Below are 57,671 nucleotides of genomic sequence, written 5' to 3' on the forward strand. Positions count from 1 at the left end.
GTTACGTTCTACCTTGGCTACTGATATAATAAGACCAAAATAAATAAGGTCAACCAGAAATATTTAGCATTCTGGTTAACCTTATAATACGAACGTGGGAGTTTAGTTGAAGAAGATGTTTTTTTATAATAGTGTTGAATAAGTTAATATAAGTAAATATAAGTAAATTGTTTTTAGTAAGGAGTGTTTTCTTCAAAGCTTGAGGTGGCACTTTTTTTCTTAAACTAACGTAAAACAGTGTAGTGGTATAAATAGATAAAGTATAGGGGTTGAAGATCATGGAAAAAGAGCTACACAAAGCAATAGAATTAAGGAAAGGTGGAAACCATAAAGAATCCAACAAATTACTTATGAAACTGGTACAGGAGTTTCCTGATGATGCGTCAATAAACTATCAATGTGCATGGAGTTTTGATTTATTAGGGGAAGAATCGAAAGCAGTTCCGTTTTACGAAAATGCAATTAAATTAGGGTTGTCTTTAAAGGAACTGGAGGGAGCCTTATTGGGATTGGGGAGTACATATAGGACATTAGGAGATTATGAAAAGTCCAAACGTACATTTTTAAAGGGAATTGAATTATTTCCAAACAATAAAGCAATTCAAATCTTCTATTCGATGACCCTATATAATTTGAATGAACATAGTAAAGCGATGGAGTTATTATTAAAATGCTTAACAGATACAACAACAGACGATGAAATTTTAGGTTATAAACAAGCAATTAATTTCTATTCGAATAAATTAGATGAAATTTGGGAGTAGTTTGTGAAAAGATGTACTTAAAGTAACGGTGCAAGAGTTATCGAAAGTAATCGCTGAGGCAGTCTCTTTTCTTGTTGTTCTAACGGGCTACAACTAGAAATTATTAATGAATCACTAATCTAATTTAATTCATAGTTTAAAGTTAAAGTATATTGAAAGGATACCAGAATGAAGGAAAAATTGTTGAAATATATGACTGAATTTACTACTTTAAATGAAGAAGCACAACGTATAATTATTGATACTTTAAAAATCCAAGAATATAAAAAAGGAACATTCCTTCTACAACAAGGTGATGTTCCGGGTATTAAATTTTATTTTGTGGGTGTGTTAGACAGTTCTTTGAGGATGTACAAGGAAAAGAGAACAGCAGGCTCGTTTGAACTAATAAATAATTTATAGCTCACCTCGACTAGGCTAATACATATTGAAAATAGTAAATCCATTTTATATATTGTCCTAATAAAAACAATAGGGAAAATACGGAAAAATTTTTAGTGATTTAAGAGGATTTTTGGTTATTTTGTCTAATTATGTATTATATAAAGTAGTTATTTATGGAACTTGACTTATAAGTGAGGCTTACATCAGTTTGGTGATTGGTACAGAATAAATTACTTTGATAGGAGTAATTATTCTTCTGTTTATTTAAGGCTCTTTTCTTAAGGATTGTTGTTTTTTTAATTTGTTATGTGAGGCGTTCCCATTGTCAAGTCAGGTTGATTGGAGCCAAGGTGCGAGACTCCTGCGGGGTTATCAGTACAGGTGAGACCCCGCAGGCGCAGCCGAGGAGGCTTACTGGCTGCCCCGCGGAAAGCGAGCATCCTGGAGCGGAAATCAACCCCCTTGTTTCATAACAACAAAGTTTACGAAAACAGCCTTATTTAAAGTATAGATGGTTTTGAAGCTCCAGGTACTAAATCCATGGGATTGGAGCTGGATCGGCCACGTTGCTTTTAATGATAGCCGGGGAGGCGTTTATCTCTAACTAGTTCATGCAGTAAAAGCAGAGTTAATTATCTTACGGTAAACGGACCAAAAACATTAAAATATCCATATTAATATTGAGGATGGGATGGCATGAATTTCAGGTCTGTACTTTTGCTTTTATTCGTATTTTTACTAATTGGAGTTGTTGCAGGCTGTGAGAAAGATAAACCTGCTGAAAGTAAACAACTTAAATCTTTTGAACATAAACAACTTACAGAACGTAAAAAAGTAAAGCAAATAATAATACATGATGCACCTGAAAATTCAACTTCCCCTTCAAATGCGCTGCTTCATCAATACGAAGTTGATTTTGAAGATGGAGTGAAGAAATTCCCTGATACTAACTCAATAATCTCTGAAGTCGTATTCAACAAAAAGAGTATCGTAACTATTCATTCACCTAAAGGGAAAAATGAGTATGCTGTTTTTTTGTATAGTTTGGCAGATGCCTGGAGCATTGATGGCATCTTAGAATTTGGAGTATACAAGGAAAATACCGTTACCGATAAAGAAGGGTTAGCATTACCAATGGAAAAATTCAGCGCCAACGATTTAAGTGCTGAAGAGTTAGGTCTTAAAAATAATAAAGCAGATATGTGGGCATTTGCTGATAAAGAAAATATTATTACAATTACTCGATTCGATAGCTTTCCATTTGATGAAAGATTCAAAACCAAAACGTTTAACTTGAAAAATGGAAGTAAAGCCTATATTTCTAAGGACAGTTTTAAAAATAAACTATTATATTATTTTGATTCTGAAAAACTAATTGTACTTTCAGGAAACGCAGATGAAGAGAAGCTTATCAATCTTGCAAATTCTTTACCTCCATCTGACTCATATGGTTTTCCTGCTGCAAAAAACTAAGCTATGTATAAAAAATAAGGGAACCCTATATAGGTGTTCCCTCATACGTTAGACTAAAATAAAGAAATAATTTCGCCATATACAAATTCCAAAGTGAATGTGATATTACTGATGGTATCAAAGATCTAGTCTTATAAGTTGTTATAGATAAAAGTACGCCAGAAACAAGAGTGATTATCCAATACATTGGATGAAATAGTGCAAACAGAACGGAAGATAAAGAAATTGCCCAAACAGGCTTTGTGAATTTTAATAAAAAGAATAGCAAAACACCCCGGAAGAACACTTCCTCCCATATCGGAGCTAAAAAGGCTGCATCCACTATTCCGCCAATACTTACCCCTTTTAAAAGTCCGTGTTTATAATAGAAAATGAAGGTTTCATCCAGCAATATCTCATAATGAACACATAACAATAACAGTAAGTAAGGTATGGTCAAAGTAATCAAAATATAAAAATAAGATGATGGTCTTTTAATAAATTTAATGTTTATTAACGGAGTGATAATTTGTCTGATTCCGCTAAAGCTGAATGTGAATAATAAAAATGTTATTAACCATAACAAAGTTTCATAGTCTCCAAGTTGGGCACTTATATGAGAAAGGTTGTTAATCAGGTAACCGAAAACAATTAGTATTGATATGTACGTTATGGATTTAATTTTTGTTTCCTCCATCATTCTAATATTTTTAGTATATTGCATATTTTAGTGGTAAATTATTACAACTTGATTTTATCATAGGGAGCATTCGTTGAGAACATACAACTGACAATAATCAACTTGCTTCCAGTTGTATCATATTAAGATCCAAGATTTACTGCATACTGAATTATTAGACTAACAAGAAACATTCAATAGACTTTGTAAAGAGGTGGCTTATATGCTTTTTCATTATCATTTTTGGACTCCCTATGTGGAAGAAACAGAAGCTTTTTATGCAAATAATGGTTTTCGTATTTCTCAGCGTATAGGAAAATACGAGGGGGATTTTCAAACATTTAATCCTCCATTAGCATGGGATGATTTTCGAGAGAAAAAAATATTATTTCGTATTATAGAAGCAAGAAAAGGGAGTATCAATGTTACTTTTGGTTATGGAAAGAAAATCTTGTTTGACCATATTGGCTTTTTAGTGTCCGAAAATGAACAAAACCTTATATGCAAAAATGCAGAAAAAATGGCATGGGATGTCAAAAAAGGTGAAAGAAGAAGCTTTATTACAACACCCTATAATTTTAGGGTAGAACTTCAAATGAACACAGATACGATAGACGATCTGGCGAATAACATAAAAATAAAAGAGTTAAAGCTTGAAACTCGAATGAAAGGATTAGAAAACGATCTTTCAAATTTATTTGGCAAACCTGTTGATAATATTATTTCAGAATTTGGTCATACAGTTACTATTAAAGAAGCAGTATTGGAAGGTATCCTTTCCTCGAATATAGTTGATCCAAATGGAGTTAGAATTTTAAATAATATTTAGTGAAATGGCTTTATTTGTTTTGGATATAGGCACACTTTCATTGTTAAAAACAAGCATGCTCCCATTTCTATTATATATTTAAACGGCTATTCGTTATTCTATAAACTCATCTGTTAGTTAATCAAGAAGGTTGTTTAATACATATTCTTCAAGTCTGTATTCTTCAATAAACTCAATATTTTTTCTGGTTTTTGCATAGTTAATTATTAGTTTTCTTATATTTGGGTGAAGAACTATATCATTTAATTGGGTTAGTTTTATCCATTTAACACCAATTTGATTTTTGTCAGGATTGATTGGCAGCTTTGGAATAAATCCGTCTTTTATTTTACAATCAAACATTATTGTAAAGAGTGTGTTTCTCCATTCGAGTTCAAGTGTGGTGCATACTCATAAACAAAGGCTAAAGGGCAACTTCTACATCGATTGATGCTTCCTCTTTTGCTTCTCTTCGAACTGCTTCAACAACTGACTCATTAGGTTCAACTCCACCTGCTGGCAGGTTATTATGCAACCCATTTTCATCATTAAATTCAATCAAAAGAATTGAATCGCTTTCTAATATGAGTGCACACGCTCTTAACCTAATATAATAAACCAAATAATAATTCCTCCGCCTTATAAAATATAGTTAACTTTTATTATTTAATTAAGCCGTTTCTTTAGCCGTCTCGCCCGCCAGTAAACCCGGCAGGTGAGCAGCTGCATTGTGATAAATGATTACAAAGAAGATCTCCGGGAAGGTTACCCACTTAAAATAATAATACTACTCAGAGGCTCAGCTTTTTTTAAAAAGTGTTTTTAATGGGTCCATTTTGTTATGCTCATTTTCAGTTTTTAGCTTTTTTAATTTTCATGGGAGTGAAAGAAGATAAAAGGCTAAAGGCTTTTACTTACTACATATTCAATCCTAACCCTATTCATTTTTTTATCCATTTATTTTCAGAGGATTTATCATAAATAACCTTTAGGTTCTTTTCATCAATCCATTCAATAGAAAAGTAATTATTTGACTTCAATGTATTTCCCTATTCATTTGGAAAATTGTCATCTTTATCTAAAACGGATAATTGAGGTGAAAATCCTGTTGTTGCACCACAACTTCTTTGGAGAACATGAGCCGCATTTTCACCATTGGTAGAAGGGCTTTTTTGTTTAATATCAATTCCTCACATATCCTCAAATAAAAAATCCAATAAATACTTATCAGCCATAAATACAATTCTATTTCGTGACCACAAGGTTTTAAAAAAAGAGTTAGGAATTTTTGCTTTGCAGCTTTATTTTGTAAATCAGCAAGGATGAAACAAAAAAGGGCAGCACTATTATTCAAAAATGAGCAATGTTTTAAGATACTTGTCCAAACACCTTTAATGTTTGTCTCATAAAATACCTTAGTTTTAAAAAAGGAGGTAAAGAAATTTGAGTAGACAAAAAAGGTGTTCAAAATGCGGACATAGAGATTGCAGATGCAAGGACAAAAAATGTCGAGATTGTGGATATAGAGATTGCGAATGCAAAGACAAGAAATGTCGAGATTGTGGACATAGAGATTGCAAATGCAAAGACAAGAAATGTCGAGATTGTGGACATAGAGATTGTAGATGCAAGGACAAGAAATGTCGAGATTGTGGACATAGAGATTGTAGGTGCAAGGACAAAAAATGTCGAGATTGTAGATATAGAGATTGTAGATGCAAGGACAAAAAATGTCGAAATTGCGGTTGCAATGTAGAGCAAAACGTAAATGTTGAAATAAAAGTACCTGCTGGTGCGACAGGACCAAAAGGAGCAACCGGACCAGCTGGACCAACCGGTAAAACTGGAGCAACAGGAGCAACAGGGGCCAGAGGTAAAACTGGTGCCACTGGAGCAACCGGACCAGCTGGAGTAACTGGCGCAACAGGAGCCACAGGTAAAACTGGTGCCACTGGAGCAACAGGACCAGCTGGAGTAACCGGCGCTACGGGAACAACTGGTGCTACTGGTTCAACAGGAGCTGCTGGACCGACTGGAGCAACCGGAACAACAGGTGTTACAGGAGCAACTGGGCCTGCTGGACCGACTGGAGCAACCGGTGCAACAGGACCAGCTGGAGTAACCGGTGCTACGGGAACAACTGGTGCTACTGGTTCAACAGGAGCTGCTGGGCCGACTGGTGCAGCTGGCACAACAGGAGCAACAGGACCAGCTGGGCCGACTGGTGAAACTGGTGCAACCGGAACAACAGGTGCTACAGGAGCAACAGGAGCAACAGGAGCTGCTGGACCTACTGGTGAAACTGGAGCAACCGGAACAACAGGTGCTACAGGAGCAACAGGAGCTGCTGGACCTACTGGTGAAACTGGAGCAACCGGAACAACAGGTGTCACAGGAGCAACTGGGCCTGCTGGACCGACTGGCGCAACAGGAGCAACAGGACCAGCTGGAGTAACCGGCGCTACGGGAACAACTGGTTCAACAGGAGCTGCTGGGCCGACTGGTGCAGCTGGCACAACAGGAGCAACAGGACCAGCTGGGCCGACTGGTGAAACTGGTGCAACCGGAACAACAGGTGTTACAGGAGCAACTGGGCCTGCTGGACCGACTGGCGCAACAGGAGCAACAGGACCAGCTGGAGTAACCGGCGCTACGGGAACAACAGGTGCTACAGGAGCAACAGGAGCAGCTGGACCGACTGGTGAAACTGGAGCAACCGGAACAACAGGTGCTACAGGAGCAACAGGAGCAGCTGGACCGACTGGTGAAACTGGTGCAACCGGAACAACAGGTGTTACAGGAGCAACTGGGCCTGCTGGACCAACTGGTGAAACTGGAGCAACAGGAGCAACCGGACCAGCTGGAGTAACCGGCGCTACGGGAACAACAGGTGCAACAGGAGCAACAGGAGCAGCTGGGCCGACTGGTGAAACTGGTGCAACCGGAACAACAGGTGTTACAGGAGCAACTGGGCCTGCTGGACCAACTGGTGCAACAGGAGCAACAGGAGCAACAGGACCAGCTGGAGTAACCGGCGCTACGGGAACAACAGGTGCAACAGGAGCAACAGGAGCAACAGGAGCAGCTGGGCCGACTGGTGAAACTGGTGCAACAGGAGCAACAGGAGCAGCTGGACCGACTGGTGAAACTGGTGCAACCGGAACAACAGGTGTTACAGGAGCAACAGGGCCTGCTGGACCAACTGGAGCAACCGGAGCAACAGGACCAGCTGGAGTAACCGGCGCTACGGGAACAACAGGTGCAACAGGAGCAACAGGTGCAACAGGAGCAACAGGAGCAGCAGGAGGATTATCCCAATACGGTTATATTTACAATCTCGGTGCTCAGGTTGTGCCTATAGAGGCGGATGTCATTTTTGATACAAATGGAATTATTACGCCTGGAATTACGCATGCCCCTGGAACCACACAAATTGCAGTTACCGTTCCTGGAGACTACGAGGTTACTTTCTCCGTGTCGGGTGTAGAACCCAACCAATTCGCACTATTTTTAAATGGCGCGCTGGTTGCGGGAACTGTCTACGGTTCAGGTGCCGGCACTCAGCAAAACAATGGTCAGGCTATAATCGCTATAGCAGCGGGAGATGTTCTTACCCTTCGAAATCATAGTTCTTCTGCAGCAGTTACCCTTCAGACTTTAGCCGGAGGCACACAAACAAACGTAAACGCTTCTATTGTCATTAAAAAATTAAATTAGTTGCTTAAATCAATCGCCCCTCAATTTTATGTATACCATTAAATTGAGGTGGTCGATTGATTTGTATATTTATAATTCATTTATTAGGATTGTCCACACCCTATATTGTCTTTTTTCATAGTTTAAAAATAGGAAAATCTTTGGTTAAAGGAGCACATTAAACTTGATTACAGTTAGCCTTTGCATGATTGTGAAAAATGAAGAAGACACTATCGCAAGATGTCTAGATTCGGTAAAAAACCTCGTCGATGAAATCATCATTGTAGACACAGGTTCAACAGATAAAACGAAAGAAATTGTTTCTCAATATACAGATCATGTCCTCGACTTTCGCTGGATTGATAACTTTGCCGCAGCCCGTAATTTCACATTTAGTCACGCTAAAATGGACTACATTTTTTGGTTAGATGCGGATGATGTATTAATGGACGATGATCGCAAAAAATTTTTATTGTTAAAAGAAACCCTCGACCCTTCCACTGATTCTGTCACCATGCATTATAATCTTAGCATTGATGAAAAAGGAAATGTCATTGCCAGCCTGCGACGTAATCGCCTTGTTAAAAGGATAAATAATTTCCAATGGTATGGGGCGGTACACGAATACCTAGAAGTTTGGGGAAATATTCTACACAGCGAGGTTGCTGTTACCCATTGTAGCATTCAACACGACTCAGACCGTAATCTCCATATCTATGAAAACCGTCTTAAACGGGGTGAACAATTCTCTCCCAGAGACTTGTTTTATTTTGCAAACGAACTGTTTGACCATAAAAAGTTTGAGGACGCAATCAAATACTATAAACAATTTTTAGAAACAAAAAAGGGCTGGGTAGAAGATAACATTTCCGCATGCGGAAAGCTTGCAGATTGTTTCAATGCATTAGAAGATCATGAAAACGAACTTCATTTCATATTAAAATCTTTTGAATATAGCTCACCTCGAGCTGATTTTTGCTGCCGGCTAGGGTACAGATTCCTCCATAATAATCAGCCCCACCAGGCTCTTTTTTGGTATAAACTTGCCACTCAACTAGAAATGCCATCTGACAATTTTGGGATGATTAGCCATGCTTGCTGGACTTGGCTTCCGCATTTGCAATTATGTGTTTGTTACTCACAAATAGGGAACTATGCACTAGCCTATGCACACAACGAGAAAGCCTGTCAATACATTCCTGATCACCCAAGTATTCTTCATAACAAGCGTTATTTAGAACATTTTTTACAATGAAGGTGGTTACTCCAAGCAGGCAGAAGTGCGGACAAACCTGGGCAGTAAATTATGCCCAAACGAATAACTTGCTGAACAACAGTGCTATCTTATTTTTATGTATATCTTTCCTTTATTAAGTTTTTGGGGAATCGGTGCAATTTTATTGTTCCAAGATCACACCGATTTTTAACAAATAAGGTTTATAAAGAATGTATCAATAACACTCATGATTTTCTTACGAGTGACCTTGGTAACACTATAAAGTCATTTTTATTATGTCATAAGTGAAAGTGGATAACTAATTAATCTAAAAACAGAGTAGCTTTGAAAGGTACTCTGTTTTTAGATAAGAGGATTTTTATTGGGGCTTTTCGTATTAATCCCTGAAAGGGAGTGTCATAATGGAAAAAATATTGATAGTGTTAATCCATTTCAAAAAGCCTTTGAAATATTATCTATATACAGGGGGGACGGGGGCACTTTATTGCTTAAGTGGCAGTATTTTTTATTTTATTAAGGATAATTCTTTCTGTAAACAGGAAACAGAGAAATTATTTCACTTTCAATCTGCGAGCGGTGGGGGGCATGTGAAAAGGTATTTTTTTTATAATAATTTTATGTAATTGTCTTCATAGTAAAAAGGAGCATCCGGCAGTTTTAACTTTCTTGAAATCATAATACAGGATTACGGAAAGTGTCTGGGTTTAAGGTTCGGATGCTCCTTCACGATTAAAGACCATATAATAAGAATTTTAGTTTCTGCAGCAAAATTAATTTATCAAGCAAGGCATTAATTTTCCCTTTCACATCAGCCCTGCTGCTTGAGGTGTGAGTTAATATGAAAGGAGAAGCATTTCTCGGTTTGGCAGCGATTTCATTACTGTCTTAGCTTAGCTTATGACTATTGATTCATTCCTTCTCTGGTTCTTTGTTAACTTGGGCTGTGAATGATAAAGTGGTTGTGCGAAATAACAAAATCACTCATTCCATTATTCAATCTCTATACATTTAAACAATTCCGCGGATGAAACCGGTTGCTTAAAAATTTATTGATTGCCTTTGTTTCAGCTTCCAGAGTAAACTCGCTCTTTTTCGTTCAGGTCAAGTGTCTTTGCTGTTAAAGCGTGAATTTCGTCCAGAAGGTCGGGATTTTCCATTAGTGACATACCATAGGAAGGGATCATTTCTTTGATTTTTGTTTCCCATGTGTTCATATGCTGAGGGAAGCATTTGTTAATGATATCAAGCATGACGTGAACAGCAGTAGAAGCACCTGGAGAAGCACCCAGTAATGCTGCAATCGAGCCATCTGCTGCAGTGATAACCTCTGTCCCGAATTGAAGTGTTCCTTTGCCTTGAGCAGTATCTTTGATAACCTGTACGCGCTGTCCGGCTACTACTAAATCCCAATCCTCGCTTTTAGCATTAGGGATAAATTCCCGTAATTCTTCCATACGCTGTTCTTTTGTTAACATTACTTGCTGGATCAGGTATTTTGTCAATGACATCTCTTTTGCGCCAGCTGCAAGCATAGTCAGGACATTATTCGGTTTTACGGAAGTTACTAAATCAAACATAGATCCAGTTTTTAAGAACTTTGGCGAGAAGCCTGCAAACGGTCCAAATAGCAGCGATTTTTTATTGTCGATGAATCTTGTGTCAAGATGCGGAACAGACATTGGCGGAGCACCCAGCTTAGCTTTTCCGTATACTTTTGCATGATGCTGCGCGATAACTTCCGGATTTTTGCATACCATGAATATCCCGCTTACAGGGAATCCGCCAATATGTTTTCCTTCAGGAATACCGGATTTTTGCAGTAAATGCAGGCTTCCGCCTCCGCCGCCGATAAAGACGAATTTAGCAGTATGGTATTCTGCACTGCCGTTATCAACATTCCGCACCTTTAATTTCCATGAGCCATCACTAGTACGATTAATGTTTTCAACACTATTTTTATATTTGATATCAACATTTTTACTCTTTAGATGGTCAAACAGCATTTTTGTCAGGGCACCAAAATTTACGTCTGTGCCGGAATCAATTTTAGTCGCGGCGATAGGCTCATCCGATGTACGGTTTTGCATGATAAGCGGAATCCATTCTGCCAGCTTTGCCGGGTTATCGGAAAATTCCATTCCCTTAAATAAAGGATTGCTTAAAAGCGCTTTAAAACGCTTCTTTAAAAACTCTACATCTTTTTCCCCTTGTACCATGCTCATATGAGGTAATGGCATAATAAAGTCCTGGGGATTTTTAATAAGCTTGTTTTGTACAAGATAAGACCAAAATTGCATGGAAACTTGGAACTGTTCATTAATATTAATAGCTTTGCTAATATCTATTGAACCATCTGGTTTTTCAACAGTATAGTTAAGCTCACACAGTGCCGCATGCCCTGTTCCCGCATTGTTCCATTCGTTAGAGCTTTCCTTTCCTGCGTTTTCGAGCTTCTCAAATACTTTGATTTCCCATTCCGGTACTAATTCTTTCAGGAGTGTACCTAAAGTCGCACTCATGATACCGGCGCCAATTAAGATGACGTCTGTTTTAGTTTCTTTGCTGCTCATTGTAGCCCCTCCTTCTCCCTAATATTTGCCGAAAGGATGCCGCGCTTTTGCTTAGCCGTCAAACCAAGACAATGCGCTGCCTGGTCCACTTATCCAGTCTCAATTATTAGTATATTACAATTATTTATAGATTAAAATATATTGTTAAAATATAGTTTAAAGGGGAGAGAGATGACGTACTCCAATTTTCCCCTTTAAATAGAAGATTAACAGATTCTTTTTACAAAACCCAGATAAAAAGACTAGAATGGCAAAAAACTTCCAAAATTCTTTATTCAGTCTAATACCTGCTTAAGCATTGTGCTTATATTGCACTTAATAATTGCCGAATTGCTAGGAATGAGGATCCTGCAGAGGCCGCCGGCAGCAGATAAAGCTGCTTTTTTAAATTCTATCCTAATACCCGGTTGCTAAAACCATTTTAGCTGCCAAAAGTATATCGCTTTATATGCGGTGTGCTTTTTTACTGATTGTGATATAAAAAGAGATTGTTTTAGTTTAAATAGGGAATTCAGCCATTATTTTAAACTTATTTGAAAATATTTATTATGGTAGTTTAGTTAGGGGGAATCTTTGAAAAATATAAGCCTGAAGTGAGTGATACCTTTGAAAAAAAGGGTTTATATTCCGGTCCTTTGGAAATTCTATATCAGCCATCTTTTTGCTGTTATCTGGACATGCATTGCCATTGTATTATCAAAAAGCTGGTTAAGTGATTTAAGCGGAGTTGCAGGAATCACGCCGGCTGTGATAATCATTACGGGAATTGCTTATATACCTGGGTATTTAAATGCTTTTTTGGTAGCGAGTCTGCTTATAGACAAACAGCCAAAATTAAAGACCAATAATCCGCAAGATGATATAACCGTGCTAATTGCTGCAAAGAATGAAGAAAACGGAATTGCAAATTCTTTAATTTATATAAAAAACCAAGACTATGATGGGAATATTTCAATAGTTTTAATAGATAATGGTTCTGAAGATGGGACCATTGAGGCTGCAAAAAAAATAGCCCAAGAAATCAATCTAGATCTATCAATTAAAATTGAAGCAGAGCCGGGTAAGCATGCTGCTTTAAATCAAGGCATTAAATATGTAAATACAGAATATGTCATTACGCTGGATGCTGATACTTTATTGCATAAATCAGCTATCCGATACATTGTGGCAAGAATGAAATCTGCGCCCCCGGATGTATGTGCTGTTGCTGGGGCTATATTGGTCAGAAACAGCCGGGATAACTTATGGTCGCGTGTGCAGGAATGGGATTACTTTTTAAGTATCGCGTCTATTAAAAGGCTGCAGGGCCTATATCAGGGAACATTGGTAGCGCAGGGGGCATATAGTTTATTTAAGACAGATACCATCCGGGAAGCCGGCGGGTGGCCGGATGCAATCGGGGAAGATATTGTACTGACCTGGAAATTTTTAAAACAGGGAAGAAAGGTTTTCTTTGAACCGCTGTCTGTTGCTTTTACAGAGGTTCCTACAAAATTGATTCATTTAGGCAGACAAAGGAGCAGATGGGCAAGAGGGATGATTGAAGGGTTAAAAGAGGTTAAACCCTGGCAGCAGCCTTCTATTTATACAAAATATCTAACGTCGGTTAACTATATCATGCCGTATATAGATATCTCCTTTACATTTTTTTGGCTGCCTGGTCTTGTGCTGGCCTTTTTTGGAGTATATTGGATTGTGGGACTTACAACGCTATTGGTGCTTCCATTAACATTTGTCAGTTATTTTGTTTTGTATTTTTATCAAAAGAAAGTATTTACTAAACTAAATCTTAAAATCAGGAGAAATATATCTGGCTTCATCGTTTTTGTACTATTTTACCAGATGATTATGAGTCCTGTATCTGTATGGGGGTATGTTCAGGAATTGTTTAAATTAAAGAGGATATGGAAATAAAGCATTTAGGAAAGCGCGTGTCTGCGGGACATGCGCTTTTTTGCTGCGGGAAACAGCAATCGCTGCGTTTAAATAGCTAGCAGATAAACAATGCTGGCTCACTCTTTCGTCATGAATACGCTATTTGGGTCTTCTATATAATCAGCAAAGGGAGAGCAGTACTGGAAACCGGCACTTTCGTATAGCCTTCTGGCAGGTATGAAGGCATCTTGAGAACCGGTTTCAAGGCTTAATCGGCTGTATCCCCTATGCCTGGCTTCTTCCAAGATGTGAGTGAGGATTTTTCTTGCTGTGCCTTTTCGGAGGTATGCAGAAGAGGTGCGCATGGACTTTATTTCACCATGAAGAGGATTAAGTTCTTTTAGCGCGCCGCATCCGGCTAATTCATTTCCTTCCCATGCAGTCCAGAACGTGATTTCGGGTTTTCGCAATTCATCCAATTTTAAAGCATGTATGCTCTTTGGAGGCGAATGCAGAGTCATGCCCTGAAGATGTTCATTCACCAAGTCGATCACTTCCCGTCTAGATAAATCGTCCTTTACAATAATCATGATTATTCCCTCCTAATCTCTTGAGCTTCATTTCATGTTAACAAAAAGCCGGAATGGGGAATGTTTAGCTTCATCCCGGCTTTACAGGATTTGTTAAATTTCTTCTTTAGTTGGAGGCGCCATAAATTCAGGGCCGACCGGGTCACTAATTGAGGTTTGCAGAATATTATCAATGGCTGCCTTGTCATCATCTGTCAGAGTCCAGCCTGTAATTTCATTGATTGCGTTCAGCTGGTCTGGACGGCGTGCACCCCAGAGGGCTATACCTGTCCCTGGCTGGTCGAGTATCCAGCGCACAGCAAGATGGATCACTTCTTTACCGTAGCGGTCCTTTGCCAATTGATCTAACTGATTGACTGCATGCAGATATTGCTGAAAGCGAGGGTGCTGGAATTTAGGATCATTATTACGCAGGTCATCTCCGCCGAAAGTCTGGCTAGCAGCCATTTTTCCGGATAGCAGGCCTCTGCATAAGCTTCCATAAAGAAGTGTAGTGATGCTGTTTTCTTCACAGTACGGAAGGATATCTTTTTCAATATCGCGTTCAAATAGGTTATATGGCGGCTGTGCGGTATGCAGGGGAGCTATTTTTCTGAACTCTTCCATTTGCTTTACAGTGAAATTGCTGACACCGATTGCGCGGATTTTTCCTGATTTATACAGACTTTGGATGGCATCCGCTGTCTCTTCCATAGGGATAAGAGGATCTGGCCAATGAATTTGATATAAGTCAATATAATCGGTTTGCAGACGCTTGAGGGAATCATCTATCTCCTTTAGAATCCGCTGCTTTGTGCCGTCACGGAACGGTTCGTTATTCTTCCAGTTTAACGCGGTTTTAGTAGCCAAAAGGATGCTGTCACGGCTGCCGTATTGCTTGACTGCTTTGCCGACTATTTCCTCGGATGTCCCAAATCCGTAGACTGGTGCCGTGTCGATAAGGTTTATTCCTTTGTCAAGAGCGGCATGAATGGTCTGAATGGATGTATCCTCATTTGTTCCGCCCCACATCCATCCTCCGATTGCCCATGTGCCAATCCCGATGCGTGAAGCTTTCATTCCTGTATCTGCTATTTGAGTGAATTCCATGTAAACATCTCCTTTTTTTCTGTTTTTGGTTTCGTTAACTTCGCTGCTATTGAACAAGGGTTGATATCCGCTCTAGGATGCTCGCTTTATCCTTATTGATTTTAAATTTTCATTTTATTCATTCCTTCTCAAAAACAAAATATCATGTTTTTCATATTTATTCCAAAGTTCAGCTTCAGCACTTTTAGGGATACTTATGCATACAATGGCATCTAGTGCAAAAAGGAGGTGAACGCTAATGGCAGATCAACGGGTGTATCCTGCGGGACAGCGGGAGAACTTGAAGAATCATCTTATACAGCTTTACAGAGGAATTGAGGGAGATATAGCGAAGAATTGCAGTGATTATGAAATCACTTTATCCCAAAAAAGTAAAATCAATGTCTGCGCATTCCGCTCCTTCCAAAAAAAGATGGATGCTGAACTGGAAAATAAAATGATAGAGGAAGGCCTTTCGACCACCCATAATCTGATTCCGCATGTTTTGTATTCTTTAAATAAAATGATTGTAAATCTATCTGGAGAAGCTTATGGTGTTGAAACAAATCCTGCTCCATACGTTCATCCTGCTGATGCAAATCGTTCCAAGGCTCAAAGAAGGCTAGGGTTATTTGGAGGAACAGAGAGTGAAAACAGTCCTTCTATCATGGTTACTCTTGATCGTTCCATGTTAGCGAAGCCCGATATCTTTTCAAAGCTGCTCACAGGTGGAATGAATATTGCAAGAATCAATTGTGCACATGATGATGTACATGTTTGGACAGCACTCATTGAACAGCTAAAGATGGCAGAGGAAAACATCGGATGTAAGGATACATGCAAAATTTATATGGACTTGGCAGGTCCTAAAATAAGAATTGGAGAATTAGCAAAAGAAAAGACAGACCTTACAATCACTGTTGACAGAGCAAATGAGAATTCACAATACGGGTATTTGGTGTGCAAGAGCCATACCTTAAGCCATAATGATCTTTCTTTCCTGCTCACGGCTGCTAATTGTGAAGACTTCACCTATATTGATGAAAATACGAGCATTCGATTTAAAGATACCAGGGGGAAAAATAGAATTCTTACAGTCGTACATATTGTGAATTCTTCATGTTTAATGGTTAAGTTAAATAAAACAGCATCCTTTAATGAACATACAAAACTGATTTGCAATAAGGAGCAGTGGACGCTAACGAACTTTGAAGAAGTACCTGCGGCTATCGTACTGAAAAGAGACGATGTTCTCCGAATCTACAAATCTGACCGTTACCTGGGAATGCCGGCCCGCGGTAACCTGCCTGCCTCAATTGGGATTTCACTGCCCAAGGCCCTATATAATGTAAGACTTGGAGATAACATATATATGGATGACGGCAAGATTTCAGGGAAGGTCATTAGGATAGAAAAAGATTTCATTGAAACAAAAATACTTACGCCTTTGAGTGAAGGGGCCAAGGTGAAAGCCGGAAAAGGAATGAACCTTCCTGATTCTTTTGTCTATCTGAATGTGCCTGCTTTAACAGAGTCTGATATAACAACTCTTGCCTTCATTCATGAAAAAGCAGATATTATTGGATTATCATTTGTACACCGTCCCCAGGATTTAAAAAAGCTCGCGGATTACCTGGAGAGTCTTACAGGGCGGAGCATTGGAATCGTAGCAAAAATTGAAACGAAGGAATCCATCCGCCATTTAACCAATATCATATTCGAAGGGCTGGATTTCAAGCATTTTGGAATCATGATTGCGAGGGGAGATTTAGCTGTTGAACTTGGATACAGCAAGTTGGCCAGGGCTCAGCAGGACATACTGGATCTGTGCCGTGCTGCTCATCTGCCTGTCATCTGGGCAACTGGCGTACTCGAAAAAATGACCAAAAAGGGCATTCCTGCAAGAACCGAGCTGACGGATGTTTTTGCAGGGGCAAAAGCAGATTGTATTATGCTTAACAAAGGCCAGTATATTGCAGATTCTGTGATATTCATAAAAAAGATCATGGCTATAAAGAACGAGGATATAGTCCGCCGTAATTCGCGGGACTTATTTTTACCGCTTTAATGTACAGTAACACCTTAAATAATTTTTTATGCCCCGTATCTTATTTTAAGTCTCAAACGTTTAAGAGACAGAGAGGTGCCAAAGGAGTGAGCAGAATGACTAGCGAGCGCAGAGATTATGTGCAGAGGCTTGATCAGGGAAAGGACACTTGGGATGATGTTTATCATGAACTGCAAAGATTTTGCCGGTTTCTTTCACAAAGCGAGTGGGAGGGGAATGACCTTGCACAGGAAGCTGTATTAAAGGGGATCCAGCATTATCACGGAGAAGCAAGCTTGCCGCTTTTAAAAACCATAGCAAAACATCTCTGGATTGATATGATCAGGAAAAGAAAAAGAGAAGTACTGTCAAACAGCGGAGAAGATTTGCAGGAGAAAGTAACTGAGAATACCTGTATGGAAAGCATTGAATTTCTCACCCTCCTGCTGACACCGAAGCAGGCAGTCATTTTCACACTGAAAGAAGGATTTCTGTACAAATCCAGCGAAATAGCCGATCTTCTTCATACAGCAGAAACAGCGGTTAAGTCTGCTTTGCACAGGGCGAATAGGCAGTTAAAGAAGCACAGGGAAAATAAAGATCTTTCCGGGTTTAAACATGCACTGTGGAAAGATGAAGAAGAAATGAAGCTTCAAGAGCTCATCCTGCAGGCTGTGAAGTATCAGGACCCGGAAATCTTAATTAAGGCAATCCCAAGCATTCCTTCTCTTGCAGGCGAACTCAAAATTTCCAGACCTGGCTATGCAGCGAATCGTTCAATTTCCTCACCATCAGGCTTCCTCTCTATGGCTGCTTAAAGCCAAACAAATTCGGGGGGATAAAACAATGAGCACCATACCATATGTAATCGAGCAATCAAGCCGCGGAGAGCGTTCTTATGATATATATTCACGTCTTCTAAAAGACCGGATCATTATGATCGGCGAAGAAATTACCGACCATTTGGCAAACAGTGTTGTGGCGCAGCTGTTATTTTTAGCAGCAGATGCACCGGATAAGGATATTACGATCTTTATTAACAGTCCAGGAGGCTCTACCAGTGCAGGCTTTGCGATTTATGATACCATGCAATATATCAAGCCTGATATCCGCACCATTTGTACAGGGATGGCTGCCTCGTTTGGAGCTATGCTTTTATTGGCAGGAACAAAGGGGAAAAGATGCGCCCTTCCTAATAGCGAGATCATGATTCATCAGCCGCTTGGAGGAGTGAAGGGGCAGGCCACTGAAATTGAAATTTCTGCAAATCGGATCTTGAAGCTAAAGAAGCACATTAATAAGATTATCTCAGAAAGAACAGGACAGCCGGAGGAAAAGGTTGCCCATGATACCGATAGAGATTACTTTATGACCGCAGAGGAAGCCGTGAAATACGGGATTATCGATGAAATCATAAAAAAGATCAATTGAATTCCATTTGCTGTAAGAGTTGAATTTGCTCTTGCAGCTTTTTTGCAGTTTCCCGGGATAAAAAGGGTATTTGCCCTTCTGTAAAGAAAATATTATAGGGCTAAGGAAAATGAAATTGAACATAAAAAAGAGAAAATACATAAAAGAGAAGGTGGCATCATTATGGTAAAGGCGATTTTTTTTGATTTGGATGATACACTTCTTTGGGATCAAAAAAGTGTTCAGGAGGCTTTTTCGGCAACCTGCAGAAGGGCACTTGAGACCTATGATATATCTCCGGAAAAGCTGGAAGAGGCAGTGAGAAAAGAAGCGAGGGAATTGTATGCTTCATATGAGACTTACCCTTTTACACAAATGATCGGCATCAATCCTTTTGAAGGATTATGGGGTGAATTTTTGGACGAGGGGGACAGCTTCCGTAAAATGAGGGAAATTGTACCGCAGTACCGGAAGGAAGCCTGGACAAGAGGGCTGAAGGCAATGGGCATTCAAGATGAAGATCTCGGCTTCGAGCTTGCCGAAAGTTTTCCAAAGGAGCGCAGGAAAAACCCTTTTTTATATGAAGAATCACTAAGGGTCCTTGATGAACTGAAAGGCAAGTATAAGCTGCTGCTGTTAACTAACGGATCTCCCCATCTTCAGCAAACAAAATTGAGCATTACACCCGAGCTTGTTCCGTATTTTGATGAAATTATCATTTCGGGGGCTTTTGGCAAAGGAAAGCCGGATCCTGCTATCTTCAAGCATGCCCTGGAAAGCCTTAAGGTGGAGAGTGATGAAGCCATCATGGTTGGAGACAATCTGATGACAGACATTCTTGGCGCAAATCGCGCAGGGGTGAAAGCCGTCTGGGTAAACAGAAGCGGAAAAGAACGGGGAGAAGCAAGCCCTGACTATGAAATCAGCCATTTAGAAGAGCTTCACTCAATTCTTGAATCCCTAAAGGCATCTCTTTAGCATTTAATTCGGCAAAAAAAAACTGGCCGAAATGTCAGAAGTCCAAAAATTTGGCGGGATTTCTCTGAAAACTCTGTAAGGATTTATCATTTAGATATAAAATAGAATGACAGCAGAAAGGTGGATTATATGTCTAACATAGCGAAATTCCGAGATTTTTTACAAACACAAGGTATACCAATGAATGAATTCGAAGAAAGTGGAAATACCTTCTTCCGCTCAGAGCAAAAATTAAAGGATGGCTGGGCAGTTACAATGGTATTTGCATTTACGCCAGGGGAAGATATTGCAGACCTGTTCTGCTTTAATGTAACAGAAGTGAAAAATCCTAATAAAAAGCCGGCTGTTCATGAACTGATTAACGAGCTGAATTCAAATTATAGATATTCAAAACTGTATGAAGAAGACGGAGTTATTTCCATCCGCTACTCGTACTTTCTTGAAAATGATTTTGATCCGGATGCTGCATTTAGAAGGCTTGTCATGCTTTTGGAAACAGCTGAAGAAGTATATCCGCAATTAATGAAGGTTATTTGGGAGTAAAGTACAGCCCCCAGGCAGAAGCTCTTCGGTTTGAAGGGCTTTTTTTTCGGGTATAAAGAGGAGAAGCTGGACATATAATGAGAGAAAACAAGCAAGAGATCTTGTACTCGCATAATTCCTTAGGGATTAACATGACAGCGGAGGATGCTTAACAATCATCCTGTTCCTAAGAAAAATAGTTTACGGAAAAAGACGATAAAAGATATTTTTAAATAATTTTTGAGTTTTGGGGTTGCAATCAATCAGATAGTCAGGTATAATAAATTTTGTTGATAGGCAATACACATTTCGACAAAATACAGCAATATTATTTGCGGGTGTAGTTTAATGGTAAAACTTCAGCCTTCCAAGCTGATATCGTGGGTTCGATTCCCATCACCCGCTCCATACATAGGTCACAACGCAGTGTTTCGTTACATCAGAGAACGAGGCATTGCGTTTTTATATTTTATGGGCATGCCAGGTTACCTGGTATGCTTTTTTCTTGTCTGAGCAAAAAGACGGTATTGCGGATTGTGCCCAAAAGTTTGAATTGGCCGGAGAGATGACATTATAATGAAGTAATCATGGGCAGTATTGTGAAGGCGGTTTAATTATGGAGAATAACAGAGAAGAGAAAAGGAATGTAAAATGGCGGTCATTTTTCTTATTGCTCAAATCGGAAAAGCCGCCTGTACTCATTATCGTGCTTGTGCTTTCGCTTAGCTTGATAGAGACAGCTGCGGCACTTGTAGTGCCATTATTCACTAAAAAGCTTGTGGATTTAATGTCAGGCAGCGGAATTGAAACTGGTACCGTTGTTATGCTGCTTGCTGCCTTCATTCTGCAGACACTTTCAGGAGGATTTTCCTTTTATTTTTTAACCTATATAGGAGAGAAAATTGTGGCGGGCCTGCGCCGGAAGCTATGGAACCATATTCTGCAGCTACCTGTTTCCTTTTTTGACCAAAATCAGTCAGGTGAAACCCTAAGCAGGATTACACAGGATACAAATACAATCAAGACAGTCATTACGAATCATTTGGTTACCTTTATTTCTGGAATTGTGTCTATCATCGGTTCTGTTATCATTCTATTTACGCTCGACTGGAGAATGACGTCCATCATGCTTGCCGTCGTTCCGCTTTCATTGCTGATCTTAATGCCGCTTGGAAGGAAGATGTACAAAGTTTCCAAGCACACCCAAGATGAAATGGCTGCTTTCAGCGGGAATCTTGGCAGGGTTTTAAGTGAAATCCGGCTTGTCAAGTCTTATAACGGAGAGAAATTAGAAGTTGAAAAGGGAAATAAGGGTATCCTTAAGTTATTTTCCTTCGGGTTAAAAGAAGCGAAGATCCAGGCGGTAATATCCCCGTTTATGACCACCATTATGATGGTGATTTTAGTTGTTTTGATTGGCTATGGAGGTGTGAGGGTTGCCTCTGGTGCCCTCACAGCAGGGACATTAGTGGCCATCATTATTTATATGTTTCAAATTGTGGTTCCCTTCAGCCAGATTGCTTCCTTTTTTACAGCCTTTCAGAAAGCAATGGGGGCAACGGAGCGCATCCATCACTTACTGGAATTGAAGCAGGAGCCATATGCAGGCAAGGAAGCCATGCTGGTACAGGGAGATCTTGAATTTACAGATGTTTCTTTTTCATATAGTGAATCAAAGCCGATTCTTAGCAATATATCCTTTAATGTCCCTGCGAATGGAACGGTTGCATTAGTAGGTCCCAGCGGCGGGGGGAAAACGACAATATTCTCGCTGATTGAACGTTTTTATGAAGCGTCCCAGGGGAGCATCACGATACACGGAGTGCCAATTCAGGAATTAGGATTAACCTATTGGCGTTCGCACATCGGGTATGTATCACAGGATAGCCCTATCATGACAGGATCGATTAAAGAAAATATTTTATATGGGATAGGCCGTGATGTACAGGAAGATGAGGTGACAGCTGCTGCGGTGTCTGCAAATGCCCATGAATTTATCACAAAACTTCAAGATGGATATGACACAGAAGTTGGAGAAAGGGGAGTAAAGCTTTCAGGAGGACAGAGACAGAGGATTGCGATTGCGCGCGCTATGCTGAGAAATCCGAAAATCCTTCTTCTCGACGAGGCAACTTCAAATCTGGACAGTGAGTCTGAACAGCTTGTGCAAAATGCCATAAGAAAGCTGATGAAGGGAAGGACTACCCTGATTATTGCCCATCGCCTGTCCACGGTCATTGAAGCTGACCAGCTTCTGGTTGTGGAGGATGGAAGAATTACCGGCAAAGGAACACATGAAGAACTGCTTCTTAAGCATACCTTATACCGGAAACTGGCCACCCAGCAATTGAAGATTGAGCAATAAAATGAGAGAGGGCATTTCACAATGGCCTCAATTGATGATCAGCAATGAATGATATGGCAGGCAGCGGTGCCTCCATGTATCCCGATAAACATATTCATCAGGGATTCTGTCAGCAGCTGTCCCTTTTCTATTGAAATGGACGGCGCTAAGTAGATGATCTGGATGGCCTGTTTTGTTGACTCGGTCACTTTGGTTCGTTCTGAATCAACGAAAGGACTTCCGAAACAGCCTTTTTCATCAGAAGCTGTAATCATCTTTTGCATAGAATTAATGCGTCCATTTAAACCGGCATATTCATCATGTTCGTCTCCAATTTTTATGGAAACATTACCCTCGATTTGGCTGCTGTCATAGATGCCTATGGGCACTTCGTATTTGAGCGAGAAAAAGTTATTCAGGTCAATGGCTGAATGGACGGGTGATAGGTAATTTTGTTTTTTTACCCTTCTGTAAAGCGCTTCGTGTGCAGGGCGATAGCGGGATGGGTTGGTCCCGGCTGCTTTAAATACATGGCGCCACTCTGAAATCCCCGGAAAATCAGTAAGTTCCTTTTCTTCCAAATCGAAATATAATGATTCCTGGAAAAGCTGGAGTCGTCCTTTTAGCATTTGGGGTGATGGCCCTATTTCAATATCCTGGTAGAATATGACGCCGGCTTTAAAATCAGGTATTTTGCTGCAAAGTGAAGGGTGAATGATGGTTTCCAATCGTTTCAGCTCCCAATCATGAGTAAAATCGTTTATTATATATTAGTTGGTTTGTAAAAATGACGGGCAGCGGGATGACTGTATAAGGCCCGTTTTGTCAGCTAATTAAGAGAACTGGGCATGGCTCAGGTTTCTTCTATATTAACTATAATCGAAACTTCTTTCATTTCAAAGCGCGAAGGGAGGCACATAATGGATTTTCAAAAACTGAAAGAAGAAATTATTTCATACAGCAGGGAAATTGGCATTGATAAAATTGGGTTTGCCGCTGCAGATACCTTCAGTGAGCTTAAAAACAGGCTTTTGAGGCAGCAGGAATTGAACTTTCAATCTGGCTTTGAAGAACCTGACATTGAAAAAAGAGTCAATCCGGATCTGATTTTTCATGAACCAAGGTCCATCATTGCGATTGCCCTGGCATATCCGTCAAAAATGAAGAATCCTCCCCAGAGCAAAAGAGGCGAACGGAGAGGAATATTCTGCAGAGCATCCTGGGGAACGGATTACCATGTATTGCTGCGAAATAAGCTCAAGCTGCTTGAGGAATTTATAAAAGAAAAAGTCCCGCAGGCGCAAGTCAAGTCGATGGTAGATACCGGAGAACTTGCTGACCGTGCGGTGGCTGAGAGGGCTGGGATTGGCTGGAGCGGAAAAAATTGTGCGATCATCACTCCTGAATTTGGTTCATATGTTTATTTGGGTGAAATGATCACAAGCCTGCCGCTTGAACCTGATAAGCCTATTGAAGAAGGGTGCGGAACATGCAACAAATGTGTGGACGTCTGTCCGACAGGCGCTCTTATTGAAGGCGGACAGCTGAATGCACAGCGATGCATTGCTTTTTTGACCCAGACCAAGGGATTTCTTCCCGATGAGTTCCGCAGCAAAATTGGTAATCGCCTGTACGGCTGTGACACCTGCCAGACCGTCTGTCCAGAAAACAAAGGGAAGGATTTTCACTTTCATGAAGAAATGGAGCCAGATCCGGAGATTGCCAAACCTCTGCTGACCCCATTGCTTAACATTGGCAATCGTGAATTTAAAGAGAAGTTTGGCCATGTTTCAGGATCTTGGAGAGGGAAAAAGCCAATCCAGCGGAATGCAATTCTAGCCATTGCACACTTTAAAGATGAAACGGCGCTCCCTGAGCTTTTTAGGCTGCTGAAGCAAGATACCCGTCCAGTGATAAGAGGAACAGCAGCATGGGCCATAGGGAAAATTGGCGGAGGAGAAGCTCTGTCAGAGTTAACCAGTGCTCTTGCTGCAGAATCAGACGAAGATGTAGTCCATGAAATTGAAAAAGGGCTTCATATGATTTCTTCTGTAAAATAAATACAGGATGCCCGGCATATGCCGGGTTTTTTGTCTTTTTATAAGCCGTCTGTCATATAGTTGCAGGGAGGATTAAAAAAGGGAGGGTTCAGAATGAGGAAAAAACTCGAAATGTTTTTAAAAGATAGACTGAACCAGGCACTCTCAGGAAATGGCGATATGAGAACTTATGACAGAAAATGGGATGCCAAGCAGCAATCTCTGCAAAAACGGTCTGCCGAAGTTGTGAAAATCCTTGCAGCTGGGGCTGTGAGGTCACTTGAGGAAAATGGCAATGAAATTCTTTTGAGATATGGTCTTCACTATAAATATGTGGTGAAGCAGAAGAATTCTTTTTTTATAGAAGAAGGAACTGAAGAGCGGCAGGCTCGCTTTTTGGGCGGGGAACTTGTCCATGATGAGGAAATACTTCCTCCTGCACAAACTTTTGATCCGCTCTCCCTGTTTACTGAAGATGATCCGATTCGCCTGTCATACCGATATGACAGGCTGAAGGCCGTGCAATATGCGGAGAGATGGTGGAATGAGTTTAATCCTGCTTACCCGCGGTTTAATGATGATTGCACAAATTTTATTTCCCAGTGCCTGCATGCGGGCGGAATCCCGATGTGGGGGATGCCTAACAGAAACCGCGGTTTGTGGATAAAGTCAAAGTCATGGAGCTATAGCTGGACGGGAGCACATGCATTCAAACAGCTGATGGCGGGTTCTGGAGGGCTTAAAACAAAAGAAGTCCACTCGCCGCAGGAACTCCTGCTTGGAGATATTATATGCATCGACTTTCAAGGGAACGGGCGATATGATCATTCTCTTATCGTAACAGCCAAGGACGCGGAGGGGATGCCGCTTGTGAATGCCCATACAACCAACAGCAGGAACAGGTATTGGGCCTATGAAGATTCCACAGCATATACCCCGAATATTCAGTATAAATTTTACAGCATTGTTGAAAATCCCTTGCGTAACCAGGAATAACTTAGCGCCAGGTATCTTGCTGAAAGGACTTTTCTTAAAAAGTGTTATTTTTTATTGAGTTCTATGAGGTAATTCCATTGTTAATCGGTTTAATTGGAGCGGGCAGCATGGAGCGGAAATTAATCACCTTGTTCCATCGCAGCAAAGTTTACGAAAACAGTCTATTTTAAAGAAGTGAAACTCACATGCAATAGCCGGGTTTCTTCGTAAAATGATCAGCATAAGAGAGAAAACGGCACTGATGCAAGCTTCACTTTATTAAAGCTTATTGTTTAGTGATATAATATCTCGTGAAGACTTTAGCAGAGGTGAAAAGAAGTGTCCATACACGTAGTACTATATCAGCCCCAAATTCCGTCCAATACCGGAAATATTGCAAGAACTTGTGCAGCGACCGATTCTGAGCTCCATTTAATCCGTCCTCTGGGCTTTTCTACAGACGATAAGATGTTAAAAAGAGCAGGTCTTGATTATTGGGAATTTGTCAAAATTCATTATTATGATTCCCTGGAGGAATTCTTCGAGAAAAATGAAGGAGGAGAATTTTTCTATCTCACTAAGTTTGGGCAAAAGCCGCATACCACATTTGATTACAGCGATAAAGGCAAAGAACATTATTTCATATTTGGCCGTGAAACCACTGGCCTTCCCAAGGACTTAATCAGGGAACAGCAAGAACGCTGCCTGCGTATTCCTATGACCGATAAAGTGCGGTCGCTAAACCTTTCAAATACAGCAGCTATCCTTGTATATGAAGCACTAAGGCAGCAGGATTTCCGCAGTTTAGATCTGAAATACAATGAGTAGATGAAACAGTGCAGAAAGGGATGCCCTTTCTGCACAATTAAAGGCATGGAGTGATATTGATGAATGATATGATAGAAAAAATTCTTGATCACCGGTCTGTCCGTTCTTTTAAGGAAAAGCTATTATCGAAGGAACAAATTCATGAAATCGTAAAGTCAGCCCAGGCAGCATCTACATCAAGCTTTATTCAGGCTTATACCATTATAGGTGTAACCGATCCCGAAAAAAAGGCGGCACTTGCCGAATTAGCCGGCCCGCAAAAATATGTTGCTGAAAAAGGCCATTTCTTTGTTTTCTGTGCCGATTTGCACCGTCTTGATTTGATTGGTGAAATGGAGAATGAGGATTTCACTGAATCCATCGAAAGTACGGAGAAGTTTATGGTGGCTCTTATCGATGCAGCACTGGCTGCCCAAAATGCTGCGCTTGCTGCAGAATCAATGGGCCTTGGCATCTGCTATATCGGGGGGATACGCAATAATTTGGATGGGGTCAAGGAGATCCTGAATATTCCTGAAAGGGTTATACCCCTATTCGGGATGGCAGTCGGCTATCCTGATTCATTGAATGATAAAAAGCCGCGCCTTCCTTTGGAAAATGTGTATCATGAAAACGGATATGCAGAGAAAGAGGTATTAATCAGCCAGCTGGAGGATTATAACCGTACCATTTCCGCGTATTATAAAGAACGCACAAATGGTGTCCGAAATGACACATGGACAAGCCAGATGGCTGGTATGATCAAACAAAAAAGCCGGATGTATATGAAGGATTTCGTTGAACGCCAAAAACTAAATAAACAATAAAAAAAGCTGCCTCTGCAGCTTTTTTTAATTTTCATATATTTACCTGCGCTTTAAAATCCAGTACATCAAAAGCGCTATTTATGCAATCCAGCTCAGAAGCTGGCCAGGGTGAATTGCTGCCTGCGCTTTTTTAGGCCCTGTAAATCTTTTCTGCTGATCGATTAAGGCCAGGCAGCCGGAGGGTTCAAGACTCCCGGCCCTTAAGCCTGCTCTGTCTCCGGTAACCTGTAATTCCTCCGTTTATCGCTTATCAGCATAGATCTTTAACCGGATTTATTTTTTTAGGCCTGGTTTATCGTTGTAGCCTGCAGTAAAAATAGAAACCAGAAATGTAATCATTACAGCGATGATGATAACCGTACCCATCCAAGCAGCCCCCTTTGACTGAATTATCCCAATTTATAGTATAAACACAGTATACCTCATAGTTCCCGCGGTGTGAATGGGAAAAGGAACAATTTTTGGTTTCTCTGCCGGCGGATATCTTATCCTGTTTCTTTTAATCTCTGCACATGTTTGTCACAAAACGAGCATAGAGTAAAGTATCATCTCTGAAAGTACCAGTAACAGGGGGAGGTTCCATAATGGACATTTTAAAGAAAATTGAAAAATTTAGAGAAGATGAGCAGAAACTGAAGTGGGAAGGTACCTTCTCGGAATATCTGGAAATTGTCAAAGAACAGCCGTGGGTAGCTCAATCTGCACATTCACGTGTTTATAACATGATCAGAGATGCTGGAATAGAAGAAGTCAATGGAAACCGCACTTATAATTTTTTCAGCGGCCAGCTGTTTGGGCTTGAGGAATCTTTAGAGCGTCTGATTGAAGAATATTTGCATCCTGCAGCCAAGAGGCTGGATGTAAGAAAAAGGATACTGCTGCTGATGGGGCCTGTGTCTGGGGGTAAATCCACACTGGTTTCACTGCTGAAACGGGGATTGGAAGCATATTCCCTGAAAAACCAGGGAGCCATTTATGCCATAAAGGGATGCCCGATGCATGAAGATCCGCTGCATCTGATTCCGCAAAACCTTCGGGAAGACTTTTTTGAAGAATACGGAATACGGATTGAAGGCAACCTGTCGCCGCTTAACTTAATGAGACTTGAAAGCGAGTATGGAAACCATATTGAAGATGTGATGGTAGAGCGGGTATTCCTTTCAGAGGATAAGCGGATTGGGATCGGAACTTTCAGCCCATCTGACCCTAAATCCCAGGATATAGCTGATTTAACAGGAAGCATCGACTTTTCAACTATCGCCCAATATGGATCAGAATCAGATCCGAGGGCATATCGGTTTGATGGAGAACTGAATAAAGCAAACCGGGGCATGATGGAATTTCAGGAAATGCTGAAGTGCGATGAAAAATTCCTGTGGCATTTGCTTTCACTTACCCAAGAGGGGAACTTTAAAGCGGGAAGATTCGCCTTGATATCCGCTGATGAACTGATTGTTGCCCATACGAATGAAACGGAATATAAATCTTTCATTTCGAACAAGAAGAATGAAGCTTTGCATTCCAGGATAATTGTCATGCCTGTTCCATATAATCTTCAGGTCTCACAGGAAGAGAAAATCTATGAAAAAATGATACATGAAAGCGATGTATCAGAGGTGCATATTGCCCCGCATACACTCAGGGTCGCAGCCATGTTCAGCATTCTGACGCGGCTGAAGGAGCCGAAAAAAGGCGATATCGACCTTGTAAAGAAGATGAGATTATATGATGGGGAAAACGTTGAGGGATATAACTCAGCTGATATTACAGAACTGAAAAAGGAACATCAGGATGAAGGAATGAGCGGGATTGATCCAAGGTATGTGATCAACCGGATTTCATCTACGATTATCCGGAAAGAAGAAAATCCTTCCATTAATGCGCTTGATGTGCTGCGTTCCTTAAAGGAAGGTCTGGATCAGCATCCTTCGATAACAGCAGAGCTTAGGGACAAGTATTTGAATTACATTTCCCTTGCCCGGAAGGAATACGACACAATTGCGAAAAATGAAGTACAAAAAGCCTTTGTTTATTCTTATGAAGAATCTGCCAAAACTCTGATGGATAATTATTTGGATAATGTAGAGGCGTACTGCAATAAATCGAGGCTGCGCGATCCGCTGACAGGAGAAGAAATCTCTCCGGATGAAAAGCTGATGCGTTCCATTGAAGAGCAGATTGGCATTTCAGAAAATGCTAAGAAAGCATTCCGCGAAGAAATTTTAATCCGGATTTCCGCATATGCCCGAAAAGGTAAACGATTTGATTATAATTCACATGACCGCCTCAGGGAAGCGATACAGAAGAAGCTTTTCGCAGACCTGAAAGATGTCGTGAAAATCACTACCTCCAGCAAAACGCCCGATGAAGGCCAGTTGAAGAAAGTGAACGAAGTGGTTGCAAGGCTTATTGAAGAGCATGGCTATAATTCTACTTCCGCGAATGAATTACTGAAATACGTAGGAAGCCTGCTTAATAGATAACAAGGTGAGACTTACATCAGCGGGTTTCACACATCCCTGCTGATGGACAGCACTACTGAAGGCAGTGTTCCCCTGACAAGAAAAAGGGGGACAGCTGCCTGTAAATGCAGAATAAAAAAGCCTGCCGGGATACCGGCAGGCTTTTTATCCTGAAGCAGGACAAGACTTTATGATATACACAGCCCTTGATGTTCAATGAGAGTGAGAATTTGACTTAGCGAAATTACTTCATGGTTATAGTCAATGATCATTTCTCCTTTTTTAACATCCAGCAGCGCCCTCTCTATTCCTTCCTGGCCCGATAAAAAATTCTCCAGATTTTGAATGGAGCTCTCTGTTATTACATGCTTCAGACTTATTGAGGCAGTTTGCATTTCATTCATTCTCCTTTATATCAACTTTTAGTTATATATACCCGCAAATATAAAAGGTATGTGCAGGACATCGGAGAACTTCAGCTGTTTAAAAGAGAAATAAACAGGGTAGGTTATGAATGGAGGTGTCTATTTTGAAGGATGAAGTTAAAAAAGATTATGTTCCTGAAAACAGCTCAATGGCTCAAAACCTGGAGGAAATGAAGGATCTTGGCAAGCAGATGGAGCACTTAAGGACGAACGAGGAATTAAAAGAGTGGGGTAAGCGGCCCGGGACAGTCCAGCACGAATCGGAAGAGGAAAAATAAACCTGAAGTCTCAGTATGGCGAGGCTTTTTTTTATGACCACTTTTTTATATGATCCGGAAAGTAATTGCCGATCTTCGCTACTTCGCTCATGACCACACGAATTTTCTTTTCCTCACTGTGCCAGTTGTCCTTTGTGATATTGCCATAGTCAGGGACTGTGCAAACCATGAACTTAATAGTTTCCGGAAAAACTGTTTGGTATGTCATAAGTGCCCTTCGCGAATGAAATGCTTTTGTGACAAGAATCACTTTCTTAAGCTGCAGTGTATGCTGTTTGACAATTTCCCAGGAATAACGGGCATTTTCAAACGTATTTCTTGCTTTATCTTCTTTTAAAATAACATCCCGCGGCACCCCAAGCGACACTCCTATATTCCTCAGAAACTCCCACTCTGTCCCTTTCAATGATTCCTGGTACCCGCCGGATGGCAGAATAAGAGGTGCGTACCCTTCCGAATACAGTAAGGCCGCTTTTTCCATGAGCCTTTGCTGGCGGCTGCCCGGTATTAAAATTAAATCAGCTTTTTCTATCTCTGTTTCATAAAATATAAAATCGGTAATGCAATCATATGGCTTCATAAAACAATCCTCCTTTGCAGCTCCATATATTTATCTTACAAAAATATGGTAAAGCATGTCTATAGACAGGGGTAAACAAATATTGTCAAAATTTTTTGTAAATTATTCTCTGTCCCTGCATAAGATGAAGTAATACTCTATACTACAACGCCAAGGACGAAGGCAATCCATATAATCCAGTAAGCAGAGCGTTCAGTTCACACTACCATAGCGTATGCTATGAAATGAAAAATGTGCAAAATTTTTAAGGAGGGGAATACAGTGACGGAAGAGAATAACCATCAGTTTGTCATTTCGCAGGAAGATTGGTCCCTCCACCGTAAAGGCTTTGATGATCAGCAAAGGCATCAGGAAAAGGTGCAGGAAGCAATTAAGAATAATTTACCCGACCTGATTTCTGAAGAAAGCATCGTAATGTCAAACGGGCGGGATGTTGTGAAAATACCAATAAGGTCATTGGATGAATATAAAATTCGTTATAATTATGATAAAAATAAGCATGTAGGCCAAGGAAGCGGAGACAGCCAGGTAGGAGATGTGGTAGCCCGGGACGGCTCTGCAGAAAAGGGGCCAGGCAAAGGCCAGGGAGCCGGTGACCAGGCTGGGGAAGATTATTATGAAGCAGAAGTATCCATGCTTGAAATAGAGGAGGCCCTTTTCAGCCAGCTTGAACTTCCTAATCTTCAGCAAAAGGATCCTGATGAACATACACTTGAGCATATTGAATTCAATGATATCAGGAAAACAGGGCTCATGGGAAATATCGACAAAAAGAAGACTATGATTACAGCTTTTAAAAGAAATGCATTAAGCGGAGAACCCGGGTTTCATCCAATCATTAAGGAAGATTTCAAATTTAAGACATGGAATGAAGTCGAAAAGCCGGAATCCAAGGCAGTTGTTCTGGCTATGATGGACACCTCTGGTTCAATGGGATTATGGGAAAAGTACATGGCCCGCAGTTTTTTCTTCTGGATGAACCGCTTTTTGCGCACTAAATACGAAACCGTTGAAATTGAGTTTATTGCCCATCATACTGAGGCGAAGATTGTGCCGGAGGAAGACTTTTTTACAAAAGGCGAAAGCGGGGGAACCATTTGCTCTTCCGTGTACAGAAAAGCTTTAGAACTTATTGATTATAAATATGATCCTGATAAATTCAATATTTATCCTTTCCATTTTTCCGACGGAGATAATCTGACTTCTGATAATGCAAGATGTGTAAAGCTTGTAAATGAACTGATGAAGGTATCCAATATGTTCGGATACGGTGAGGTCAATCAATACAACAGGCATTCTACCTTGATGACTGCCTATAAAAATATTAATAACGAAAAATTCCGCCATTATATTCTAAAACAAAAAGCAGATGTTTTTCATGCGATGAGAAGTTTCTTTAAGAAGGAAGAGTCAGGAATGTATGTATAGAAAAACCCCTGGCGCCAGCACTGATGCTGGCTGCCGGGGGTTTTTTCATATTCATGTCATGCCGCACTGAGACTTAAGTGAGCAGTAAATATAGAAGGCTGCAAACTTTGCTGCGATGGGTCAAGCTGGCTCATTTCCGCTCCAGGATGCTCGCATGCTCGTTTTTTCCAGGGCGGGCGGGAGCCTCCTCAGCAGCGCCTGCAGTGTCTCGACTGTTCCGCTAATCCCGCAGGAGTTTCGCGCCTTCCGCTCCGCCAGCCCGATTTAAATCTGGGATCTCCTCACATAACTCATTAAAAAACTATCTTTATGAAGAGAACCAAAAAAAAGGAGCGTATATCAGGTCCTCTCCCTGTAATCAGCTGGAAACATTTTGAGGATGTTCTGCAGCAGCAAGATCGGCTGCTTTAGCATTCAGGGCAACTTGTTCAGGGTTTTTACATCCAGGGATTACACTGGTCACAGCTGAGTGCTTCAGGCACCAGGCAAGTGCCCAGGAAGCCATGGATACCCCTTCTGGAACTTCTGTTTTCGCGATTTCCTCCACTTCTTTCAAAAGTTTTGCAGTTTGATCAGAGTCGTGCCTTGAACGGACATCATTGCTTTCAAAGGCAGCTCCAGGCTTGTATTTGCCGCTTAAATATCCGCTTGCTAAAGGAACACGGGCAAGAACACCCAAATTTTGTTCAATGCTTAAGGGGAAAATGGACTCTTCAGGAGAGCGTTCCAGGCGATTGTATACAACCTGTATAGCACCTGCACCGACATCCTTTGCCTTAGCTGTCTGGTAGCTGTCGTTATTTTGCTTCAGCGAAATGCCGAGGCAGCGGATTTTGCCTGCCTGCTTTTGCTTATCCAGCATCGTCCATAATGTATCATTATTAAATTCTTCATCTGTGCAGGAATGTGCCTGATAAAGGTCAATATAATCTGTATTCAGCGACTTTAGCGAAGAGTCAAGCTGATTCAGGACATCACGGGCGTCCCAATGTCTTGTCCTGTCAAAGTTCCCGTGAAAATGATGGCCGAATTTCGTGGCGACAATCCAGTCTTCCCTTTTATTGCGTCTCAGATAGTCACCGATAAAACGTTCAGATAAATGGTCGCCATAGCATTCGGCAGTATCGATGAAGTTGATTCCCTCATTATGTGCTGCCTCCAGTATACTATCTACGTCTGACTGGGTGAAATTCACGCCCCATTCTCCGCCAAACTGCCAGGTTCCTAATCCAATAACAGAAATATCCAAATTCGTTTTGCCTAAAGTTCTATACTTCATTTTTTCACCCCTGAATCATAATTTTTCCCTAAAATTATAACATGGGCAGTAAGCGTTTTTATAATGCCGAGTCTTGTGCCTGCACCGTAAATCAGCAAGCAAGTATAACAAAGTCTGATTATAAAAAGGAGGGTGCCAGAGAGGTCGGTATAAAGCACTTTGTAGGGAAGGGCGATATGGGGTATATTTACGGTATCAGAACGACAGGAGGGAATCAGGAATGTGCGGAAGGTATAATCTCTTTTCAGAACTAAAGGTAATTGCGGAGCGTTTCCAGCTGAATAATGCACCAGCATTGGAAATGAAAGAGCGGTATAACATAGCACCGGGACAGGATATTTTCGCCGTGGTCAGGGATGGTGAAGTACAAAATGCAGGAACATATTTCAGGTGGGGTTTGGTGCCGGGGTGGGCAAAGGATCCAAAAATCGGCTATAAAATGATAAATGCACGTGCAGAAACCATAGATGTAAAGCCGTCATTCAAGAATATCCTTAAAAGAAACCGATGCTTAATCATCGCCGATGGTTTTTATGAATGGAAAAAAGAAGAAGACAAGAAGCAGCCGTATCATATTACATTAAAAAATAGAGAACCTTTTGCTTTTGCGGGGTTGTGGGATGAATGGGAGCATGAAGGGGAAATATTAAAAACCTGTACAATCATTACGACAGAAGCCAACCATTTGATGAAGGAAATACATCACCGCATGCCGGTCATATTAACGCGGGAAAATGAAGATGCATGGCTTAATTCTGACGAATCAGGAGCAGAGGAGCTGACATCCATGCTTCTGCCCTATGATTCTTCAAAAATGGAAGCCTACCCGATTTCGGCCATGGTGAATTATGCAAAAAATGAGGGGAAGGAAATTATCAATTCATTATAGACTGCCTTGGGAGATTGGGACAGGCTATCTGCTATCTTGAGAGATACATGCTGCCTGAGATCCAAAATCGCCACGGGTAGTCCTTTGCTTCACCTGAATTATCAATGCCGATTCTCGGGCCTGCAGAAATCTTCTCAGGTTTTATGCCGGGGGATAAGTAAAGGGAAGAGTCTGTAAAACTGTTTCCATAATCCATCATGGTGATTCCAAGTGCTTTTGTTAATTTGCCCGGACCGTTTGTCAGCTTCCTGACGTCCTCCAGGCCTCTGCGCTGCTGCATAAGGGGAATTCCTTCATATGGCTCCACGGCGCGTATGAGGATGGCTTCAGGAGTTTCTGTTCCCCCTGAAACAACGTTGACTAATGTATGGGTATGCATCACATACGTATAGATCAATCCAGATTCCCCGAACATGATTTCAGTTCGTTTTGTCCGCCGGTTATTGTAGCTGTGCGCGGCCCGGTCACCCGGCCCCATGTATGCTTCTGTTTCAACGATAAATCCTGAAGCTGTCCCATCTGGAGTCTCTTTAACAAGCAGGCACCCAAGCAGCTCCTGTGCTAGCTCCAGAGTGGGTTTTTGAAAGAACTGCGGCTGAAGAGGAGAAGGTTCTATTTCTTCTTGAAGCAATGATTGAAGCAAAAATTCTTTTTTCATGTAAAAACCTCCTCGGGTACTTTTGTTTTTAAATTTCCCTTTTTGGCATAAAAAAAACACTGTTGAATTTCTGTACATCACAGAGAAATTCGGATAGAGTAGTAACGGCCAGTGCATTAGGCTATATTAATAAGTGTCAAAAGCTAATAGAAGCAGGATGTGGAATTATGGATAAAAAAATCGGATTTATCGGGTGCGGGAAAATGGGGCAGGCCATTCTTGGCGGACTGATTGATGCAAAAGCAGCAGATCCAGGCCAGATAACAGTGAGCACTGCAAACGAAGCTACCTTGTTAATGCTTAAGGAGAAATTCAAGGTAGGGGTTTCCCTTGATAATAAAGAAATAGCCGCTGGTTCAGATGTATTATTTCTAGCGGTTCAGCCTTCACTTCATGAACAAATCATCGGTGAAATTAAAGAAGTTATCCAGGATCATGCGGTTATCATTACAATTGCTGCCGGCATCACTCTCGATATGGCCGGGCGGTTTTTTGGCAAAAAGGTGAAGATAGTCCGCACTATGCCGAACACGCCTTCCCTCGTTGGAGAAGGAATGACTGCAATGTGCATAAATGGTGAAGTTTCAAAAACAGATCTGGAATATGTACAGGTGCTTTTAAACAGTTTTGGAAAAACAGAGCTTGTAGATGAAAGCCTGATGGATTCCATTCCTGCAATAAGCGGTTCTTCGCCTGCATTTGTGTACATGTTTATCGAAGCGATGGCAGACGGCGGCGTAAGGGACGGCATTCCAAGGAAGCAGGCATACAAACTGGCTGCACAGGCCGTTTTGGGTGCAGCCAAAATGGTGCTGGATACAGACAAGCATCCCGGGGCGCTGAAAGATGATGTATGCACGCCTGGAGGCTCTACCATTCAAGCTGTTGCAGCTCTTGAAGAAAAAGGTTTCCGGTCGGCTGTTTTAGAAGCCATGAAGGTATGCACCGAAAAAAGCAAATCTTATTCTAATAATTGTTAAGCAAAGGTTCTTTACTAAAGATTGGTGTTTATTAATGGGTTTCGCGAGCTGAACACATTGTTAAATCAGCCATATTGTGCATAACAGTAAAGTTTTTCGAAAACAGACTAGCAAAAAAACACATGCCATATTAATCCGGCATGTGTTTTTTTAGGCTCTTTTCTTAAAGATTGTTGTTTTTCTAACTTATTATGAGAGACAATTCCATTGTTTAGTCAGGCTGATTGTAGCGTAAGGTGTGAGACTCCTGCTTAGATTAGCGGGAAGGTGAGACCCGCAGGCGCAGCCGAGGAGGCTCACCGCCTGCCCCGCGGAAATCAACCAACTTGTTTCATAGCAACAAAGTTTACGATAACAGCCTTTTTTTATCGTTCATATTCATGTATCTTTTTTTACTAAAATGCTTTGGGCGAGTGTTAAAAGCAGCGAGCCAATAAAGGCTCCCCAAAAGGAAGTGACTTCAAAGCCGCTGACTAAATATGAGGTGAGATAAAAGGCAATAGCGTTAATGACAAACGAGAAAAGACCGAAAGTAAGAATGGTAATAGGAAGTGAAATCAGGTGCAAAACCGGTTTAACGATAAGGTTTACGATGCCTAAGATAAAGATAGCAATCAAAGCTGTGATATAGGAGTCGACTGAAATGGAATCAAGCAGCCAGGCAATGGCCATTAATAGCAGGCCATTGACTAAAAAACGAAACAGTGCATTCATAATAGTACCTCCTCGCAGTCTTAACTGGCGGAATATACCTGCAGTCAAATTTAATTAACATTGTTGAGCCGATTTGTTATCATAAATATGAAGGAATATTCTAAATAATTATACAAAAATAAACACAGCAATGAAAAGAGGGAACATCAATGGCAAATTATTTAAAAGGCTTGCAGGAAATTTTCGATGAATCCAGGATATCGGTAAATGAAACGATTTTAGAACAGCATAGCAGAGATGAGTCATATCATACCCCAGCTTTGCCGGATGTGGTCGTTTTTCCGGAAAATGCAGATGAAGTCAGCAGGATTTTAAGCTTTGCGAACAAACAACATATTCCAGCCGTGCCGTTCGGGCTCGGTTCAAGCCTTGAAGGCCATGTTATCCCTTATCGCGGAGGCATATCCATAGATATGTCACTGATGAATAAAGTGCTCGAAGTGAGGGAGCAGGATTTTTTGGTTAAGGTTCAGCCTGGTGTAACAAGAACACAGCTTAATAAGGAATTAAAAAAATATGGTTTGTTTTTCTCTGTTGATCCAGGTGCAGATGCAACCATCGGCGGCATGGCTGCAACAAATGCGAGCGGTACCACATCTGTTAAATATGGCATCATGAGAGATCAGGTGAGAGATCTTGAAGTGGTGCTTGCTGACGGGAGGATTATACATACAGGCGGGCTTGCGAGCAAGTCTTCTTCCGGTTTGAATTTGAACGGTTTGTTTGTCGGATCAGAAGGAACGCTAGGTGTATTTACTGAGCTCACCCTGAAGGTATACGGCATTCCTGAAGTAACAGCGGCAGGAAGGGCCTCGTTTCCTTCTGTTGCCCAGGCAGTGGAAGCGGTCAATGGAATCATGATGGCCGGCATACCTATTGCCAGGATCGAGCTTGTGGACGCCCAGTCCATCGTGCAGGTTAATAAATATATGAATGCTTCTTTTGAAGAAAAACCAACCCTATTTCTAGAGTTCCATGGAAACCGTGCCGGATTGGATCAGGATGTTGCTTTTGCAAGGGAAATCGTGAAAGACCTTGGCTGCAGTGACATTCAATTTGAAACAGATTCTAAAGTCCGCAATGAGCTTTGGGAGGCAAGGCATAATCTCGCCTATTCCTTTATTCATAGTTTTCCAGGAAAAAAATTAATGGTGACGGATGTTAGTGTTCCTTTGGATGAACTTTCACCTGCAATCAGCGATACGAGGAAGAAAATTGATTCTTCAAACATTGAAGGAGCCATTGTAGGCCATGTAGGCGATGGTAACTACCATGTGCTTTTCATGATTGATCTCAAAAATCCTGAAGAAGTGATGGAAGCTAAAAAACTGAATGAAGAAATAGTTGAGTATGCCTTATCCAAGGACGGGACCTGTACGGGAGAGCATGGAGTCGGTATGGGCAAGATCAAGTATCAGCGCAGGGAGCATGGAAATGCCTATGATGTCATGCACAGCATCAAAAGGGCATTAGATCCGAATTGCATCATGAATCCGGGAAAGATTTTCGAAGAAGAGGCTTACTGACATTTTTGAAGAAGAAAGCTGCCCAAACCACTATTGTTGGGCAGCTTACATGCAAGGGTTAAAAATATTTAATAAAAAAAGCTGCAGACGGCTTCTTTTACAGGAGCTGTCTGCAGTCTTTTATTAAGCGTTGATATTTTCGCTGAATAAAGCTTTTTCAACGCTGACATATTGCAGGCCAAGATCGGAGGCAACCGCTTCGAATGTGATTTCGCCATTGGCTACATTCACTCCCTGAGCAAGAGCCGCATTATCCTTGATTGCCTGTACTGCGCCTTTGTTAGCAATTTGCAGTGCGTATGGGATGGTTACATTCGTCAGGGCAATCGTAGATGTCTGAGGAACAGCACCTGGCATATTTGCAACTGCATAATGAACAACGCCATGTTTTACGTAAGTAGGATTATCATGTGTTGAGATTTTGTCGGCTGTTTCAAAAATACCGCCTTGGTCAATGGCCACGTCCACGATAACAGAACCGTCCGCCATGGCTTTTACCATTTCTTCAGTGACCAGCTTAGGTGCTTTGGCACCAGGAATTAAAACAGCACCTATAACAAGGTCTGATTCAGCCACGGCATGAGCCAGATTGTATGGATTGGAAATCAGGGTGGTAATCTGGTTTCCGAAAATGTCATCCAGCTGGCGAAGGCGCTCTGGGCTCAAATCGATAATTGTTACATCTGCTCCAAGACCGATTGCCACTTTAGCAGCGTTCGTGCCGACAACACCGCCGCCGACGATTGTTACTTTGCCTCTTTTAACTCCAGGTACACCGCTTAAAAGGATTCCTTTTCCGCCCTGAGGCTTTTCTAGGAACTGGGCGCCGATTTGGGCAGCCATTCTGCCTGCAACCTCGCTCATAGGAGTCAATAGCGGCAGAGTGCGATTTACGGAAACGGTTTCATAAGCAATCGCCAAAATACCGCTGTCTTTCAATGCCTTAGTAAGGCTTGGTTCTGCAGCAAGGTGCAAATATGTGAAAAGAATTAAATCTTTGCGGAAATATCGATATTCACTGGCAATAGGCTCTTTAACTTTAAGGACCATTTGAGCTGTTGTCCAGACGTCTGAAGCTTCCTCCGTAATGATGGCGCCAGCAGCGATATATGCTTCATTTGAAAAGCTGCTTCCTAAACCCGCATTTTTTTCAATATACACTTCATGGCCAGCTTCGACTAAAGCAACAACGCCAGCAGGAGTAATGGCAACACGATTTTCATTATTTTTTATTTCTTTTGGAATCCCAATACGCATGATTAAATACCCCCAAGAAAAAATTTCAACCTTTGTACAAAAATTATAAGCATAAAACTTCAATCTTTGTTTGTAGAAAACAGAAAATTAAAAAAGGGTCATTTGTGGAATTCCACAAACGACCCTTCTGTATAGGTACTGCAAGTCACTGATAGCTCCATGAGATTGCATTCTTGAGGCTGTCACTGTTTATATCGTAAAGCCTTTTAGATGAACGGTGCACAGCTGACATCTAAAAGGAAGCTTATTCACCGGCTGCATCCGTAATATGTGATTGCTTTTCAGCAAGGCGTTCCATAATTCTGCGTTTACGGTACAGCATGCCGGCTGTTTCGCCGATATCAGCTATCATGGACCTGTTTGTAAATGCACCAAAAATCATTCCTGCAACCGGGACCATCTGCAATAATTTTTTCCATCCATACTGGTCGCGGTATGTATATATGACTTCACGCCACCCTTGAAGCTGTGACATCATGGCTTGAGATTCTCTTGCATCAGAATAGGAAGAAAGCTCATTTAATATTGCTTCCTTGCCGACTGTATCTGCTGTAGCAAATTGCATGCATTTTACGATAAAGATTCTTTCTTTTTTCACTTTAGGATTATAACCGTACGCAATGGCTGTATCTTGTATGGTCTTTAAAGAAAGGCCAAGCAGGATCGGGATATCGACTGCCAGTGTGAAAACACCGCCGATTCCTGTTGATGCACCCTGTATGGCGGCCAGCTGTTTGCTTGAATCATTAAGATCATCACTTACTGATTTCATAACAGACAGCGGGACATTTTGTATGTCGCTAATAGAAGTGAAAACCGCATCTGGCATCTGAATTTGCATTTTATGGAGAACATGCTTTTCCTTTGTCAGATATTGGCCGCCTGTCTGTACGAAGCTGCCCAGCTCATCCAGCAGGACGCCGAGTTTTTTCTGGATAAAAGCGGGCGTGAATTTATCCAGAAGCTTGAAGGGGATTCTGCCGATTTTTTCCCAAAACCATAATCCCTTTTGTGCTTTTTCCCATTTTTTAATAATCCTAAGTTCTTCGTTTAACTGTTCTGTCGATTCCCTTATCACTTCGTCCATCATTCCTTTATTTGAAATTTTAATATGGCAAAGGGTTATGGTTTCATAAGAAATTCTTTATATTGTTCAGTTTTAAGATGCAGAAACAATGACATTTTCTGAAGCGGATCACGGAGGTTAATATGTGCCACTTCAGAAATTCGTTTCAGCCTGTAATTCAGGGTATTTGCATGTACATGCAGCGACTTTGCCGCTTCATTGGGATGGCAATCCTTTTCTAAGTATATTAACAAGGTTTCAAGCAGGCCAGTGGCATTTTTTGCATCATATTCCTTTAACAATGAAAGGGAAGAATGCTCCTGCTGGTTGTGCTTTCCGCTCACTAAATAGTCCAGGGTCCTAAAGATGCCCAGCTGCTCATAAAGAATCATGTCTGCTGTATCCTTTGGAAATGCATGTTTCATCTTTAATGTGTAGAGGGCTTCCTGATAGCTATGCATTGATTGGGAAAGAAGCTGATAAACATTTCCTGCTGCACCCATAATATCTTTTACTGCAAAACGGTTTTTCATTTCCATAATGAAGTAAGGCACAAATTCATAAAGGGAAGAGATGAAATTTTCTTTTTTTTCTGTTCCTGCCAGCAGAATTAATTTGTTTTGATCAATGGTATAATAGTAAACCTTCGTTTTCTGTGTTGTTAAAAGCATATAAGAAATATTCCGTTCAATATCTCTGGTAATTTCTTCAGGAAATTCAAACACAATGACAGAAAGTACATAAGGAGAGTGCAGCGGAAAATGGGACAGATGTTCCTGAACTTCTTCTTCATCCTTAAAGTGGCCAGTCAGTAAGCGCCAAAGAAACTCCTGATTGCCAGCTTCGAGCTGTTTCTTCTTTAAGTGATGCTGCTGCAGCTGATTTTTTGCTTCTCTGGCTGCCTGCTGCAAAAATTCTAAATCTTCGTCTGAAAAAGGTCTGTCCACTTGAAGCGCCCATATAAATCCGAGTACTTCATTTTGCTTTCGTATGCTAACGGCAGCTCTGCTGCCAAGTCCGACTTCTGTAATTGCCTGCACCTTTATCGGCATATCTTCTTTAAGAAGGGCTGGGATGATTCCATCCTTCCAAAGACTGTTAATTACTTTTTCAGGAACACGTTTTCCAATAATTGTGGAAATTCTCGCTTTATCAGTCGTATCTTCATGCATGCTGTAGGCAAGCAGGCGGTGATTATTGTCTTCGATTGTGACAGGACACCCTAGTACCGAGCTGATACGGTCAGCGAATTCCATTAAATCACCAAACAGCCCTTTAAAGATATCTCTGTTTTTATTGGAATTCTTCATTTTTAAAATCCCCCTTACTAAAATTTTAATCTATTTTGGGGAATTAATCATAAAAAAATCTCTAAAGATCCACGGAAGTATATATGGGTCATTTAGAAAAATCCATCCTGAACAATTCAGAATGGATTTTTTTTTAAAAGATTAAATTTAAAATTGTGTAGATGGCAGCTGCTAGCGTTGCGGAAATTGGAAGCGTGATGAACCATGTAATCACCATGCGCTTTGCAGTGCCCCATTTAACTCCTTTTATTCTATGTGAAGAACCTACACCAAGAATGGAAGAGGAGATAACATGGGTTGTGCTGACAGGCAGGTGGATGAAGGTTGCTCCAAAAATGATGGCAGCTCCTGTAATATCGGCAGCTACACCATTTACAGGGCGGATTTTCATGATTTTGCCGCCGACTGTTTTGATGATTTTCCAGCCTCCGATAGAAGTCCCAAGACCCATTGCAGCCGCACATGAAATTTGGACCCATAAAGGAATATCAGTGCTTTTAACCAATCCTGCAGAGATTAAAGCAAGGGTGATAATACCCATCGATTTTTGTGCATCATTCGTTCCATGTGAATAGGACTGAATGGCAGCCGTCAATATTTGAATAAGACGGAATCTTTTATTTGTTTTTGTAAGATTATTGTTCTTGAATACCACTTTGAAAATGCTGTAAATAAGATAACCGACCCCAAAAGCCAGAAGAGGGGAGATAATTAGAGCTTCAAGGATTTTAATAAAACCGCTCCATCTAATTATTCCAAATCCTGAAGCTGCAATCGCTGCTCCTGCGATGGAACCGATCAAAGCATGTGAAGAGCTGCTTGGTATCCCGTAGTACCAAGTAATAAGATTCCAGGCAATCGCTGCTATTAAAGCAGCAAGTATAACAACCGAACCATGGCCAAGCTTATTGGGATCAACGATGTCACTTGTGATTGTCTTGGCAACTCCTGTGAATGTCATGGCTCCTATAAAATTCATGATGGAAGCCATGATTATTGCATGTCTTGGCTTTAAGGCTTTGGTTGAAACGGAGGTTGCTATTGCGTTTGCTGTATCATGAAAACCGTTTATGAAGTCAAAGCCAAGCGCGAAAACAACAATCAGTATAGTTAAAACTAATAAAGTATCCATGTATGGAGAACTCCTTAAGCGTTTTTCATGATAATAGATTCAAGTGTATTGGCCACTGTCTGGCAATAATCAGCAATTTCTTCAAGGTTTTCATAAATCTCTTTAAACTGGATAATACGGATTGGGTCCTTTTCTACAGTAAAGAGGTTTTTGATGGACTGGCGCTGAATGCCGTCACAAACAGATTCAAGATCCTTGATTTTAATTGCGTGCTCACGGATGTTCTGCAGCTTTTTAGTTGAAAGTGTCACAACGGCTGCATGAATTTCATACGCACAATTTTTGATTGCATCGACAAACTTCAGCATATACTCATCAGCATTGATGATGGAGTACATTTCGAATAGTGCTGCAGTATGCTCTAATCCATCCAGGACATCATCCATGTTCATGGCTAAAAGGAGAATATCCTCGCGTTCAATTGGTGTGATGAATGCGTTATTTAGCTCCTTGATGATATCGTGAACGTATGTATCGCCCTGATGTTCATAATCCTTCATTTTATCAGCAAACACTTTTAAGTCACTGACATTGTTCAGTTTAAAATCAGCAAAGAAATCGGCGCTTTCCTTAATATTTGAAGAAATACTATTAAGAAGAATTGCAAATTTGTCCTTTGATTTGAATACCATTTCAAGACCCCCATTATTATCAAGCATATATGCAGGCAAAGTATTGCGTGCATGACTTGCGAGTTTATTGTAACGAATTTTTTCAGTCATGTGGTAGTGATTTCGACGAAAATTTACAAAATCTTAACAAACTAAATTAAGAAAATTGAAAATAATGACGATCATCCTTCAAGTTTATATGTATATCCCATTTGCTTATTGTTTTTAGCTTGCTCTAGATCTGCAAAGATTATGACAGCTTTTGCCCTGCAGTCCGCAGGCAGCAGCTGGAAAAGAAAGTTTACAGGGCATATGGTTAGTAAAATTATTCCTGTCCATGTACAATAAAACATATCAAAAAAGGGGGTATTGATGATGATTAATAATATTAAAGGAACAGTTACGCTGAATAATGGAGTTGAAATGCCTCAGCTTGGCTTTGGTGTCTTTAAGGTGGAAAATGGAGATCAGACTGTTGAATCTGTAAAAAAAGCCCTCGAGGCTGGTTACCGTGCGATTGATACTGCTTCCATCTATGGAAACGAAGAAGGTGTAGGACAAGCAATCAGGGAAAGCGGAATTCCGCGTGAAGAGTTATTTATTACATCCAAGGTCTGGAATGATGACCAGGGTTATGACTCTGCTCTTGCAGCCTATGATGCCAGCCTTAAGCGGCTCGGCCTTGAATATCTGGATTTATATTTAATCCATTGGCCTGGCCAAGACAAGTATATTGACACATGGAAGGCATTGGAGAAGATTTACAATGACGGACGTGTCAAGGCAATCGGAGTGAGTAATTTCCACATACACCATCTAGAAAACCTGTTGGCCAGCAGCGAAGTAACACCTGTTATTAATCAAATTGAACTTCATCCCCGCCTCTCCCAGGAAGAAATAAGGGAGTTTTGTAAAAAGCATGACATTAAAGCAGAGGCATGGGGACCGCTCGGCCAGGGAAATCTGCTGGAAGAGCCGACGATCAGCCACATTGCCGAGAAACACGGCAAGACTCCGGCACAGATCCTTATCAGATGGCATTTACAGCATGGCATTGTTGTCATCCCTAAATCAGTAACACCATCAAGGATTGAACAAAATGCCCAAGTATTTGATTTTGAGTTAAGTATGGAAGAAATGAATAAAATAGACGCACTGAACATGAATGAACGCTTCGGTAAAAACCCTGATGAATTTATCTTTTAAATAGTCTGTTTGCGTAATAAGTGGCTGATTTCTGCCCCGGGGATGCTCGCTTCCCCGGGCCGGCGCTTTGCATCTGCACCAGCTGGGGCTCGCCTGTTCCAATAATTTAAGCAGGAGTCTCGCACCTTACGCTTCAATCAGCCCAATTTAACAACACTCTTTATAATCAGAACCTGACATATAAAAGGAAAGCTCCCCAGCTTTTCTTTTTTTATGCAACAAAATGTATAAAAATACAGTGTATATTCACAACTTACTACTGATACCCTGTTTTAAAAAGAATATTCAAAATTAATATACATTTTTTTATTCGAAAAAAAATGTTTTATCCATTTAGAAAGGGGGAAAGTAACCAATACAGCGGCGGAGAAAGCAACTAAGAAATATGGAAAGAAGGAAGGTGAACGATACCGGAAGAAACGGATGAATGAAAAAAACAAAAAGGTAAAAAATAAGATTGCAGCATTAAAAAAACTTAGAGTTCATTATTCCAAACAATGGCATTATAACTTATTAAAACTTTAAAGACTTCAATTTCTTAGTAAGCCGTAAGAGCAGGGGCAAAAGAGATCATATCTCTCCAGCTTCTTGAACACTATACATTGAATTAAAAAACTAAAATAATTTTAAGGAGGAAACAAAATGGGATTTTTATGGTCATTAATCATCGGAGGAATTATAGGCTGGCTTGCAGGCATGATCGTTGGACGTGACGTACCGTTTGGCATTATCGGAAACATCATTGCAGGTTTCATTGGTGCATGGTTAGGTTCACTAATCTTGGGAGACTGGGGTCCGGTTGTAGGAAACTTCGCCATTATTCCAGCATTGATTGGCGCGATTGTATTAGTATTCGTTCTAAGTTTGATCTTAAAAGGAACTAGAAGAGCTTCATAACTAACAAAAATTTAAGGAGGAATTTAAAATGGGATTTTTATGGTCATTAATCATCGGAGGAATTATAGGCTGGCTAGCAGGCATGATCGTTGGTCGTGACGTACCGTTTGGAATTATCGGCAACATCATTGCAGGCTTCATTGGTGCATGGTTAGGTTCACTTATCTTGGGAGACTGGGGTCCGGTTGTCGGAAACTTTGCCATCATTCCAGCATTAATTGGTGCCATTGTATTAGTTTTCATCTTAAGCATGATCTTAAGAGGAACCAGAAGAGCGTCTTAACAAAAAAAGCCTTCCCTATAACGGGAAGGTTTTTTTTTTGATTTTTGGCTATTGCTGTTAAAAAGCTAAGAAACATAGTTAGAAAATAGGAGGCACATCCAGGAAAGGAGCAACACAATCTACAGCTTGTTCCGTCAAAGGGTGTATGAAAGTTATTTTTCGGGCATGAAGTGCCTGGCGGGGGAAAATTCTCTTTCCTCCATATAATACGTCCCCTGCTAAAGGGTGGTTTATTGAGCTTAAATGAACACGGATCTGGTGTGTCCGTCCGCTTTCAAGTGTGCAGCTGATTAATGTCATTTTTTTATCTGGCCATCTTTTTTCCACTTTATAATGTGTAACGGCAGTTTGTCCTGATGGAGAAACTCTTCTTCTTGTCGGATGATGCCGATCCCGGCCAATATTCGTTCGGATTGTTCCTTTTTCTCCTTCTATTAAGCCCTCTGCTATTGCCAGATAGGTTCTCGATATTTCCCTTTCTTCAAGCATCCTGTCAAGAATGCTTCCCGCTAAGCGATTTTTTGCGAATATGACAGCACCGGTAGTATCTTTATCCAATCTGTGAATATGCTTTATCATGCAATTCTGTCCGGTGGCCTTTAAATGATAAGCCACACCATTAAGCAAAGTGTTTGAGATTTCTTGGCTTGAAGGATGTGTATCCATTCCAGCGGGTTTATTGGCTATTAAGAGGTGGTCATCTTCATAAAGTATTGAAATGCCAAGATCATTTGGCACGACTGGATTTTCTATCTCTTCATCAAAAACGGGAATGCTTATTTCATCGCCTTCCTTAAGTATTGAGGACCATTTAACAGGGACATCATTTAAGGTTATGTTTTTGCTCATTCTCCATTCATGTATTAACTTTTTGGGAGCCTGAAGGGCCGTGCGGAAAAAATCATCTATCGTTAAATTATTCCATTTACCCGGAATTGTGATTACAAGATGACTCCTTTTTCTGGTAATATTCATTGATAATCCTCCTAAATTCGACATTATCATCAAAAATTCGACAATATATGACAGAATTTTTGTCTTAATTCGGTAAAAAACTACTCCGTTAGACCTATTTAAATTTCTGTTGTGGGTATAATTACCACCGTCTTTTTAATCATAATATGATATTCTATTGTAAAGATATAGAAGTTTAAACCGATGAATAACATAGGTCTATACGACGTAAAAGGTGGTTTTTTTGTGAAGATTGTTTATTCTTCAACCTCTGAGCAAGAACAGGAAATTGGAAAATTGGTCTCTTACTTTTACAGCTCCATTTTTCCCAAATATTTTCATTTTGATGAAATCCTCCATTTTCAAGAAATTGGGGTTCTTCAGGTTGAAAAAAATTGCTTTACGTATTGCGGAACGTTAAAAGAAGCTTATCAAGTGATGACCTGCCTTCAGGTAATTCAGTTTATTCTGGAAAAAAAAGAAAAGCTGAGCCCGTTTCCGTTAGATAAACAGTCTGCGGCTTTATTTATGCGCAATATATCTTTATTAAATGATTCCGGCATTTTCTTTCCGTTTTTCTTAGATAACTTTGCATCATTGAAATGTAATGAAAATGAAACCGCATTAACGATGAATTGTGTGCCTGCCAACCAGTACTTAATTTAAGGCTTCATAAAAGCTTAAGTACCCCAATAATGATTTAAGCAGGGGGGAGGCGTTCGCTTCATCAATCAGCACTTTACTTTAACAAAGCCCTATTTTAAAGACTATTTACTGAATTTACAAGCGCTGTAAAGAGGCTGACTCCTTGAGTCAGCCTCTTTATGCTGGATGCGCTCTATTCTATTTTATTTTTTTGGAACCATTTCATATACGCTTTTTCCCCGTTATACCCGGTAATTCGGTCTTGCTCAACCCCGTTTTTATAATAAATAACGGCTGGTGCTGATTCAATATGATATTTTTCTTTGCCGCTTTGAAACTCCAGCAGGTTGTATTGAACAAGGTCGATTCCCATTTTTTCTGCCAAGGGCGCAACAACCGGTGTAGTTTTGATACATTCCTTACAGTCTGGGCTATAGAAATAAACCACTGTATTTTCGTGATCTTTTAATTTTTTGCTTAATTCATCAGGCAAAATCAGATTCTGGTAATTTGGATCTTTTAATTGGCCTATTGTTGCGGGTTTTAAACTTTTTTTGCCATAGGGATTGCCTTCAGACCTCTCATTTCTTTGCATGGAACTGATAAGGCTGATTGTGATAAACAAAGCCAGGACAACCAGTAGAAATATGGCAAATTTCTTCATGAAGCAGCCTCCCTGTTGAGCTTCCATACCGCAGCACTGCTAGTGAAGATGATTACAAACGCTATCAAGGCGAGCAGCGGGATGGTTACGAAGCCGAACCAATTGATGTAATCACTTGTGCAGGAAACTCTGCCACAGGATGCAGCGTGTTGCGTGAAAAAAGGAATTTTTTGAATGGAAAAATGATAAGCTGACAAGAACATGCCTATTCCTGATAGCATCATCGTATAAAAAACGATATGGTAATCTTTTTTGACGACAGCCGCACCTAAAAGCACTGTTAAAGGATACATGAGGATTCTTTGATACCAGCATAGCTTGCAAGGCTCAAAGTGTTTTATTTCAGAAAAATATAAACTGCCAAACATGGCAATAATTGCTGAGATCCAAGCAAGGAAAAGGAGATAATCTTTATTGCCTTTTTTGAAATTCATCTTTTCTCCACCTAATATTATTTTCTATTAAAAATTATAGTATGCAAAGGTGGTATATGTAAAATAATTGTGCCTTTTATAACGGTAATGGCTGGTTTATTCGTGCTGATCAGGAAAGCGGGAAGGAGGTAAGCTTGCTGTCTCTCTTTTAAAAGGGCTGTTTGCGCATACATTGCTGGGATCCAGGATGCTTGCTTCCCGCTAATCCCGCAGGAGTCTCGCACCTTACACTCCAATCAGCCCGGTTTAACAACGGGATTGCTTCTTAAAAAACAACATTCTTTAAGAAAAGAGCATTAATAAAACAACAGCGTGTAATAAATGCTGTTAAAGTAGGGATTCCTATAGATATGACGGGATATGGGAAGTTTCAATATATTCGTTTGGACTTACGCTAAAAAGGGTAAAACATATTGATTTTGGTTTACATAAAGGAGCTGCACATAATGACAAAGCTTGATTTGCATAAATTTGAAAAAATTATGGAAATAAGGAAAATGAAGCACAGTGATATAGATGAGATTATTGCTATGCAGGAGGTTTGCTTTCCCGGAATGATTCCATGGAAACGAGAGCAATTGGAAAGCCACCTGGATATTTTTCCTGACGGCCAGTTTTGTGCCGAATATGATGGCCGCGTAATTGGCTCTTGTTCGAGTTTAATCATAAATTTTGACGAATATGATGACCGCCATTCTTGGGATGATGTAACAGACAATGGCTATATTACGAATCACAACCCTGATGGATATAACCTGTATGGAATTGAAATTATGGTTCATCCTGATTTCCGCCGCATGAAAATCGGCCAGCGGCTTTATGAGGCCAGAAAAGAATTAGTGGCAGAATTGAACTTGAAAAGCATCATTATTGGCGGAAGGATCCCTAATTACCATAAACATGCTGATGAGATGTCACCAAGGGAATATGTTAAGGAAGTATCCCTGCATAAAATCTATGATCCGGTTTTATCTTTTCAGCTTTTAAACGGCTTTACTTTAATGAGGATTAATCCTAACTACCTTCCGGATGATAAACAATCCAATAAGTATGCAACGCTCATGGAATGGAACAATGTGGATTACCATCCTAAAACTAAGACATTCTTTAAAACTTCAGAACCAGTCAGGATCTGTGTGGTCCAATATATGATGAGGCAGATTAATTCGTTTGAGGATTTTGCCAGCCAGGTCGAATATTTTACCGATGTTGCTTCAGATGCAAACGCTGATTTTGCTGTTTTTCCCGAGCTTTTTACAACACAGCTGATGTCTTTCCTGAATGAGCGTACACCAAGTCTGGCAGTCAGGAAACTGACGGACTTTACGGAACAATATATTGAATTGTTCACTACCCTTGCAGTCCGATATAACGTAAATATTATCGGGGGATCGCACTTTGTCAAAGAAGATGATGAAAACATCTACAACATTGCCTACTTATTCCGCAGGGACGGAACGATTGAGAAACAGTATAAAATTCACATTACCCCGAATGAAAGAAAATGGTGGGGAATCAATGCAGGAGACAGGGTCAAGGTATTCGATACTGACTGCGGGAAAATAGCCATCCAGATATGCTATGACATCGAATTTCCTGAAATGGCGCGTATTGCCACAGAAATGGGAGCGAAAATCATATTTACTCCTTTTTGCACCGAAGATCGCCAGGGGTATCTCAGGGTTCGTTATTGTGCGCAGGCACGGGCGGTGGAAAACCAGATTTACACAGTTATTTCAGGTACTGTCGGAAATCTGCCCCAAACTGAAAATATGGATATCCAGTATGCGCAATCCGGTATATTCGCTCCTTCAGATTTTGAATTTGCACGCGATGGAATTGTAGGGGAAACAAATCCGAATCTGGAAATGGTCCTGATCGGGGATGTGGATCTTGAAATACTGCGCCGCCAAAGGCAATCCGGCACAGTGAGACAGCTTAAGGACAGAAGGCATGATATCTATAAAATTCAATATCAGTCAGGCCTTAAATAAAGAAAGTGCTGAGGGCCAGTTGTTTTCTTTAAAAAGAAACATTTTAAAGAATGGCTGGCCCGCAAGTACCTTCTCAATTTAGATAGATTATGATACCTTTTAAAATATACATAAAATAATAAATTTTACAAATAAGGGGCTGAGGACAATGGAATGGAAAGAACTCTATTCTTCATGGGCAAGTTATCAAAACTTAAATTCAGATCTTCGTGAAAAGCTTCAGGAAATGAAGCACGATGATGCAAAGCTTGAGGATGCATTTTATAAAAACCTGGAATTCGGCACAGGCGGAATGCGCGGGGAAATAGGCGCAGGGACAAACAGGATGAATATATACACTGTCCGGAAAGCAACTACTGGACTTGCCAGGTATATTCATTCATTCGGTGAGGATGCCAAAAAAAGAGGCGTTGTAATTGCATTTGATTCCAGGCACCAGTCTCCTGAATTCGCTATGGAGGCAGCAAAGACGCTTGCCACAAACGGCATTAAAGCATATGTATTCGATGAACTGCGGCCGACTCCGGAATTGTCGTTTGCTGTGCGGGAACTGAATGCTGTTTCCGGTATTGTCATCACCGCCAGCCACAATCCTCCTGAATATAATGGATACAAGGTTTACGGAGAGGACGGTGCACAGCTTGGCCTCGAAGCTGCAGATAAAGTCATCGGATTTATCAATGAAATAGAAAATGAATTAATCCTCCAGGTCGAAGAGAAAGACGCTTTGATGGAAAAGGGGCTTATTGAGATCATTGGAGAAGAGCTGGATGCCTCCTATAATGCCAAGCTGCTTACCCTTCCTGAAAACCAGGGCCTTTCGTCTGAAACGGATATTAATATTGTATTTACTCCTTTGCATGGCACCTCGAATAAGTCAGTAAGGCGTGCACTGAAAGATTTAGGATACAAAAATGTCCATATCGTTAAAGAACAGGAAAAGCCAGATCCAAACTTCTCTACGGTTGCCTCGCCAAATCCTGAGGAACATGCCGCTTTCGAAATGGCAATTGAACTTGGAAAAGAAGTTTCAGCAGACATCCTGATTGCAACAGATCCTGATGCTGACCGTTTGGGAATTGCCGTTAAAAACCTAGAAGGCGACTATACGGTTCTGACAGGAAACCAGACAGGTGCTCTAATGCTGGATTACCTGCTTGCTTCGAAGAAAGAAAAAGGAACCCTGCCTGAAAACGGAGCCGTCCTTAAAACAATTGTTACATCAGAAATAGGAAGGACTATAGCAAGCTCTTATGGCCTGGAAACTATAGACGTCCTTACAGGGTTCAAATTTATTGCAGAAAAAATCAGCGAGTTCCATCGTACGGGCCAAAAGACCTTTTTGTTTGGCTATGAAGAAAGCTATGGATATCTGATTAAGGACTTTGCAAGAGACAAAGATGCCATTCAGGCAAGCATCCTGGCAGCAGAGGTTTGCGCATATTATAAAAAGCAGGGGAAAACCTTGTATGAGGGCCTGCTGGATGTATTCAGGAAATATGGCTTCTACATGGAAGGCTTGCGGTCACTGACTCTAAAAGGGAAAAATGGGGCTACCCAGATTCAAGGCATACTTAATGAATTCCGTGAAAATCCTCCAAAAGAAATTGCAGGGAAAAATGTAGTGACGAGCGAGGATTATTTAAGCGGCCAAAGATTTTCGTGGGAGAATAATGAAGAAACAAATATTACGCTTCCTAAATCCAATGTACTTAAATACTTCCTTGAGGATGGAACGTGGGTATGCCTCCGACCATCAGGAACAGAGCCGAAGATTAAATTTTACTTTGGCGTTCAGGGATCAAGTATGGAAGAAGCAGAGGGGAAATTATCAGGGGTTATAGAAGACTTTATGTCAAAGATTAATAAACTTATTTAATCATAGAATTGGCAAGATTGATTGTTTATAACTGAAAAGTGACAAACTGCACCGATGGGAGAAAGTTATCATGAAATTGTTGGTTATTGGAGGTTCACCCCGCAAAAATGGCCGTACTGGGATTGCCGCACGGTTTATGGCTGAAAATCTGCAGGCGGAAATTATTGATTTAAGCAAGGCAGTACTGCCTTTATACAGCGGAGAAGACGAACAGCTGCAGAATGAAGATGTAAAACGCCTTCGCCAAGCAGCAGGAGAAGCGGACGGAATTATCCTGGCTTCCCCGGAGTATCATTCAGGAATGAGCGGTGCATTGAAAAATGCGCTCGATTTTCTGGGAAGCGAGCAATTCTCTCATAAGCCTGTGGCCCTGCTGGTTGTCGCAGGCGGGGGAAAAGGCGGAATCAATGCACTGAATAACATGAGAACCGTTGCAAGGGGGCTTTATGCAAATGTAATCCCTAAGCAGCTTGTGCTGGATCCTCACTGCTTTGATTATGAAAATGACACGCTGAATCCTGATCCGGCTTTACTGGCTGCGGCTCTTATGGATGAACTGAAGCTATATGTAAAGGCGTATTCATCATCCATAAAGGAATCCTTGCAATAGGATGTTTTGCCATTCACTGAATTAAAAAGAAGAGCTGACAATAATTTTGTCAGCTCAGATTATCGAAAAAGGGGGTATGGAATGGTTACATTCCCTACCCCCTTTTTGTTTTCCTTATTTTTTACACTAACGGGTCAGCTTAGTTAAATAAAACTACTAACTAAGGTATATTAATACTACTAATTTCCAATAAAGGAGGAATGAGTAAATGCTTAAAGTTGATTTATACACTATGTGTATAGTTCAAGATGGAGATAAGGTTTTATTAATAAATCGACCGAGCAAATTGGGATTCCCAGGGTTTATTGGGGCTGGCGGAAAAGTGGATTTTCCTGAAAGCCTAACTGAAGGAGCGATTCGTGAAGTCTGGGAAGAAACAGGATTGAGAGTAAGTGATATAGTTTATAAAGGATTAGATGAATACGTGGACCCTAAAAAGAATTATAGGTATATGGTTTTTAATTATTTGGCTAAATCATTTGAAGGTGAACTATTAACCAATCCACCTGAAGGTGAATTATTATGGGTGCCGATTAAAGAAGCATTAAATCTTCCTATGCAACCTTGGTTTAAAAGAAGATTTCCATTATTTTTTGAGGAAGGTACCTTTGAAATTTATGAATTATGGGATGAAGAAAATCAAATAACTTTAAAAGAATCCGTTAAAATAATGTAGTTTGTGAACAAATGTACTTAAACAATAGGGTGCTTTAGTTTAATAAGAATTTAGAAAAAATTGGTAAGTAGTAGATCATAAGTGGCTATGAAAGCAATCCTTTTTCTATGTTATTCATATGTTTGAAATTGAATAAAAAACAAAGTGACCTTTTTACATAGGCCACTTTAATAAGAAACTCTCTTTTGATGTTTTAATAAACAGCATTGATATCGCAGTACCGGCAATATTTAAAATAATGCTTGTCCCGAGTAATACTGCCCATAATATTGTTGGCATTGATACTGTTAATGATAATATTAAGAAGATAATGCCTACTAAGGATAAGATAAGACCTGGATACATTTTGTTCAATTAATTCACTCCAATTTAACCATAATTTAATTCAACACCACTTCCATTATTACCCATAAAATTAATCCATCTGTATATATCTTTATGAAAACGAGTAGGATTTCTAACTAACGATTATCAAGAGGGTTTCTAAAAGAGCAGCCTTCGATAGAAACATCCATCCGAACCAATTTCGCCACAGTTATTCGACTCATTAATTAAATAATGGGACCCCTCTTGAAGTTATTCAGACTTTAATCAGACACGAAAAAAGTGAAACAACCAGTGTCTATGCCCATCTTAGCGGGAAAGTAAGGCAAGATTTCTACAATAAATACTTCTAGAGAAGGCTGCTTCAGCAGCCTTCATTACTTTAACTAACGCACCAAATATTCAAGCTATCAAAATAACGTAGCTCGTATTAGTGTTCTTATAATGCTTTTTCTATTGGCTGTGTTGGGAGCCTTTTTGGCGGTGCCAATATTAGACAACCGTAAATTACCATTTGCTTTTATGCTTGCATTCATTTATTATATTAGAATAATAATTTAATACTTCCTCATAACCGATTGAGTAGAGGTTGCAACTTTTAATATTAAAGCGTACGAGATAAAGAGATATCGTGGACTACGTTTGAAAGGAAAAGTTGCCGAAGTTTGCTTTAAATCTCTTTTAAAGCAGATTGGGGCTGTTATCGAATAGGTACAGCACTGTCACGTTTCTGACTAAGAAACGTGAGGAGCTATCTTCGGAAGGTTTGATTCGGACAATGAAAAAGCCGTCGATATCCTTCGACGGCTTTTTCTATTTCCTCCTTCTTCATAAGATTCTTTAAAGTGGTTGAAATTTAGTAATTTTTATATCGTTGGTCAATACGAAAGGATGTTTACTTTGAAAAAGTTCGGTTTAGCTTGGCAAATATTAATTGGGCTGATTTTAGGGATTATTTGGGGGGCCTTATTCTACGGAAATCCATCTGTAGAGAGATTCTTGGAACCAATTGGTACTATATTTATTCGATTGCTAAAAATGATTGTAGTCCCGATTGTCATTACAAGTATAGTTGTAGGAGTTGCTGGTGCAGGTGATATTAAAAAAGTAGGAAAACTAGGCGGAAAGACATTCATTTACTTCGAAATTATTACTACCTTTGCAATCTTGATTGGTTTAGCAGCAGCGAATATCTTCCAACCAGGAATAGGCGTTCATTTAGATTCGTTGGCGAAAGGTGATATTTCAAGTTATCTTTCTACAACAAAAGATGTTGAGTCCCATAGTTTGGCAGATACCTTTATTAATATCGTTCCACAAAATATATTCACTTCTTTATCGGAAGGCAATATGCTAGCTATAATCTTTTTTTCTGTTATGTTTGGATTAGGTACTGCTGCGATGGGAGAGAGGGGTCAACCTGTTTTTCAATTTTTCCAAGCTGCATCAGAGGCTATGTTTAATATGACAAGTTATATAATGAAATTAGCTCCAATTGGGGTATTTGCTTTAATCGGTGTGACTGTTTCAAAATTCGGTGTATCGTCATTAATTCCACTTAGTAAACTAATTATAGTGGTATATTTAACAATGATAGTCTTTGTTTTAGTAATACTAGGTTTAACTGCTAAGTTGGTTAAGTTTAATATTTTTAGTCTTTTAAAGATATTAAAAGATGAACTTGCGTTAGCTTTTTCAACCGCAAGTTCTGAAGCTGTAATGCCAAGGATTATTGAAAAAATGGAGAAATTCGGTTGTCCTAAAGGAATCACTTCTTTTGTTGTTCCAACGGGTTACTCATTTAATTTGGATGGTTCTTCGATTTATCAGTCAATTACTGCAATATTTATTGCTCAAATGTATGGGATTCATATGTCTGTTACACAACAAATTTCATTAGTTTTAGTTTTAATGGTTACTTCAAAAGGAATTGCAGGAGTACCGGGCGTTTCTTTAGTGGTGCTCTTAGCCACATTAGGATCAGTAGGAATTCCCATAGAAGGGGTAGCTTTCGTTGCAGGAATAGATCGAATTTTAGATATGGCTCGAACAACAGTGAATGTAGTGGGTAATTCATTAGCAGCTATTGTCATTTCAAAATGGGAAGGCCAATATGATCTACAAAAGGGAATAAAATATTTAGCTTCAATTGAAGAAAAAAAATAAGAAAACAAAACCAGAGACATTGATTAGAGTGTTCTTTAAATTGAGACAAGGTGAAAACACCCCATAAAATTGTATTTAACAATATGGTTTTAAAAGGGTGTTTTTCTTATGGGAAAAAGAGTTCATTTTTCAGATGAAATTGAGTGTAAAGCCATAGACGGATGAATGAAACAACAAACAAGGAGATTATTGGTGATAATATCAGAGTAACGAAAGGTTAAGTTTTAGTGTAAATATGCCACTGTATATAACTTGTTTGTAGAACTACCGGGTGCATTCGTATTATAGAGTTAACCAGTTTTTACTGGTTGGCTCTTTTTTTATAGGACCTATTATTTCAGTAGCCAGGGTAGAACGTATGGGTGCGTGGGAGTTAGATCTCGTCAGCTAAACTGTTCGCCCCCTACTTGTAGAATGATGTTTGAGGCTGGTTGGGACATATGATCTCGTATAACAAGCGAAGCTATGGAACTACAGGGAGGTATAGGGGTTACTGGTGAGTACAACAAGGGAGAGATGAAATTGAATCCAGTAGTTGGCCTGGATGTGGCCAAAGGAAAAAGTGAGGTCCAAGCCTTCTTAGATAAAGAAAGGCCATATGGAAAAAGCTTTAGCCTTAAGCATACCAAGGAGGGGTTAAATTCATTTGTTTTGACTAACGGGTGCTTATGCTAACGGGGCAGAAGAGTTGAATAAAAAAACGGAGATTTTTATGATATCTTAATATTAAATAAACATCTTGGAGGATAACAAAAATGAACAATTTTAAGCCAACGTTTTTCAATAATGTTGATAATATCGCAGGAGAACACGATTCTTTTAGGATTAACATAGATTATGACGGGAATCTGGTTTTATTAACGGAAAAAGAAGAAAAGGGGAATTATCTACATAAAGTTTTTCATTTTGTAAACGGAGAAACCAGAATAATTGAAATCCCTTCGGTTTCATACTCTTTTGACTTTGCACAACCAATTGAGGAGAATTGGTTACTGGTTAGTTCTCGAACTGACGATGATGAAGGTCTAATAAACAATGCAACTATATATGATATTCAAGGAAACGCTTTAGACACATTCTCATTTGGAGATGCAATAGCGGACGTACAAACTACAAAGAAGTCTGATATCTGGGTGAGTTATTTTGATGAAAGTACGGATTATTCACTAAGTTGTTTTAATAAACAAGGGGTACTAACATTTGATTTCAATGATTTTGTTAGACTATCAAACAATGAAGTTCCTTATATTGATGATTGCTATGCTTTAAATG

53 protein-coding genes, 1 tRNA gene, 2 pseudogenes and 1 riboswitch (1 of these 57 running past the window's edge) are annotated in these 57,671 nt (G+C 40.3%); of the genes and pseudogenes, 35 read left to right on the forward strand and 21 right to left on the reverse strand.

The window, feature by feature from the left end; translation table 11 throughout:
- Nucleotides 1-278 precede the first annotated feature (278 nt).
- The 3 genes from BM126_RS00005 to BM126_RS00015 all read left to right on the forward strand — a co-directional run bounded on the left by BM126_RS00005 (nt 279) and on the right by BM126_RS00015 (nt 2,621).
- Nucleotides 279-764: a tetratricopeptide repeat protein gene (locus tag BM126_RS00005; RefSeq protein ID WP_090987044.1), complete on the forward strand. Its 486-nt coding sequence runs from the start codon at nt 279-281 to the stop codon at nt 762-764.
- A gap of 192 nt (nt 765-956) precedes the next feature.
- On the forward strand, nt 957-1,166 hold the full coding sequence (locus tag BM126_RS00010; protein WP_371261385.1) for a cyclic nucleotide-binding domain-containing protein: 210 nt from the start codon (nt 957-959) through the stop codon (nt 1,164-1,166).
- 678 nt (nt 1,167-1,844) lie between these two features.
- A complete protein-coding gene (locus tag BM126_RS00015; RefSeq protein ID WP_090987046.1) occupies nt 1,845-2,621 on the forward strand; it encodes a hypothetical protein in 777 nt (258 codons plus the stop codon).
- A gap of 25 nt (nt 2,622-2,646) precedes the next feature.
- On the opposite strand, the gene BM126_RS00020 is transcribed toward BM126_RS00015, so the two are convergent.
- Entirely contained in the window at nt 2,647-3,297 is a 651-nt protein-coding gene (locus BM126_RS00020; protein WP_177201248.1) for a CPBP family intramembrane glutamic endopeptidase, read from the reverse strand.
- A 238-nt stretch (nt 3,298-3,535) separates the two neighbouring features.
- On the opposite strand from BM126_RS00020, the gene BM126_RS00025 reads away from it, so the two are divergent.
- The gene (locus BM126_RS00025; protein WP_256212927.1) at nt 3,536-4,108 is read left to right on the forward strand and encodes a hypothetical protein; all 573 of its coding nucleotides are present in this window, start codon (nt 3,536-3,538) and stop codon (nt 4,106-4,108) included.
- 117 nt (nt 4,109-4,225) lie between these two features.
- Here the strand turns inward: BM126_RS00025 and BM126_RS00030 are convergent.
- Both BM126_RS00030 and BM126_RS22075 read right to left on the reverse strand, forming a co-directional pair.
- Nucleotides 4,226-4,709: pseudogene (locus tag BM126_RS00030) on the reverse strand (NUDIX domain-containing protein).
- A gap of 456 nt (nt 4,710-5,165) precedes the next feature.
- On the reverse strand, nt 5,166-5,441 hold the full coding sequence (locus tag BM126_RS22075) for a hypothetical protein (RefSeq protein ID WP_177201249.1): 276 nt from the start codon (nt 5,439-5,441) through the stop codon (nt 5,166-5,168).
- 89 nt (nt 5,442-5,530) lie between these two features.
- Here BM126_RS22075 and BM126_RS23170 point away from each other — a divergent pair, with 89 nt between their 5' ends.
- Both BM126_RS23170 and BM126_RS00045 read left to right on the forward strand, forming a co-directional pair.
- Entirely contained in the window at nt 5,531-7,804 is a 2,274-nt protein-coding gene (locus BM126_RS23170) for a collagen-like protein (protein ID WP_090987052.1), read from the forward strand.
- Nucleotides 7,805-7,967: 163 nt separating this feature from the next.
- On the forward strand, nt 7,968-9,038 hold the full coding sequence (locus BM126_RS00045; RefSeq protein WP_218154463.1) for a tetratricopeptide repeat-containing glycosyltransferase family 2 protein: 1,071 nt from the start codon (nt 7,968-7,970) through the stop codon (nt 9,036-9,038).
- A gap of 1,046 nt (nt 9,039-10,084) precedes the next feature.
- Here BM126_RS00045 and BM126_RS00055 read toward each other — a convergent pair.
- Nucleotides 10,085-11,590: a malate:quinone oxidoreductase gene (locus BM126_RS00055; RefSeq protein WP_090987057.1), complete on the reverse strand. Its 1,506-nt coding sequence runs from the start codon at nt 11,588-11,590 to the stop codon at nt 10,085-10,087.
- Between the two features lie 597 nt (nt 11,591-12,187).
- On the opposite strand from BM126_RS00055, the gene BM126_RS00060 reads away from it, so the two are divergent.
- Entirely contained in the window at nt 12,188-13,504 is a 1,317-nt protein-coding gene (locus BM126_RS00060) for a glycosyltransferase family 2 protein (protein WP_090987059.1), read from the forward strand.
- 98 nt (nt 13,505-13,602) lie between these two features.
- Here the strand turns inward: BM126_RS00060 and BM126_RS00065 are convergent, their stop codons facing one another.
- Together BM126_RS00065 and BM126_RS00070 are read right to left on the reverse strand one after the other, a co-directional pair.
- A complete protein-coding gene (locus tag BM126_RS00065) occupies nt 13,603-14,055 on the reverse strand; it encodes a GNAT family N-acetyltransferase (protein WP_090987061.1) in 453 nt (150 codons plus the stop codon).
- 93 nt (nt 14,056-14,148) lie between these two features.
- Entirely contained in the window at nt 14,149-15,144 is a 996-nt protein-coding gene (locus tag BM126_RS00070; RefSeq protein ID WP_090987063.1) for an aldo/keto reductase, read from the reverse strand.
- Between the two features lie 238 nt (nt 15,145-15,382).
- Between BM126_RS00070 and BM126_RS00075 the strand changes: the two genes are divergently transcribed.
- From BM126_RS00075 to BM126_RS00105, 7 genes are all read left to right on the forward strand, one after another.
- Nucleotides 15,383-17,191, forward strand: a complete 1,809-nt coding sequence (locus BM126_RS00075; protein WP_090987065.1) for a pyruvate kinase — start codon at nt 15,383-15,385, stop codon at nt 17,189-17,191.
- Nucleotides 17,192-17,286: 95 nt separating this feature from the next.
- Nucleotides 17,287-17,988 carry a sigma factor-like helix-turn-helix DNA-binding protein gene (locus tag BM126_RS00080; RefSeq protein ID WP_177201250.1) on the forward strand — a complete coding sequence of 234 codons (702 nt, stop codon included), beginning with the start codon at nt 17,287-17,289 and terminating at the stop codon, nt 17,986-17,988.
- 28 nt (nt 17,989-18,016) lie between these two features.
- A complete protein-coding gene (gene clpP / locus BM126_RS00085) occupies nt 18,017-18,601 on the forward strand; it encodes an ATP-dependent Clp endopeptidase proteolytic subunit ClpP (protein ID WP_090987069.1) in 585 nt (194 codons plus the stop codon).
- Between the two features lie 162 nt (nt 18,602-18,763).
- On the forward strand, nt 18,764-19,558 hold the full coding sequence (locus BM126_RS00090) for an HAD family hydrolase (protein ID WP_090987071.1): 795 nt from the start codon (nt 18,764-18,766) through the stop codon (nt 19,556-19,558).
- Nucleotides 19,559-19,687: 129 nt separating this feature from the next.
- Nucleotides 19,688-20,101, forward strand: coding sequence for a YbjN domain-containing protein (locus BM126_RS00095; protein ID WP_071351325.1), 414 nt, complete (start codon nt 19,688-19,690; stop codon nt 20,099-20,101).
- Between the two features lie 313 nt (nt 20,102-20,414).
- Nucleotides 20,415-20,488 (forward strand) — tRNA-Gly (locus BM126_RS00100).
- A 208-nt stretch (nt 20,489-20,696) separates the two neighbouring features.
- Nucleotides 20,697-22,445 (forward strand): ABC transporter ATP-binding protein, encoded by a 1,749-nt coding sequence (locus tag BM126_RS00105; RefSeq protein WP_090987073.1) that lies wholly within the window; start codon nt 20,697-20,699, stop codon nt 22,443-22,445.
- Nucleotides 22,446-22,483: 38 nt separating this feature from the next.
- On the opposite strand, the gene BM126_RS00110 is transcribed toward BM126_RS00105, so the two are convergent.
- Nucleotides 22,484-23,152, reverse strand: coding sequence for a B3/B4 domain-containing protein (locus BM126_RS00110; protein WP_090987075.1), 669 nt, complete (start codon nt 23,150-23,152; stop codon nt 22,484-22,486).
- 192 nt (nt 23,153-23,344) lie between these two features.
- Between BM126_RS00110 and queG the strand changes: the two genes are divergently transcribed.
- From queG to BM126_RS00135, 5 genes are all read left to right on the forward strand, one after another.
- Nucleotides 23,345-24,484: a tRNA epoxyqueuosine(34) reductase QueG gene (queG, locus tag BM126_RS00115; RefSeq protein ID WP_090987077.1), complete on the forward strand. Its 1,140-nt coding sequence runs from the start codon at nt 23,345-23,347 to the stop codon at nt 24,482-24,484.
- A gap of 93 nt (nt 24,485-24,577) precedes the next feature.
- Complete coding sequence (locus BM126_RS00120) at nt 24,578-25,459, forward strand: amidase domain-containing protein (RefSeq protein WP_090987079.1); 882 nt, start codon at nt 24,578-24,580, stop codon at nt 25,457-25,459.
- A 318-nt stretch (nt 25,460-25,777) separates the two neighbouring features.
- Entirely contained in the window at nt 25,778-26,266 is a 489-nt protein-coding gene (gene trmL / locus BM126_RS00125; RefSeq protein WP_090987081.1) for a tRNA (uridine(34)/cytosine(34)/5-carboxymethylaminomethyluridine(34)-2'-O)-methyltransferase TrmL, read from the forward strand.
- A 59-nt stretch (nt 26,267-26,325) separates the two neighbouring features.
- Complete coding sequence (nfsA, locus tag BM126_RS00130) at nt 26,326-27,072, forward strand: oxygen-insensitive NADPH nitroreductase (RefSeq protein ID WP_090987083.1); 747 nt, start codon at nt 26,326-26,328, stop codon at nt 27,070-27,072.
- 584 nt (nt 27,073-27,656) lie between these two features.
- Nucleotides 27,657-29,555 (forward strand): PrkA family serine protein kinase, encoded by a 1,899-nt coding sequence (locus tag BM126_RS00135; protein ID WP_090987085.1) that lies wholly within the window; start codon nt 27,657-27,659, stop codon nt 29,553-29,555.
- 167 nt (nt 29,556-29,722) lie between these two features.
- Here the strand turns inward: BM126_RS00135 and BM126_RS00140 are convergent, their stop codons facing one another.
- Nucleotides 29,723-29,938 (reverse strand): hypothetical protein, encoded by a 216-nt coding sequence (locus BM126_RS00140; RefSeq protein ID WP_141770010.1) that lies wholly within the window; start codon nt 29,936-29,938, stop codon nt 29,723-29,725.
- Nucleotides 29,939-30,054: 116 nt separating this feature from the next.
- On the opposite strand from BM126_RS00140, the gene BM126_RS00145 reads away from it, so the two are divergent.
- The gene (locus BM126_RS00145; protein WP_256212969.1) at nt 30,055-30,237 is read left to right on the forward strand and encodes a hypothetical protein; all 183 of its coding nucleotides are present in this window, start codon (nt 30,055-30,057) and stop codon (nt 30,235-30,237) included.
- Nucleotides 30,238-30,268: 31 nt separating this feature from the next.
- Here BM126_RS00145 and BM126_RS00150 read toward each other — a convergent pair whose 3' ends face one another.
- The gene (locus BM126_RS00150) at nt 30,269-30,817 is read right to left on the reverse strand and encodes a YdcF family protein (RefSeq protein ID WP_090987092.1); all 549 of its coding nucleotides are present in this window, start codon (nt 30,815-30,817) and stop codon (nt 30,269-30,271) included.
- Between the two features lie 231 nt (nt 30,818-31,048).
- Between BM126_RS00150 and yhbH the strand changes: the two genes are divergently transcribed.
- A complete protein-coding gene (gene yhbH / locus BM126_RS00155; protein ID WP_371261386.1) occupies nt 31,049-32,245 on the forward strand; it encodes a sporulation protein YhbH in 1,197 nt (398 codons plus the stop codon).
- Nucleotides 32,246-32,603: 358 nt separating this feature from the next.
- Here the strand turns inward: yhbH and BM126_RS00160 are convergent, their stop codons facing one another.
- Entirely contained in the window at nt 32,604-33,524 is a 921-nt protein-coding gene (locus tag BM126_RS00160; RefSeq protein WP_090987097.1) for an aldo/keto reductase, read from the reverse strand.
- 220 nt (nt 33,525-33,744) lie between these two features.
- Between BM126_RS00160 and BM126_RS00165 the strand changes: the two genes are divergently transcribed.
- Nucleotides 33,745-34,413, forward strand: a complete 669-nt coding sequence (locus BM126_RS00165; RefSeq protein ID WP_090987099.1) for an SOS response-associated peptidase — start codon at nt 33,745-33,747, stop codon at nt 34,411-34,413.
- A gap of 31 nt (nt 34,414-34,444) precedes the next feature.
- Here the strand turns inward: BM126_RS00165 and BM126_RS00170 are convergent, their stop codons facing one another.
- Entirely contained in the window at nt 34,445-35,071 is a 627-nt protein-coding gene (locus BM126_RS00170) for a DNA-3-methyladenine glycosylase (protein ID WP_090987101.1), read from the reverse strand.
- A 167-nt stretch (nt 35,072-35,238) separates the two neighbouring features.
- Between BM126_RS00170 and proC the strand changes: the two genes are divergently transcribed.
- On the forward strand, nt 35,239-36,051 hold the full coding sequence (gene proC, locus BM126_RS00175) for a pyrroline-5-carboxylate reductase (RefSeq protein WP_090987103.1): 813 nt from the start codon (nt 35,239-35,241) through the stop codon (nt 36,049-36,051).
- A 378-nt stretch (nt 36,052-36,429) separates the two neighbouring features.
- On the opposite strand, the gene BM126_RS00180 is transcribed toward proC, so the two are convergent.
- The gene (locus BM126_RS00180) at nt 36,430-36,765 is read right to left on the reverse strand and encodes a phage holin family protein (protein WP_071351344.1); all 336 of its coding nucleotides are present in this window, start codon (nt 36,763-36,765) and stop codon (nt 36,430-36,432) included.
- Between the two features lie 149 nt (nt 36,766-36,914).
- On the opposite strand from BM126_RS00180, the gene BM126_RS00185 reads away from it, so the two are divergent.
- Complete coding sequence (locus tag BM126_RS00185) at nt 36,915-38,291, forward strand: FAD-binding oxidoreductase (protein WP_090987105.1); 1,377 nt, start codon at nt 36,915-36,917, stop codon at nt 38,289-38,291.
- 123 nt (nt 38,292-38,414) lie between these two features.
- Here BM126_RS00185 and ald read toward each other — a convergent pair whose 3' ends face one another.
- From ald to BM126_RS00210, 5 genes are all read right to left on the reverse strand, one after another.
- Nucleotides 38,415-39,548, reverse strand: coding sequence for an alanine dehydrogenase (gene ald, locus BM126_RS00190; protein ID WP_090987107.1), 1,134 nt, complete (start codon nt 39,546-39,548; stop codon nt 38,415-38,417).
- A gap of 244 nt (nt 39,549-39,792) precedes the next feature.
- Entirely contained in the window at nt 39,793-40,635 is an 843-nt protein-coding gene (locus tag BM126_RS00195) for an EcsC family protein (protein WP_090987109.1), read from the reverse strand.
- Nucleotides 40,636-40,670: 35 nt separating this feature from the next.
- A complete protein-coding gene (locus BM126_RS00200; protein WP_090987111.1) occupies nt 40,671-41,924 on the reverse strand; it encodes a helix-turn-helix domain-containing protein in 1,254 nt (417 codons plus the stop codon).
- A gap of 133 nt (nt 41,925-42,057) precedes the next feature.
- Nucleotides 42,058-43,056, reverse strand: coding sequence for an inorganic phosphate transporter (locus BM126_RS00205; RefSeq protein WP_090987113.1), 999 nt, complete (start codon nt 43,054-43,056; stop codon nt 42,058-42,060).
- A 14-nt stretch (nt 43,057-43,070) separates the two neighbouring features.
- The gene (locus tag BM126_RS00210) at nt 43,071-43,688 is read right to left on the reverse strand and encodes a DUF47 domain-containing protein (RefSeq protein ID WP_071351350.1); all 618 of its coding nucleotides are present in this window, start codon (nt 43,686-43,688) and stop codon (nt 43,071-43,073) included.
- 354 nt (nt 43,689-44,042) lie between these two features.
- Between BM126_RS00210 and BM126_RS00215 the strand changes: the two genes are divergently transcribed.
- The 3 genes from BM126_RS00215 to BM126_RS00225 all read left to right on the forward strand — a co-directional run bounded on the left by BM126_RS00215 (nt 44,043) and on the right by BM126_RS00225 (nt 46,053).
- Nucleotides 44,043-44,873, forward strand: a complete 831-nt coding sequence (locus BM126_RS00215; protein WP_090987115.1) for an aldo/keto reductase — start codon at nt 44,043-44,045, stop codon at nt 44,871-44,873.
- A gap of 642 nt (nt 44,874-45,515) precedes the next feature.
- Nucleotides 45,516-45,770 carry a GlsB/YeaQ/YmgE family stress response membrane protein gene (locus BM126_RS00220; protein ID WP_090987117.1) on the forward strand — a complete coding sequence of 85 codons (255 nt, stop codon included), beginning with the start codon at nt 45,516-45,518 and terminating at the stop codon, nt 45,768-45,770.
- A gap of 28 nt (nt 45,771-45,798) precedes the next feature.
- Nucleotides 45,799-46,053, forward strand: a complete 255-nt coding sequence (locus tag BM126_RS00225) for a GlsB/YeaQ/YmgE family stress response membrane protein (protein ID WP_090987119.1) — start codon at nt 45,799-45,801, stop codon at nt 46,051-46,053.
- A gap of 78 nt (nt 46,054-46,131) precedes the next feature.
- Here BM126_RS00225 and BM126_RS00230 read toward each other — a convergent pair whose 3' ends face one another.
- Entirely contained in the window at nt 46,132-47,028 is an 897-nt protein-coding gene (locus tag BM126_RS00230) for an RluA family pseudouridine synthase (protein ID WP_090987121.1), read from the reverse strand.
- 225 nt (nt 47,029-47,253) lie between these two features.
- Between BM126_RS00230 and BM126_RS00235 the strand changes: the two genes are divergently transcribed.
- On the forward strand, nt 47,254-47,673 hold the full coding sequence (locus BM126_RS00235; protein ID WP_090987123.1) for a DUF5365 family protein: 420 nt from the start codon (nt 47,254-47,256) through the stop codon (nt 47,671-47,673).
- A 172-nt stretch (nt 47,674-47,845) separates the two neighbouring features.
- Here the strand turns inward: BM126_RS00235 and BM126_RS00240 are convergent, their stop codons facing one another.
- Together BM126_RS00240 and BM126_RS00245 are read right to left on the reverse strand one after the other, a co-directional pair.
- Nucleotides 47,846-48,316 (reverse strand): thioredoxin family protein, encoded by a 471-nt coding sequence (locus BM126_RS00240; RefSeq protein ID WP_090987125.1) that lies wholly within the window; start codon nt 48,314-48,316, stop codon nt 47,846-47,848.
- Nucleotides 48,313-48,750 carry a disulfide oxidoreductase gene (locus BM126_RS00245; protein ID WP_090987127.1) on the reverse strand — a complete coding sequence of 146 codons (438 nt, stop codon included), beginning with the start codon at nt 48,748-48,750 and terminating at the stop codon, nt 48,313-48,315. Before BM126_RS00245 ends, BM126_RS00240 begins: the two co-directional genes overlap by 4 nt.
- Nucleotides 48,751-49,193: 443 nt before the next feature.
- Here BM126_RS00245 and BM126_RS00250 point away from each other — a divergent pair, with 443 nt between their 5' ends.
- From BM126_RS00250 to BM126_RS00265, 4 genes are all read left to right on the forward strand, one after another.
- On the forward strand, nt 49,194-50,744 hold the full coding sequence (locus BM126_RS00250; protein ID WP_177201301.1) for a bifunctional GNAT family N-acetyltransferase/carbon-nitrogen hydrolase family protein: 1,551 nt from the start codon (nt 49,194-49,196) through the stop codon (nt 50,742-50,744).
- Nucleotides 50,745-50,892: 148 nt separating this feature from the next.
- On the forward strand, nt 50,893-52,623 hold the full coding sequence (locus tag BM126_RS00255) for a phospho-sugar mutase (protein WP_090987131.1): 1,731 nt from the start codon (nt 50,893-50,895) through the stop codon (nt 52,621-52,623).
- A 70-nt stretch (nt 52,624-52,693) separates the two neighbouring features.
- A complete protein-coding gene (locus BM126_RS00260) occupies nt 52,694-53,233 on the forward strand; it encodes an NADPH-dependent FMN reductase (protein WP_090987133.1) in 540 nt (179 codons plus the stop codon).
- A gap of 208 nt (nt 53,234-53,441) precedes the next feature.
- Nucleotides 53,442-53,909, forward strand: coding sequence for an 8-oxo-dGTP diphosphatase (locus BM126_RS00265; RefSeq protein WP_090987136.1), 468 nt, complete (start codon nt 53,442-53,444; stop codon nt 53,907-53,909).
- A gap of 153 nt (nt 53,910-54,062) precedes the next feature.
- Here the strand turns inward: BM126_RS00265 and BM126_RS00270 are convergent, their stop codons facing one another.
- Complete coding sequence (locus tag BM126_RS00270) at nt 54,063-54,254, reverse strand: hypothetical protein (RefSeq protein ID WP_090988329.1); 192 nt, start codon at nt 54,252-54,254, stop codon at nt 54,063-54,065.
- Nucleotides 54,255-54,808: 554 nt separating this feature from the next.
- Nucleotides 54,809-54,995, forward strand: a riboswitch (Lysine riboswitch).
- 138 nt (nt 54,996-55,133) lie between these two features.
- On the opposite strand from BM126_RS00270, the gene BM126_RS00280 reads away from it, so the two are divergent.
- The 3 genes and pseudogenes from BM126_RS00280 to BM126_RS00285 form a co-directional block, all read left to right on the forward strand.
- Nucleotides 55,134-56,399 carry a cation:dicarboxylate symporter family transporter gene (locus BM126_RS00280; protein WP_090987138.1) on the forward strand — a complete coding sequence of 422 codons (1,266 nt, stop codon included), beginning with the start codon at nt 55,134-55,136 and terminating at the stop codon, nt 56,397-56,399.
- A 522-nt stretch (nt 56,400-56,921) separates the two neighbouring features.
- Nucleotides 56,922-57,050, forward strand: a pseudogene (locus tag BM126_RS21780) (IS110 family transposase); the annotation flags it as partial.
- Nucleotides 57,051-57,154: 104 nt separating this feature from the next.
- Nucleotides 57,155-57,671 carry the 5' portion of a hypothetical protein gene (locus tag BM126_RS00285; RefSeq protein ID WP_090987141.1) on the forward strand. It continues 341 nt past the right edge of the window, so 517 of the gene's 858 nt are visible here — the first part of the coding sequence; the start codon lies at nt 57,155-57,157; its stop codon lies off the right edge, out of view.

The sequence above is a fragment of the Bacillus sp. OV322 genome (assembly GCF_900112495.1).
Classification (GTDB): Bacteria; Bacillota; Bacilli; order Bacillales; family DSM-1321; genus Peribacillus.

What these genes read in the sequence shown, in the direction of transcription:
- BM126_RS00005 (WP_090987044.1), top strand. Translation starts at nt 279, where the DNA reads ATGGAAAAAGAGCTACACAAAGCAATAGAATTAAGGAAAGGTGGAAAC.
- BM126_RS00010 (WP_371261385.1), top strand. Translation starts at nt 957, where the DNA reads ATGACTGAATTTACTACTTTAAATGAAGAAGCACAACGTATAATTATT.
- BM126_RS00015 (WP_090987046.1), top strand. Translation starts at nt 1,845, where the DNA reads ATGAATTTCAGGTCTGTACTTTTGCTTTTATTCGTATTTTTACTAATT.
- BM126_RS00020 (WP_177201248.1), bottom strand. Translation starts at nt 3,297, where the DNA reads ATGGAGGAAACAAAAATTAAATCCATAACGTACATATCAATACTAATT.
- BM126_RS00055 (WP_090987057.1), bottom strand. Translation starts at nt 11,590, where the DNA reads ATGAGCAGCAAAGAAACTAAAACAGACGTCATCTTAATTGGCGCCGGT.
- BM126_RS00065 (WP_090987061.1), bottom strand. Translation starts at nt 14,055, where the DNA reads ATGATTATTGTAAAGGACGATTTATCTAGACGGGAAGTGATCGACTTG.
- BM126_RS00070 (WP_090987063.1), bottom strand. Translation starts at nt 15,144, where the DNA reads ATGGAATTCACTCAAATAGCAGATACAGGAATGAAAGCTTCACGCATC.
- BM126_RS00075 (WP_090987065.1), top strand. Translation starts at nt 15,383, where the DNA reads ATGGCAGATCAACGGGTGTATCCTGCGGGACAGCGGGAGAACTTGAAG.
- BM126_RS00080 (WP_177201250.1), top strand. Translation starts at nt 17,287, where the DNA reads ATGACTAGCGAGCGCAGAGATTATGTGCAGAGGCTTGATCAGGGAAAG.
- clpP (WP_090987069.1), top strand. Translation starts at nt 18,017, where the DNA reads ATGAGCACCATACCATATGTAATCGAGCAATCAAGCCGCGGAGAGCGT.
- BM126_RS00090 (WP_090987071.1), top strand. Translation starts at nt 18,764, where the DNA reads ATGGTAAAGGCGATTTTTTTTGATTTGGATGATACACTTCTTTGGGAT.
- BM126_RS00095 (WP_071351325.1), top strand. Translation starts at nt 19,688, where the DNA reads ATGTCTAACATAGCGAAATTCCGAGATTTTTTACAAACACAAGGTATA.
- BM126_RS00105 (WP_090987073.1), top strand. Translation starts at nt 20,697, where the DNA reads ATGGAGAATAACAGAGAAGAGAAAAGGAATGTAAAATGGCGGTCATTT.
- queG (WP_090987077.1), top strand. Translation starts at nt 23,345, where the DNA reads ATGGATTTTCAAAAACTGAAAGAAGAAATTATTTCATACAGCAGGGAA.
- BM126_RS00120 (WP_090987079.1), top strand. Translation starts at nt 24,578, where the DNA reads ATGAGGAAAAAACTCGAAATGTTTTTAAAAGATAGACTGAACCAGGCA.
- nfsA (WP_090987083.1), top strand. Translation starts at nt 26,326, where the DNA reads ATGAATGATATGATAGAAAAAATTCTTGATCACCGGTCTGTCCGTTCT.
- BM126_RS00135 (WP_090987085.1), top strand. Translation starts at nt 27,657, where the DNA reads ATGGACATTTTAAAGAAAATTGAAAAATTTAGAGAAGATGAGCAGAAA.
- BM126_RS00140 (WP_141770010.1), bottom strand. Translation starts at nt 29,938, where the DNA reads ATGAATGAAATGCAAACTGCCTCAATAAGTCTGAAGCATGTAATAACA.
- BM126_RS00150 (WP_090987092.1), bottom strand. Translation starts at nt 30,817, where the DNA reads ATGAAGCCATATGATTGCATTACCGATTTTATATTTTATGAAACAGAG.
- yhbH (WP_371261386.1), top strand. Translation starts at nt 31,049, where the DNA reads ATGTGCAAAATTTTTAAGGAGGGGAATACAGTGACGGAAGAGAATAAC.
- BM126_RS00160 (WP_090987097.1), bottom strand. Translation starts at nt 33,524, where the DNA reads ATGAAGTATAGAACTTTAGGCAAAACGAATTTGGATATTTCTGTTATT.
- BM126_RS00165 (WP_090987099.1), top strand. Translation starts at nt 33,745, where the DNA reads ATGTGCGGAAGGTATAATCTCTTTTCAGAACTAAAGGTAATTGCGGAG.
- BM126_RS00170 (WP_090987101.1), bottom strand. Translation starts at nt 35,071, where the DNA reads ATGAAAAAAGAATTTTTGCTTCAATCATTGCTTCAAGAAGAAATAGAA.
- proC (WP_090987103.1), top strand. Translation starts at nt 35,239, where the DNA reads ATGGATAAAAAAATCGGATTTATCGGGTGCGGGAAAATGGGGCAGGCC.
- BM126_RS00180 (WP_071351344.1), bottom strand. Translation starts at nt 36,765, where the DNA reads ATGAATGCACTGTTTCGTTTTTTAGTCAATGGCCTGCTATTAATGGCC.
- BM126_RS00185 (WP_090987105.1), top strand. Translation starts at nt 36,915, where the DNA reads ATGGCAAATTATTTAAAAGGCTTGCAGGAAATTTTCGATGAATCCAGG.
- ald (WP_090987107.1), bottom strand. Translation starts at nt 39,548, where the DNA reads ATGCGTATTGGGATTCCAAAAGAAATAAAAAATAATGAAAATCGTGTT.
- BM126_RS00195 (WP_090987109.1), bottom strand. Translation starts at nt 40,635, where the DNA reads ATGGACGAAGTGATAAGGGAATCGACAGAACAGTTAAACGAAGAACTT.
- BM126_RS00200 (WP_090987111.1), bottom strand. Translation starts at nt 41,924, where the DNA reads ATGAAGAATTCCAATAAAAACAGAGATATCTTTAAAGGGCTGTTTGGT.
- BM126_RS00205 (WP_090987113.1), bottom strand. Translation starts at nt 43,056, where the DNA reads ATGGATACTTTATTAGTTTTAACTATACTGATTGTTGTTTTCGCGCTT.
- BM126_RS00210 (WP_071351350.1), bottom strand. Translation starts at nt 43,688, where the DNA reads ATGGTATTCAAATCAAAGGACAAATTTGCAATTCTTCTTAATAGTATT.
- BM126_RS00215 (WP_090987115.1), top strand. Translation starts at nt 44,043, where the DNA reads ATGATTAATAATATTAAAGGAACAGTTACGCTGAATAATGGAGTTGAA.
- BM126_RS00220 (WP_090987117.1), top strand. Translation starts at nt 45,516, where the DNA reads ATGGGATTTTTATGGTCATTAATCATCGGAGGAATTATAGGCTGGCTT.
- BM126_RS00225 (WP_090987119.1), top strand. Translation starts at nt 45,799, where the DNA reads ATGGGATTTTTATGGTCATTAATCATCGGAGGAATTATAGGCTGGCTA.
- BM126_RS00230 (WP_090987121.1), bottom strand. Translation starts at nt 47,028, where the DNA reads ATGAATATTACCAGAAAAAGGAGTCATCTTGTAATCACAATTCCGGGT.
- BM126_RS00240 (WP_090987125.1), bottom strand. Translation starts at nt 48,316, where the DNA reads ATGAAGAAATTTGCCATATTTCTACTGGTTGTCCTGGCTTTGTTTATC.
- BM126_RS00245 (WP_090987127.1), bottom strand. Translation starts at nt 48,750, where the DNA reads ATGAATTTCAAAAAAGGCAATAAAGATTATCTCCTTTTCCTTGCTTGG.
- BM126_RS00255 (WP_090987131.1), top strand. Translation starts at nt 50,893, where the DNA reads ATGGAATGGAAAGAACTCTATTCTTCATGGGCAAGTTATCAAAACTTA.
- BM126_RS00260 (WP_090987133.1), top strand. Translation starts at nt 52,694, where the DNA reads ATGAAATTGTTGGTTATTGGAGGTTCACCCCGCAAAAATGGCCGTACT.
- BM126_RS00265 (WP_090987136.1), top strand. Translation starts at nt 53,442, where the DNA reads ATGCTTAAAGTTGATTTATACACTATGTGTATAGTTCAAGATGGAGAT.
- BM126_RS00270 (WP_090988329.1), bottom strand. Translation starts at nt 54,254, where the DNA reads ATGTATCCAGGTCTTATCTTATCCTTAGTAGGCATTATCTTCTTAATA.